This is a genomic window from Marinobacter sp. OP 3.4 (genome assembly GCF_036224885.1).
In the GTDB taxonomy this organism is placed as follows: Bacteria; Pseudomonadota; Gammaproteobacteria; order Pseudomonadales; family Oleiphilaceae; genus Marinobacter.
Genome location: NZ_JAVVLT010000090.1, coordinates 1 through 41678 on the forward strand (window position 1 = coordinate 1; position 41678 = coordinate 41678).

The 41678-nt window shown below is 61.7% G+C and carries 37 protein-coding genes; 24 read left to right on the forward strand and 13 right to left on the reverse strand.

The features are described 5' to 3' along the window. The first annotated feature begins 97 nt into the window (after nt 1–97). A complete protein-coding gene (locus RO069_RS14555; RefSeq protein WP_328188448.1) occupies nt 98–1309 on the forward strand; it encodes an acyl-CoA dehydrogenase family protein in 1212 nt (403 codons plus the stop codon). Nucleotides 1310–1350: 41 nt separating this feature from the next. On the opposite strand, the gene RO069_RS14560 is transcribed toward RO069_RS14555, so the two are convergent. The 6 genes from RO069_RS14560 to RO069_RS14585 are packed head-to-tail and all read right to left on the reverse strand — an operon-like array spanning nt 1351 to nt 6011. After that, on the reverse strand, nt 1351–2292 hold the full coding sequence (locus RO069_RS14560) for an alpha/beta hydrolase (protein WP_328188450.1): 942 nt from the start codon (nt 2290–2292) through the stop codon (nt 1351–1353). A 24-nt stretch (nt 2293–2316) separates the two neighbouring features. Continuing rightward, nucleotides 2317–2691: a hypothetical protein gene (locus RO069_RS14565; RefSeq protein ID WP_328188452.1), complete on the reverse strand. Its 375-nt coding sequence runs from the start codon at nt 2689–2691 to the stop codon at nt 2317–2319. Then, nucleotides 2688–3083 (reverse strand): MaoC/PaaZ C-terminal domain-containing protein, encoded by a 396-nt coding sequence (locus RO069_RS14570; protein WP_328188453.1) that lies wholly within the window; start codon nt 3081–3083, stop codon nt 2688–2690. The genes RO069_RS14565 and RO069_RS14570 overlap by 4 nt, the downstream gene beginning before the upstream one ends. 2 nt (nt 3084–3085) lie before the next feature. After that, a complete protein-coding gene (locus tag RO069_RS14575; protein ID WP_328188455.1) occupies nt 3086–4600 on the reverse strand; it encodes an acyl-CoA synthetase in 1515 nt (504 codons plus the stop codon). Then, nucleotides 4597–5370 carry an enoyl-CoA hydratase/isomerase family protein gene (locus RO069_RS14580; protein ID WP_328188456.1) on the reverse strand — a complete coding sequence of 258 codons (774 nt, stop codon included), beginning with the start codon at nt 5368–5370 and terminating at the stop codon, nt 4597–4599. Before RO069_RS14580 ends, RO069_RS14575 begins: the two co-directional genes overlap by 4 nt. After that, nucleotides 5367–6011 carry a TetR/AcrR family transcriptional regulator gene (locus tag RO069_RS14585; protein ID WP_328188458.1) on the reverse strand — a complete coding sequence of 215 codons (645 nt, stop codon included), beginning with the start codon at nt 6009–6011 and terminating at the stop codon, nt 5367–5369. Before RO069_RS14585 ends, RO069_RS14580 begins: the two co-directional genes overlap by 4 nt. Nucleotides 6012–6375: 364 nt before the next feature. Between RO069_RS14585 and RO069_RS14590 the strand changes: the two genes are divergently transcribed. The 6 genes from RO069_RS14590 (at nt 6376) to RO069_RS14615 (ending at nt 12802) form a co-directional block, all read left to right on the forward strand. Next, nucleotides 6376–7584 carry a substrate-binding domain-containing protein gene (locus RO069_RS14590; RefSeq protein WP_328188459.1) on the forward strand — a complete coding sequence of 403 codons (1209 nt, stop codon included), beginning with the start codon at nt 6376–6378 and terminating at the stop codon, nt 7582–7584. A 70-nt stretch (nt 7585–7654) separates the two neighbouring features. Then, nucleotides 7655–8443, forward strand: coding sequence for an ABC transporter ATP-binding protein (locus tag RO069_RS14595; RefSeq protein ID WP_328188461.1), 789 nt, complete (start codon nt 7655–7657; stop codon nt 8441–8443). Further along, nucleotides 8436–9161 carry an ABC transporter ATP-binding protein gene (locus tag RO069_RS14600; RefSeq protein WP_328188463.1) on the forward strand — a complete coding sequence of 242 codons (726 nt, stop codon included), beginning with the start codon at nt 8436–8438 and terminating at the stop codon, nt 9159–9161. The genes RO069_RS14595 and RO069_RS14600 overlap by 8 nt, the downstream gene beginning before the upstream one ends. Continuing rightward, nucleotides 9158–10237: a branched-chain amino acid ABC transporter permease gene (locus RO069_RS14605; RefSeq protein ID WP_328188465.1), complete on the forward strand. Its 1080-nt coding sequence runs from the start codon at nt 9158–9160 to the stop codon at nt 10235–10237. Before RO069_RS14600 ends, RO069_RS14605 begins: the two co-directional genes overlap by 4 nt. 12 nt (nt 10238–10249) lie before the next feature. Further along, a complete protein-coding gene (locus RO069_RS14610; protein ID WP_328188467.1) occupies nt 10250–11455 on the forward strand; it encodes a branched-chain amino acid ABC transporter permease in 1206 nt (401 codons plus the stop codon). 321 nt (nt 11456–11776) lie between these two features. Beyond that, nucleotides 11777–12802, forward strand: a complete 1026-nt coding sequence (locus tag RO069_RS14615; protein WP_328188469.1) for an NADP-dependent oxidoreductase — start codon at nt 11777–11779, stop codon at nt 12800–12802. Nucleotides 12803–13202: 400 nt separating this feature from the next. Here RO069_RS14615 and RO069_RS14620 read toward each other — a convergent pair whose 3' ends face one another. Next, the gene (locus RO069_RS14620) at nt 13203–14078 is read right to left on the reverse strand and encodes a crotonase/enoyl-CoA hydratase family protein (protein WP_328188470.1); all 876 of its coding nucleotides are present in this window, start codon (nt 14076–14078) and stop codon (nt 13203–13205) included. 158 nt (nt 14079–14236) lie between these two features. Here RO069_RS14620 and RO069_RS14625 point away from each other — a divergent pair, with 158 nt between their 5' ends. The 8 genes from RO069_RS14625 to RO069_RS14660 all read left to right on the forward strand — a co-directional run bounded on the left by RO069_RS14625 (nt 14237) and on the right by RO069_RS14660 (nt 23691). Further along, a complete protein-coding gene (locus tag RO069_RS14625; protein WP_328188472.1) occupies nt 14237–15004 on the forward strand; it encodes an enoyl-CoA hydratase/isomerase family protein in 768 nt (255 codons plus the stop codon). A gap of 57 nt (nt 15005–15061) precedes the next feature. Then, entirely contained in the window at nt 15062–16090 is a 1029-nt protein-coding gene (locus RO069_RS14630; protein WP_328188474.1) for a phosphotransferase family protein, read from the forward strand. A gap of 14 nt (nt 16091–16104) precedes the next feature. Then, nucleotides 16105–16524 (forward strand): DUF6285 domain-containing protein, encoded by a 420-nt coding sequence (locus RO069_RS14635; protein ID WP_328188475.1) that lies wholly within the window; start codon nt 16105–16107, stop codon nt 16522–16524. A gap of 30 nt (nt 16525–16554) precedes the next feature. Beyond that, entirely contained in the window at nt 16555–17832 is a 1278-nt protein-coding gene (locus RO069_RS14640; RefSeq protein ID WP_328188476.1) for an acyl-CoA dehydrogenase family protein, read from the forward strand. A 352-nt stretch (nt 17833–18184) separates the two neighbouring features. Beyond that, nucleotides 18185–19738 (forward strand): long-chain-fatty-acid--CoA ligase, encoded by a 1554-nt coding sequence (locus tag RO069_RS14645; RefSeq protein ID WP_328188478.1) that lies wholly within the window; start codon nt 18185–18187, stop codon nt 19736–19738. Nucleotides 19739–19865: 127 nt separating this feature from the next. Continuing rightward, the gene (locus RO069_RS14650) at nt 19866–21020 is read left to right on the forward strand and encodes a C4-dicarboxylate TRAP transporter substrate-binding protein (RefSeq protein WP_328188480.1); all 1155 of its coding nucleotides are present in this window, start codon (nt 19866–19868) and stop codon (nt 21018–21020) included. A gap of 311 nt (nt 21021–21331) precedes the next feature. After that, nucleotides 21332–22543 carry an acyl-CoA dehydrogenase family protein gene (locus RO069_RS14655; RefSeq protein ID WP_328188482.1) on the forward strand — a complete coding sequence of 404 codons (1212 nt, stop codon included), beginning with the start codon at nt 21332–21334 and terminating at the stop codon, nt 22541–22543. An 11-nt stretch (nt 22544–22554) separates the two neighbouring features. Continuing rightward, a complete protein-coding gene (locus tag RO069_RS14660) occupies nt 22555–23691 on the forward strand; it encodes an acyl-CoA dehydrogenase family protein (protein WP_328188484.1) in 1137 nt (378 codons plus the stop codon). 27 nt (nt 23692–23718) lie between these two features. Here the strand turns inward: RO069_RS14660 and RO069_RS14665 are convergent, their stop codons facing one another. From RO069_RS14665 to RO069_RS14685, 5 genes are all read right to left on the reverse strand, one after another. Next, nucleotides 23719–23916 (reverse strand): DUF2283 domain-containing protein, encoded by a 198-nt coding sequence (locus RO069_RS14665; protein ID WP_328188486.1) that lies wholly within the window; start codon nt 23914–23916, stop codon nt 23719–23721. A 37-nt stretch (nt 23917–23953) separates the two neighbouring features. Beyond that, nucleotides 23954–24304 (reverse strand): type II toxin-antitoxin system PemK/MazF family toxin, encoded by a 351-nt coding sequence (locus RO069_RS14670; RefSeq protein WP_328188488.1) that lies wholly within the window; start codon nt 24302–24304, stop codon nt 23954–23956. Beyond that, nucleotides 24301–24534, reverse strand: coding sequence for a DUF2281 domain-containing protein (locus RO069_RS14675; protein ID WP_328188490.1), 234 nt, complete (start codon nt 24532–24534; stop codon nt 24301–24303). Before RO069_RS14675 ends, RO069_RS14670 begins: the two co-directional genes overlap by 4 nt. A 143-nt stretch (nt 24535–24677) precedes the next feature. Further along, on the reverse strand, nt 24678–25424 hold the full coding sequence (locus RO069_RS14680) for a hypothetical protein (RefSeq protein WP_328188492.1): 747 nt from the start codon (nt 25422–25424) through the stop codon (nt 24678–24680). Nucleotides 25425–25607: 183 nt separating this feature from the next. Further along, the gene (locus tag RO069_RS14685) at nt 25608–26966 is read right to left on the reverse strand and encodes a hypothetical protein (protein WP_328188494.1); all 1359 of its coding nucleotides are present in this window, start codon (nt 26964–26966) and stop codon (nt 25608–25610) included. Between the two features lie 970 nt (nt 26967–27936). Between RO069_RS14685 and RO069_RS14690 the strand changes: the two genes are divergently transcribed. The 8 genes from RO069_RS14690 (at nt 27937) to RO069_RS14725 (ending at nt 38692) form a co-directional block, all read left to right on the forward strand. After that, a complete protein-coding gene (locus RO069_RS14690) occupies nt 27937–28731 on the forward strand; it encodes an IclR family transcriptional regulator (protein ID WP_328188509.1) in 795 nt (264 codons plus the stop codon). Nucleotides 28732–29012: 281 nt separating this feature from the next. Then, a complete protein-coding gene (locus RO069_RS14695) occupies nt 29013–31109 on the forward strand; it encodes a 3-hydroxyacyl-CoA dehydrogenase NAD-binding domain-containing protein (protein ID WP_328188495.1) in 2097 nt (698 codons plus the stop codon). A gap of 146 nt (nt 31110–31255) precedes the next feature. Then, nucleotides 31256–32440, forward strand: a complete 1185-nt coding sequence (locus RO069_RS14700) for an acetyl-CoA C-acyltransferase (RefSeq protein WP_328188497.1) — start codon at nt 31256–31258, stop codon at nt 32438–32440. 380 nt (nt 32441–32820) lie between these two features. After that, nucleotides 32821–34623 carry an acyl-CoA dehydrogenase gene (locus tag RO069_RS14705; protein ID WP_328188498.1) on the forward strand — a complete coding sequence of 601 codons (1803 nt, stop codon included), beginning with the start codon at nt 32821–32823 and terminating at the stop codon, nt 34621–34623. 47 nt (nt 34624–34670) lie between these two features. Beyond that, on the forward strand, nt 34671–35780 hold the full coding sequence (locus RO069_RS14710; RefSeq protein ID WP_328188500.1) for a Zn-dependent alcohol dehydrogenase: 1110 nt from the start codon (nt 34671–34673) through the stop codon (nt 35778–35780). A 53-nt stretch (nt 35781–35833) separates the two neighbouring features. Next, nucleotides 35834–37249: an aldehyde dehydrogenase family protein gene (locus tag RO069_RS14715; protein ID WP_328188502.1), complete on the forward strand. Its 1416-nt coding sequence runs from the start codon at nt 35834–35836 to the stop codon at nt 37247–37249. 164 nt (nt 37250–37413) lie between these two features. Beyond that, nucleotides 37414–37800: a hotdog fold thioesterase gene (locus RO069_RS14720; RefSeq protein WP_442915376.1), complete on the forward strand. Its 387-nt coding sequence runs from the start codon at nt 37414–37416 to the stop codon at nt 37798–37800. 142 nt (nt 37801–37942) lie between these two features. Next, on the forward strand, nt 37943–38692 hold the full coding sequence (locus RO069_RS14725; RefSeq protein WP_328188510.1) for an SDR family NAD(P)-dependent oxidoreductase: 750 nt from the start codon (nt 37943–37945) through the stop codon (nt 38690–38692). 192 nt (nt 38693–38884) lie between these two features. Here the strand turns inward: RO069_RS14725 and RO069_RS14730 are convergent, their stop codons facing one another. Beyond that, on the reverse strand, nt 38885–39508 hold the full coding sequence (locus RO069_RS14730; protein ID WP_328188505.1) for a QsdR family transcriptional regulator: 624 nt from the start codon (nt 39506–39508) through the stop codon (nt 38885–38887). A 500-nt stretch (nt 39509–40008) separates the two neighbouring features. On the opposite strand from RO069_RS14730, the gene RO069_RS14735 reads away from it, so the two are divergent. Further along, complete coding sequence (locus RO069_RS14735; RefSeq protein ID WP_328188507.1) at nt 40009–41598, forward strand: diguanylate cyclase; 1590 nt, start codon at nt 40009–40011, stop codon at nt 41596–41598. Nucleotides 41599–41678 lie beyond the last annotated feature (80 nt).

The window sequence follows — 41678 nt, forward strand, 5'->3', positions numbered from 1 at the left end:
TGCTGTTCCTGCTGATGACCTTCCCGGACATTATCCTGTTCCTGCCGGGGCTGGGCGGCTAGTGTCCTGTCCAGCGATCATTTAATGGAGATTCAGCATGAGCAATGACCTTATTTCCGGCGCAAGCTGCGCCGATGCCTTCCCGGACCGGGACCGGGCCGAAGAGATCGCGGCCAGGGTGGAGCGCTTCGTCCGCGAGGTGGTTGTGCCCTACGAGACTGACCCACGGCGGGACCACCATGACTGTCCCACCGATGAGCTGACCCGGGAACTGCGGCAGAAGGCCCGGGATGCCGGTGTACTGACCCCCCATATCCTGCCGGATGGCAGTCACCTCAGCCAGCGTGGTACCGCCCGGGTACTGATCAGGAGCGGACTGTCTCCCCTGGGCCCACTGGCCTGCAACACTGCCGCGCCCGACGAGGGGAACATGTACCTGCTTGGCAAGATGGGCAGCCCGATGATCAGGGAGCGGTTCCTGGAACCCATCGTCAGGGGCGAGAAGCGGTCGGCGTTCTTCATGACCGAGCCGGCGCATGAGGGCGGCGCCGGTTCCGACCCCTCCATGATGTTCACGGAATGCCGGAAAGAGGGCGAGGAGTGGGTCATCAATGGTCGCAAGGCGTTCATTACCGGCGCCGAGGGGGCCGGTGTGGGTATCATCATGGCCAAGGCACCCGAGGGCGCCTGCATGTTCCTGGTGGACCTGCCTGATCCCGCGATCCGGATCGACCGGGTGCCGCGGACCATCGACAGCTCCATGCCCGGTGGTCATGCCACCGTCACCATCAGGAACCTGCGGGTGCCAGACGACCAGATGCTGGGCGCGGCGGGGGACGGCTTCCGCTACGCCCAGGTACGCCTGGCGCCGGCCCGCCTGTCCCACTGCATGCGGTGGCTGGGGGCCTGTATCCGCGCCAACGAGATCGCCTCCGATTACGCCAACCGTCGCGTGGCCTTCGGCAAGCCCCTGGTGGACCACGAGGGTGTCGGCTTCATGCTGGCGGAGAACCTGATCGATATCCAGCAATGCCAGTTGATGATCGACTGGTGCGCCAGCGTGCTGGACCGTGGTGACAACGGTAATGTGGAAAGTTCCATGGCCAAGGTATCCGTCAGCGAGGCGCTGATGCGTATCGCCGATCGCTGCGTTCAGGTCATGGGCGGCTCAGGCCTGACCGAGGACTCCATCGTGGAACAGGTATTTCGCGAGGTCCGGGCCTTCCGGGTCTACGACGGGCCCACGGAAGTGCACAAGTGGTCCCTGGCCAAGAAGATCAAAAAGCACTGGAAGCAGGCTAACGAGTAAACGGCACTGGCCTCCCGACCTGGCCCGTTCGCCGCCCCCGATCAGGCCTCCCGATTCAGGAAGTCGGCCACCTGTCGGTAGGTATCCCCGCAGGCGTCCGGCACAAGGTCCTCCAGGTTCAGGTAGGCGTGGATCATGTCGGCGTAGTCCTTCAGCCGGCAGGTGACGCCTGCTTCCTCCAGCTTGCGGGCATAGGCGACCCCCTCGTCATGGAGTGGGCAGAAGCCGGCGGTGACCACCAGCGTTGCCGGCATGCCCTCCGGCACTGGCATATGTAGCGGTGATGCTGCGCGGCGGTCCTCGCCGCCAGCGAAATAGTGATCGAAATACCAGCGGATCCTGGCCTCCTCCAGCAGGTACCCCTCGCCGTGCCCGGTGATGGACGGATGGTCCATGGTGTAGTCCAGGCTCGGATAGAGCAGGATCTGATCGGTCAGGTTCAGTCCAGGATCGCCCGCCACCTGTCGGCTGACGGTCGCCGCATAGGTGCCGCCGCCGGAGTCCCCCGTCAAAGCCAGCCGGCGTTCAAAGACCACCCCTTCGTTCTCCAGTAGCGACCACACCTGACGGGTCACCGCCAGGCAATCGTTGAGTCCGCCCGGGTAGGGGGTTTCCGGCGCCAGTCGGTAATCCACCGAGAGCACCAGCCAGCCCGTGGCCCTTGCCAGTTTGCGGGCAATCGGATCGTACACCTGCACACTGCCGGCCATATGACCGCCACCGTGGAAGAACAGCATGACCGGTTTTGCCGTCCCGGGATCGGGGTCATAGAGCCGTACGGGAATGGCGCCGTCCACTGAGTCCACCTGTAAATCCATGACGCCAGGCAGATCCGGCGCCTGGGTGACAAAGGTGGTGGTAATGCCGGCCAGGCTGTCCCGCACCATCCGGGGAGTGGCTTCCACGCCGCGGGCCTTCTGGTCGGCGACCAGGGGGTTGAGCTGGTCAAGCCAGGCGCGCAGGTTGGGATGTACGTCGGTCATCGGGTTGCTCCGTAGCGGACGGGCTCAGTGCTGGAACAGCACCAGCGCCTCGCCATCGCAGATCAGTCGGCCATCGCGGCCGGTACACCGGGTGGTCAGGTTCACCAGCGCCTTGTCCCGGCGCAGCCGGCTCACGGTCACCGACGCCTGCAGGGGTTCATCCGCCTCGGCGATGGTGTGGAAGGTCATGGCCTGTTTCAGGTAGTTGGTGCCGTGGCCCGGCAGGTCCTCCCCCAGCAGGCAGGAGAACAGGCCGGCGATCAGCGGCTCCGGCACGCCCTGCCAGTCATCATCCAGCTGGCAGAGCTGGCTCCAGTCATGGATGTCATCGGCGGAGAAACGTCGTTCCAGGGTGGCGGACTGGCCCTTGCTCAGGGCATCGAAACGTTCCAGGGTCATGCCGCATCCTCCCGGGCCAGGGTCAGTTGGCACCGGCCGGTCAGGCAGGTTTCGCCGTCCTCCCGGGTGATGGTGGTCAGCAGGGTCAGGGTGGAGCCGTTGCGGTTCAGTTCTTCCACGGTCAGTTCCAGCGCCTCACCGGCATAGGCCGGGGACGGGAACATCAGGTCCTGGCTCTCGAGCACGGCGCCGGGCCAGGTGCGGGCCAGCAGGCTACGCACCACACTGAACAGCAGCATGCCGTGGGAGACGGTGCGGCCAAAAGCGGTGCGGGCCGAAAACTCCGGATCCACGTGGATCGGGTTGTGGTCGCCGCTGAGGCGGGCAAAGCGGTCGAAGTCCGCCTGGGTGAGCATGAAGGTCTGCTCACAGGGAATAGTGGTGTCGGTCATGGTCAGTCCTGTCTGAGTACCTGTTTGGTCACCTTGCCCAGGGCATTGCGGGGCAGTTCTTCCACGAACTGGAAGTACCGGGGCACCTTGTAGCCGGCCAGCCGTTCCCGGCACCAGGCGTTGAGATCGGTCGCATCGGGCTCGTCGCTGTCGGGTTTCAGGCACAGGACGGCCTTGCCCACCTCGCCCCATTTCTCGTCCGGCACACCGATTACCGCCACCTCGCTGACGGCGGGGTGTTCCACCAGTACCCGCTCCACCTCGGCGGGGTAAACGTTCTCACCACCGGAAATGAACATGTCCTTCCAGCGGTCGACGATGTAATAGCAGCCGTCCTCGTCACAGCGGGCCACATCGCCGCTGTGGAGCCAGCCATCCGGCTCGATGGCCTCGCGGGTGGCGTCGGGGCGGTTCCAGTACCCCGGGGTGATGTTGGGGCCGCGGATCAGCAGTTCGCCGGAGTCGCCCGGGGCGACATCCTTGCCATCGGTGCCGACAATGCGGACCTCGGTGAGCAGTTGTGGGCGGCCCACGGAGCCGATCTTGTCCAGCACATCCGCTTCATCCAACAGGAACACGGTGGGGCCGGTTTCGGTCATGCCCATGCCGGTACGTACCCGGATGCCCTGGTCCACGAACCGTCGGGCCACCGGCAGGGCCAGGGGCGCGCCGCCGCAGCCCCAGGATCGTACGTTGCGCAGCCGGTCGCCACTGAACGACGGGTGCTCCAGGATCGCCTGGTAGACCGCCGGCACCCCGAAGAAGATGGTGGCACGCTTCTCCAGCACGTCCATGGCCTGGTCCGGGTCGAAATTGCGGGCTACCAGAACGCAGCCGCCCGCCAGGAACACCGCCGACGAGTACAGGTTGATACCGGCGGTGTGGAACAGGGGCAGCACATTGAGCAGGGTGTCCCGTCCGGTCAGGTCCACCGCCAGGCCGATGTTCAGGTAGTTGCTCATCATCATGCGGAAGGTCTGGATGACCCCCTTGGGCCGGCCGGTGGTGCCGGAGGTGTAGAGCAGGTACCAGGGGGTATCCGGATCCCGGTCCGGATGGGGTCGCAGGTCAGGCCGGGTATCCGCCAGGTCCGCATCGTAGTGGCGACAGTGATCGGCCTTGCCGTCCATATCCACCAGCAGACTGGTATGGTCCGAGGCCCTGAGCTTGCGGGCGCTGTCGGTAAACTCCTCCCCGAACACCAGGGCGCCGGGGGTGCAGTCCTCCATCAGCTGTTCCAGCTCCGGCTGGGCCAGGCGCCAGTTCAGGGGGACCAGGATGAGGCCGGCCTTGGCGCAGCCGAACAGCATGGCGAAGAATTCCGCCCGGCTGTGGCCCAGGAAGGCGACCCGGTCACCCTTACGCAGACCCCAGTGGTTGAGGGCTGCTGCGGCAAAGCGGGCCGCCTGTTCGTTGAGCTGTCGATAGGTGTAGGCACGTCCCGATGCCAGGTCCTCAAGGGCTGGACGATCGGGGGTGACGCGGGCCCGGTGGCCCGCCAGGTCAAACATGTTCATGAGGTCCTCCCGAGAAAGTCAGCCATGCCCCGGTCGGCTTCGTCGGTGATGATCTGCTCCAGGAACTGCTGGCGTTCCTGCTCCAGTGAGTCGGCAATTCGGTCCGCGCCCGGCCGGTTCAGGCGCAGGGTGCGTGCAACACTGCCGGGCTGTCGATGGGTGAGGGTGGTGGCGATATCGAGCGCCACCGACAGCTCGTCACCGGCAGGTGCCGGATATTGAGCCAGTCCCCAGGCCAGGGCGTCCTGCTGTGAAATGGCGCGATTGGTGAGTTGCACATCCAGTGCCCGGGCGCGGCCAATGCGTTCGGGCATCAGCGCTGTCCAGCCGCCGTCGGGGCTGAAACCCACCACGGTGTACCAGGGGGCGAAGCTGGCGCGGGGGCCGGCCACGACAATATCGCTGGCCAGCACCAGCCCCAGGGAGCCGCCGGTCACCATGCCGTGCACGGCGGTTACGGTGGGCACTGGCAGGGTCAGCAGTTGCAGGATCACCTCATTCAGGGTGCCGACCACCCGGCTGGCGTAGGATTCCCGCTCATGGCGAGGGGTGTTGTGGAAACCGGCGACATCGCCCCCGGTGGAGAAGGATTGTCCGGCGGCATCAATCAGTAGCGCCGCGGGCTGTTCACGGCGGCATTGGGCCAGCGCCTCCTTCAGATCATCCAGCAACTCCGGGACCAGCGCGTTGTGGCGTTCCGGACGGTTGAGGGTGAGCCGGGCGATGCCGCCTTCCTGACGATAGATAACGTGGGTCAGTCCGCGAGTCACGACTTGTCCCTCCCGTTCAGGGCGAGGCCGTTGCGCAGGAAATCCGACATGGTTTCCACGATCGGATCGAAGGCGTGCTCCCCTTCGCTGGCGCGCTGGTCCCAGAGGGCGTATTTCAGGGCCAGGAAGTGGGACAGTCCCATCAGTGCCCAGGCCCGGTGCTGGTTGTTGCCGGGGCGGATCTCGCCCTTGCGGGTGGCGGTGTTGAGCATGTCGGTATAGCCCCGGGCGAAGGTCTCGTAATACTCCTGGTAGATGGCCTGGTCCACGAACTGGGCCTCCTGCAGGACCCTATACAGGGACGGATGATCCGACAGGTACTGCAGGAATGCCCGGAGCCCCTGTTCCTCCGCCTCCAGGCGGTCGCTGGTGCCGATCACCTGGGCGGCCAGGTGGGCCCGCAGTTTGTGGCCCAGGTCCATGACCAGTTCCCGCAGGATCTCTTCCTTGCTGGTGAAATAGGTATAGAAGGTGCCCTGGGCGACACCGGCGGCCTTGGTAATGTCGGTGACACCGGCGCGGTGGTAGCCCAGGGTGCCGAAGGTGTCTTCCGCCGCCTTGAGGATCTTTGCCCGGGTACGGGCTCCGCGGGCGGTCTTGGGCGCGCCGGGGGACTGCGGGGCCTGTGTTGTTGTACTCATCAGCCTTGTCCTTCTGCCTGGTCGTGACGGAGCCGGGTCCGTCCGCCCCGGAGGGCGGGATTGGTCAGTTACCGGACTTCATGATTGCGAAACATGAATCGGTCGTCAAGTAATCTAGGAAAGCGTGTTACCCCTGTCAAGGCGATAGAATCCCGTAATAGCAGGCTTTATGTCGATGTCGAGAAAATTTATCTATCACCGGGCGATCAGTTAATAGTCAAAAAATAGAAATTTTTTCTTGATAAAACCTGAATCGGTTGTCATATTTTAAATCGAACAATGACACAACAAGGCGGAACGTTCACCAACAGGTCGTCCGCCGCGCATAACCAGAAGCCCGACAACAACAAAAGGGGATCGTTGTATGAAGCGCATCATGCTTGCAGCCGCCATTTCGGTTGGCGCTCTGTCCGCCCAGGCGGACGAAGATGCCATCCGGATTGCCCACGTCACCGGTTTCACCGGTGCACTGGCACCCTATGCCGAACAGCTGGACATCGGTCTCAGCATGGGGTTTGAGTACGCCACTGACGGCACCATGGAAATCGAGGGTCGTCCGATCCAGATTTCCCGCAAGGATACCCAGCTTGACCCGGCCCGTGCCCGGGCACTGGTCGAGGAAGCCTACGCCGAGGATGACGCCCACATTGTGGTGGGTCCGGTATCCTCCGGTGTCGCCCTGGCCACCTTGCCGCTGGCCCAGGACTACGAGCGCATCATCATGCCGGAAGGGGTGGCCGACGCCATCACCGGGGCTGAATGGAACCGCTACGTGGTCCGGGTGGGCCGTAACTCCTCCCAGGATGCCGTCTCCAACGCGGTCGCCCTGGGTGAGCCGGGTGTCTGCGTGTCCACCATCGCCCAGGACTACGCCTTCGGCCGTGATGGTGTGGCAGCCTACAAGGAAGCCATGGAGGCCGAGGGGGGCAAGATCGTCCACGAGGAATATCTGCCCACCGACGCCACTGACTTCACCGCCGCCGCCCAGCGCCTGTTCGATTCCCTGAAGGATCGCAGCGATTGCGAACAGGGCAAGTACATCTTTGCCATCTGGGCCGGCTCCTCCAACCCGCTGGGTCGTATCCAGGATCTGGACCCGAGTCGCCACGGCATCAAGCTGGCCACCGGTGGCAACATCCTCGCGGCCATGGTGGGGTACTCGGACTTCCCGGGCATGCAGGGGGCCGGCTTCTACTATTTCGAGTCGCCAGACAACGAGATCAACGACTGGCTGGTGGAGCAGCACTTTGATCGCCACAACTCCGCCCCGGACTTCTTCACCGCCCAGGGTTTTGCCCAGGCCATGGCGATTACCGCTGCCATCCGCAAATCCGGTGGCTCCACCGATGCCGAGGACCTGATCGCGGCCTTCGAGGGCCTGGTGTTCCAGACGCCGAAGGGGGAAATGGAGATCCGTGCCGAGGACCATCAGGCGCTGCAGGACATGTATCACTTCGAGGTTGAAGTGGAAGAGCGCGACGACTGGTTTGCCGGCCGCACCGTGGAAGCGGGCGTTCCCAAGCTGATCCGCGTGATCGACCGCAAGGAGATGGAGATTCCGATCCGTAACTGAGCGATTCCCGCTCCATGGCCCCCGGTACGCCGGGGGCCGCAGTCTCTGGAATACACAAGCGGAGTGGTTCATGTCATCCCAACAAGCGGTTCTTGAAACCCGCGACCTGACCATCAACTTTGGTGGCCATGTGGCGGTCAACCAGGTCTCCTGCCAGTTCCACAAGGGGACCCTGACCTCCATCGTCGGCCCTAACGGCGCCGGCAAGACCACCTGGTTCAACCTGATTTCCGGACAGCTGAAGGCAAGCGCCGGCCAGGTGATCCTCAATGGTGAGGACATCACCGGGCTCACCGCCGCGCGCCGGGCCGACAAAGGCCTGGGTCGGGCTTTTCAGCTGACCAACCTGTTTCCCAACCTCACCGCCCTGGAAAATGTCCGGTTGGCGGTGGCGTCGCGCCACAGCATCGGCCATGTCTTCTGGCAGATGGCCAGTCGGCGTACCGACCTCACCGACCGGGCCATGGCCTACCTGGAGCAGGTTAACCTGGCCAGCCGGGCCGGATACCTGGTGGCGGGCCTGCCCCATGGTGACCAGCGCAAGCTGGAAGTGGCACTGATGCTGGCCCTGGAGCCGGAGGTGTTCATGTTTGACGAGCCCACGGCGGGCATGAGCGTGGACGAGGTGCCGGTGATCCTCGACCTGATCGCCGATATCAAGAAACAGCAGGACAAAGTGGTGCTGCTGGTGGAACACAAGATGGATGTGGTGCGGTCCCTGTCGGACCGCATCGTGGTGCTGCACAACGGCGAACTGGTGGCCGACGGCGAACCCGCCGAGGTGATCGCCTCGCCGGTCGTCCAGGAAGCCTACCTGGGGGCTGCCCCGGAAGCCGAAGCGGAGGTGTCCCATGGCTGAACCCATCCTCACCCTGTCCGGGGTCAAGGCGGACATTGATCAGTACCACATCCTCCATGGCGTGGACCTGGTGGTGCCGAAAGGCGAGCTGACCGTGCTGCTGGGCCGTAACGGTGCCGGCAAGAGTACCACCCTGCGGACCATCATGGGCCTGACCACCCTGACCGGTGGCACCGTAACCTACCAGGGGCAGGACATCAGCCGCTGGCCGACCCCGAAGATTGCCCGGGCCGGCATCGCCTTCGTGCCCGAAAGCATGGGCATCTTCGGTTTGCTGACGGTGCGGGAGAACCTGGTGCTGGCGGCCGTCAACGGCCCCATGGACGAGGCCCGCCTGCAGTGGATATTCGATCTGTTTCCACCCCTTAAGAAATTCTGGGACAAGCCGGCCGGCACCCTCTCCGGCGGCCAGAAGCAGATGCTGGCCATTGCCCGGGCGGTGATTGAACCCCGGGAACTGCTGCTGGTGGACGAGCCCACCAAGGGGCTGGCACCAGCCATTATCAACGACCTGGCCGATGCCTTTGAACAACTCAAGGAACAGCAGGTGAGCATCCTGCTGGTGGAACAGAACTTCAACTTCTCACGCCGCCTGGGCCAGTCCGTGGCGGTGATGAACGACGGCGCCGTGGTGCACGCCGGCACCATGACCGAGTTGGCTGAGAACGACGAACTGCAACAGGACCTTCTGGGCCTGGGACTGGGAGCACACCAATGAGCGAGGAGACGACCGCCATGCCGATGTCCGATTCCGGCAGCGAGAGCCGGCGCCGCAGTCCGGTGGAATGGCTGAAGGATCTGCGTGACAACCGGGCACATCTTTTCCTGCTGGGGTTCATGCTGCTGGCGTCCCTGGCCGTGATTGATTTCCGAACCTGGCTGGTATTGACCATCAGCGGTGTGGCCATGGGCGCCATGCTGTTCCTGATGGCGTCCGGCATGACCCTGACATTCGGGCTGATGAGCGTACTCAATCTGGCCCACGGGGCGTTTATCTCACTGGGTGCCTTTGCCGGTGGCACGGTGCTGGCCTTCTGGCTGGACGGTTTCACCGACGCGCCATCGTTGCTCACCAACCTGGTGGCTATTGTTCCGGCCCTGCTGTTCGCGGCCCTGGTGGCCGGCGTGGTGGGGCTGGTGTTCGAGAAACTGGTGATCAAGCCGGTCTACGGTGACCATCTCAAGCAGATCCTGGTGACCGTGGGTGGCTCCATTATCCTGATGCAGCTGATCGAGGTGATCTGGGGGCCCAACGAGATCCCCGTTACCCGTCCCGAGTCCCTGAGTGGCGCCTTCTTTGTACCGGAGTTCCTGCCGCTGATCGGTGGCATCGTGCTGGAGAAATACCGCCTGCTGGCGGTGGTGCTGGGGCTGGCGATATACGCCGCCATGCTGTGGGTCATCGACCGTACCCGCATTGGCATCCTGATCCGTGCCGGTGTGGAGAGCCGCGAGATGGTGGAGATCCAGGGCTACCGCATCCACCTGCTGTTCCTCGGCGTGTTCGTGGCGGGCTCGGCCCTGGCCGGACTCGGCGGGGTGATGTGGGGTATGTACAAGGAGTTGCTGACGCCCCACATGGGCGACGAGATGATGATCTCGGTCATCGTGGTGATCATCCTTGGTGGCCTGGGTTCCATTCGTGGCTGTTTCTATGGCGCCCTGCTGGTGGGACTGATCAACCTCTACATCGGCTTTGTGGAGCCCCGGCTGGCGGCCGTGGCCACCGTCGGATTGATGGTGGGTGTGCTGATGTGGCGACCCCAGGGGCTGATCCCGGTGATCAAGATTTAAGGAATCATGACTATGCTGAACCGAGTATTGTCCGGCGATTATCCCCGCAGCCGCCCGCTGACGGCACTGCTACTGATCATCGTCACCTGCCTGGTGCTGGGGCCGTTCCTGTTTGACGGTATCCGCGCCTTTACCACCCTCGCCATGATCTGCGTGTTCATCATGGTGGTGGCGGCCTATGACCTGATGCTGGGCTACACCCATATCGTGTCCTTTGCCCACACCATGTTTTTCGGCATCGGCGCCTATGGCGTCGCCATGGCCATCGAGGGTATGGGCGACAGTTTTGGCGCCATCGGTGTGGGCCTGGTGGGCGCACTGGTGGTGAGTTTCCTGCTGTCTCTGCTGCTGGGGCTGCTGTCGCTGCGGGTGAAGGCCATCTTCTTCGCCCTGGTGACCCTGGCGGTGGCCTTTGCCTTCCTCAGCCTGGTGACCCAGCTGTATCACATCACCGGTGGTGAGGACGGCATGCGTGTCCGTGTGCCCCGGGAACTGGGTCCCGCGTTCCGGCCCTTCGAGGAGCCGCTGCCGGGCATTGATCTGCCCACACTGCTGAAAGGCCTGCTGACCCAGCCCTGGAACCTGGGGCAGGTATGGCAGGACTCGCTGTTTGAGATGCGTTTCAACGGTCGCAACGTCATGTACTACGTACTGGTGGTGATGGCCGCCGGGGTGTTCCTGTTCCTGCTGCGGCTGGTGAACTCGCCGTTTGGCCGGGTGCTGCAGGCGATCCGGGAGAATGAGTTCCGGGCCGAGGCCCTGGGCTACCGCACCGTGATCTATCGCACGGCGGTGGTGATCCTGGCGGCCCTGGTGGCCACTCTGGCCGGCGCCGCCTTCGCCCTGATCAACCGTTATGTGAACCCGGAGAACACCCTGAACTTCGAGTTGATGGTGTTCATCCTGCTGATGTGTGTGATTGGCGGCATGGGCACCCTCTACGGCGCCATCGTGGGCAGCACCCTGTTCATCCTGGCCCAGAACTACCTCCAGGACCTGCTGGGCTGGGTGGGGCAGTACACCGCCGGTATCCCGCTGGTGGAGAACCTGCTGGGTGAGGATCACTGGCTGCTGTGGTTCGGGGTACTGTTCGTGCTCAGTGTGTACTTCTTCCCCGCCGGAGTGGTGGGGCAGTTGCGGATATGGTCGTTGCGGCGGCGTAACCGCCAGTCGCCACCGCCCTCTGGTCCGGATGCTGAGCCTGTGGCACAGGTTTGAGGGGGCTTCGATTTCGTTGCCGTAATCAATAGAACGCCGAAGTGAGCGGCGAACATCCCCTCTCCCCCTGAGGGAGAGGGCCAGGGAGAGGGGTAGCGCCCGGAGGGCGCCAGAGATCCGACCTGGTAGCTGACCTCTCCACCCTCTCCCGTCAAGGGAGAGGGGGCTAAACAGAGGTGGCGATAGACATTACTTCTGCCCTTGAGGAAGAGGGAGGTAAACCAAGAGGCCAGTGCACTCCGATTCGTCGTAACAGACGATGGCAAAAAACTACATAGGTGCCAAACTGTTTCCACTGATAATAAGAAACAGGACCCCGACATGGCCAACCAACCACAGAACCGCCGGTGGATTCTTCGCAAGCGTCCCGAGGCGGATATCACCGCCGACCACCTGGAACTGGTAACCGAACCGGTGCCTGACCTGCAGGACGATCAGGTCCTGGTCCGCAACGTCTATCTGTCCCTGGATCCCACACACCGCCTGTGGATGAGCGACCGGGAGCAATACCTGCCGCCGGTGCAGGTGGGTGACGTGATGCGTGGCGGCACCCTGGGTGTGGTGGAGCAGTCCCGGTCGGAGCGTTTCCAGCCTGGTGATATCGTCAAACCCATGGTGGGCGGCTGGGAAGCCTACACCGTCGCTGACGGGAAAATGGTGCGACCGGTGGACCGGCACCCGGATATCCCACTGTCTGCCTATATGTCCGTGCTGGGAGCCACCGGCATCACCGCCTATTTTGGTCTGCTGGATATCGGCCAGCCCCGGCCGGGGGAGACCCTGGTGGTCTCGGCCGCTGCCGGGGCGGTGGGCTCCATCGTGGGCCAGATCGGCAAGCTCAAGGGCTGCCGGGTGGTGGGCATTGCCGGCGGCCCGGAGAAATGTCGCTGGCTCACCGACGAGCTGGGCTTTGACGCCGCCATCGACTATCGCAACGACGATGTGCCGGCCGCCCTGGACCGGTTTTGTCCGGATGGCGTGGACATCCAGTTCGAGAACGTGGGCGGCGATATCATGGACGCGGTCTACAACCGGCTCAACCTCAATGGTCGCCTGTCCCTGTGCGGCATGATTTCCCGGTACAACGACGAGGGCGTGATGCCCGGGCCGAGGGATTTCGGTCGGGTGCTGATGAAACGCCTGACGGTGAAGGGCTTTATCGTGCTGGATTACCAGAAGCGGTTCCCGGAGGCCCTGGAGGCGCTGACCGGCTGGGTCACGGCGGGCCAGTTGCAGTGGAAGAACCACGTAGTGGATGGCCTGGACAATGCCCTTGACGGATTATCGCTGCTGTTCAGTGGCGGCAATGACGGCAAGCTGATGGTCAAGGTATCTGACGAACCCTGAAGTTTCTCCTGTAGCGAACCTCGAGCGGAGGCGATAGACAGCCACCATACTGTCACCGGAGGTCCTTGTGGACACTCCGGTTTTTTATGTCTGAGTACAAGGCAGGGATCTTGCGGCGTACATTCCCTTTCCCCAGGAGGGAGGGGGCGCCCGAAGGGTGCCAGAAATCCGACCTGGCAGTCGACCTCTCCACCCTCTCCCCAACCCTCTCCCGTCAAGGGAGAGGGGGCTGAACAGAGGTGGCGGCGAACATTCCCTCTCCCCTTGAGGAAGAGGGCCAGGGAGAGGGGTAGCGTCCGCAGGGCGCCGAGGCTTGGAAGCCTGCCTACTCTCCCCCTCACCCCAACCCCTCTCCCTCCAGGGGAGAGGGGCTTTTCAGGCCGCTTATCTCCGCGGGGGGCTATTTGAACTCCGGCTCCCCCTGCCACTCAAAGAACGTCGGCATATCGGTGGACACCCGGTCGGGATACTCCGCCGCCCGTTTCTCCAGGAAGGATTCCACACCCTCCTTCGCATCCGCCGACGCCCCCCGGGCCTGGATGGCGCGGCTGTCCAACTGGTGGGCCTCCATGGGGTGACTGGCGCCAGCCATGCGCCACAGCATCTGCCGGGTCATGGCAACGGAGACCGGTGCGGTGTTGTCGGCGATGCCCCGGGCCACGGCCACGGCGGCGGGATACAGGTCATCCGGGGCGTGTACCGAACGTACCAGGCCCCTTTTCTCCAGTTCATCGGCGTTGATCAGTCGCCCGCTCATACACCATTCCAGGGCCGTGGACAGGCCCACGGCACGGGAGATAAACCAGGACGAGGCCGCCTCCGGCACAATGCCCCGGCGGGCGAACACAAAGCCGTAACGGGCTTTTTCGGACACCAGCCGCATGTCCATGGCCAGCGACATGGTGGCACCCACCCCCACGGCGGCGCCGTTGATGGCGCCGATCACCGGCTTCAGGCTGCGGAAGATGCGCAGTGACACCAGGCCACCGCCATCCCGGTTGACGCCGTTGGCCAGCGGGTCCGGGGCGTTGCCGGACTGGGCCTTGTAGTCAAAGGTCTCGCCGCCACCGGACAGGTCCGCTCCGGCGCAGAAGGCCTTGCCGGCGCCGGTGACAATCACCGCCCTGACGTCATCGTTGGCGTCGGTGTGATCAAAGGCGGCAATCAGTTCCTCCATCATGGTCAGGGTGAAGGCGTTCATCCGGTCCGGGCGATTGAGGGTGATGGTGGCGATGCCGTCACTGATATCGAGGGTAATGGTTTCGAACGGGGTCATGGTGTCTCCTTGTCGTGAATGCCTTAAGGCTGCGGCATCCGGCGGTTCCGGGGCATCGTCCGATGCGACGAAAACACCGCCATCACCGGATTCGTCGATTCGGACGATGCTCCGGTGGCCCCATCGGACCACGATGAAGAAAAACAAGGAGACCCCCCATGAGCGAAGACACCGCTGTTGAGTACCTGGCCCGGGATGCCGTGGCGTGGATCCGCATGAACCGCCCTGACGCCCTGAACGCCTTCAATGACGTCCTGCGACGGGAGCTGACGGCTGCGCTGAAACAGGCGGCAGAGGACGACGACATCAAGGTGGTGGTGCTGGCGGCCAACGGTCGTGCCTTCAGTGCCGGGGCCGACCTGATGGAGGACAACAGCCCGGACAAGTCCGATGTGACCCGGCAGTTGATGGAGGAATACCACCCCATCCTGTCGACCATCCGTTCCATGCCCAAGCCGGTGATCGGTGTGGCACCGGGTGTCGCCGCCGGTGTCGGTGCCTCGGTGCTGATGAGCTGCGACCAGGTGGTGATGGCGGAGGAAGCCCGCATCTACATGGCCTTCAGTCACATCGGCCTGGTGCCGGATGGAGGCGCCACCTGGCTGCTGTTCCAGGCCCTGGGGTATCACCGGGCCTTCGGACTGATTACCGAAGGGGGCAGCGTCAGCGCTGCCCAATGCCTGGAACTGGGCGTGGCCCGCGCCGTGGTACCCCAGGAACAGGTGGAACAGACTGCCGCCGACATCGCCGCCACCCTGTGCGAGCGGTCCGCACTGGCCACTGCTGAAGCCAAACGGCTGCTGCGAATGGCTGCCACGGCTTCCTATGACGAGGTGTTCAAGGCCGAGGCCGTTGCCCAGAAGAAGTGCCTGGACAGTGACGAGTCCAGACAGGCCATCGCCCGCTTCAAGAACCGCAGCAAGTGACTTCAATGCCTGAACGGGCACTGGTCATCCGTCACCCATACCGGGAGAAACACCGCCATGGCTGAACCTGCACGCAAGGGCCCGGTGCCCGTCAGCGAGACCGGGATGGAAGAAAAACTGACCCCGGTGGTCCGGCGGATCTTCCCCGATGCCACCGTTGAGGGCCTGAAGCGGCTCACTGGCGGGGCAAACCAGCAGATGTGGTCGCTGGATGTAGTGACAGGCAGCAAACACCAACCCATGGTGCTCCGCCAGACCAGCGACTGGAACCGGGATGCCACGGGCACGCTGGCGCTGGACGATGAGGCGCGGCTGGTGATCCGTGCCGGTGAGGGCGGCGTGCCGGTACCGGGGGTTCACCAGATCCTTGAACCGGGTGATGGCCTGGGCACGGGTTACCTGATGGCCCGGCTGGAAGGGGAAACGCTGCCGCCGAAGATCCTGCGGGACGATCGGTATGCCGAGGCTCGCAGCAGGCTGGCCGGACAGTGCGGCGAGGTACTGGCGGCTATCCATCGACTGGATGTGTCGGGTCTGGATTTTTTGCCGGCGACCACACCGGAGGGTGTGGTGGATCAGCTCTACCGGGAGTACCAGGGTCATGGTGAACCCCGGCCCGTGTTCGAGCTGGCTTTCCGCTGGTTGCGGGACCATCTGCCACCGGTCCCGGAAAAACCGGCCCTGGTCCATGGCGACTTCCGCCACGGTAACCTGATGGTGGATGAGGGAGGCCTGATGTCGGTACTGGACTGGGAACTGGCCTGCCTGGGAGACCCCATGGCGGACCTGGGCTGGATGTGCGTGAACTCCTGGCGCTTTGGCCATATCGACCTGCCCGTGGGCGGCTTTGGTACCCGGGAGCAGCTGTTCGACGGCTATGAGGCCGCCAGCGGTGATCGACCCGACCCGGACCGGGTCCGCTTCTGGGAAATCCTCGGCACCCTGCGCTGGGGGGTGATGTGCCAGGGCATGGCCGCGTCCTTCGTGGCCGGTCACGACACCTCGCCGGAGCGGGGCGCCATCGGCCGCCGGGCCTCGGAAACCGAATTGGACCTGCTCCGCGAGCTGGTACCCCTGACCCCCTGAACGGAGATTGCCCCATGCAGGATCTGCCAGACAACACCATGCTGCTGGCCTCGGTCGAGGCATTCCTGAAGGAAGAAGTAATGCCGCAACTGGATGCCGCCGGCGGTTTTCGAGCCCGGGTGGCCGCCAACGCACTGGCCATGGTGCGTCGACACCTGGAGCAGGCGTCTGCCGACAATACCCACGATGAGCGGGAGCGCCTGTACCAGCTCACCGGCAAGAAAGGCACCCTGGCGGGCCAGACCACCGAGTTGTGCCGGCTGATTGCCGACGGCCGCCTGGGTGCCGGCGACCCCCAACTGCGTGATCACCTGTGGCTGACCACCCTTGCCAAGCTGGCGGTGGACCAGCCCCGTTATTCCGGTTACCAGCGGGCCCGGGAGGAGTGGGAGACGTTCCGTGCCAACGCTTCCGGGACCCGGCCCCATTCCTGATTGTTGACGACCCGATCCTGGAGACAGAGCATGGATTTCAACCTGCCACAAGAACTGACCGATTACCTTGCCGAGCTGGACGCTTTCATTGAGAGCACGATCAAACCGCTGGAGCAGAAAGACGACAACATCCGCTTCTTCGATCACCGCCGGGAGTGGGCCCGCACCGACTTTGAAGGCGGCGGCCTGCCCCGGAAGGAATGGGAAGCACTGCTCAAGGAGGTGCGCCGGCTGGCTGACGACGCGGGCCACCTGCGCTTTCCGTTACCCTCCGAGTTCGGCGGCAAGGATGGCTCCAACCTGGCCATGACCGTGATCCGCGAACACCTGGCGGCCAGGGGGCTGGGCCTGCACAACGACCTGCAGAACGAGCACTCCATTGTCGCCAACAACCCCTTCGTGCTGCTGTTCCGGGATTTCGGGAGCCGCGATCAGTACAGCGAATTCGTGGACCGGATGCTCAACGAGGAGTACCAGCTGGCCTTCGGCCTTACCGAACCGGACCACGGCTCCGACGCCACCCACATGGAAACCCGGGCCGTACCGGAGCAGCGGGATGGTGTCGACGGCTGGCTGATCAATGGCGAGAAGATGTGGACCACCGGCATGCACACCGCCACCCACTGTGTGACCTTCGTGCGCACCAGCGGTGACGATGGCGACGCCAGGGGGATCACGGCCCTGATCGTGCCCTCCGACACGCCCGGGGTGAAGGTTGAGGAGTATCTGTGGACCTTCAACATGCCCACGGATCATCCCCGGGTCAGCTTCACCGATGTGTGGGTGCCGGAGTCGGCGGTGTTCGGGCCCATGGACGGTGGCCTGGCCATCGCCCAGCATTTCGTCCACGAGAACCGCATCCGCCAGGCGGCGTCCAGCCTGGGGGCGGCGGACTTCTGCATTCGCGAGAGCGTGACATACGCCCGCCAGCGCAAGCCCTTCGGCCAGGAACTGGCGAAGAACCAGGGCATCCAGTTCCCGATGGTGGAACTGGCGACCCAGGTGGAGATGCTGCGCCTGCTGATCCGCAAGACCGCCTGGGAGATGGACCAGATGTCCAAGCCGGAGGTGGCCAACCAGATCTCCGACAAGGTGGCCATGTGTAACTACTGGTCCAATCGCCTGTGCTGCGAGGCGGCGGATCAGGCCATGCAGGTGCATGGGGGCATCGGCTATTCCCGCCATAAGCCGTTCGAGCATATCTACCGGCACCATCGCCGCTACCGGATCACCGAGGGCTCCGAGGAGATCCAGAAGCGTAAGGTGGGGGCGTTTTTGTTCGGGTATCTGGGGCCTAACCGACGATAGTATTTCTGTTGGTGGGGAGGCTTTCCTGCTTTTCCTGGCGCCCTGCGGTCGCTCCCCCTCTCCCTGGCCCTCTCCCTCCAGGGGAGAGGGAAAGTACGGCTCAGGTCGCGGTGTTGCCCTTCTCCCCTGGAGGGGGAGGGAATTTACGACGCGAACTCTGTGTAGCCCCTCTCCCCCGGAGGGAGAGGGGTTGGGGAGAGGGGGAGCGCCCGAAGGGCGCCAGAGCAGAGCGACACGGTAATAGGTTTGATATTTCTCCCCACAATCTCGTCGCTACCGACGACGCCCATGATCCCTGCCCCTCGACATAATCACTGCCATCATCCAACAACAACACGCGGAGTGATCACCCATGTACCTGACCCAATTCCTCCACAAGGCTGTTCGCGAATACCCCAATGACGAAGCCGTGGTATTCGGTGACCGTCGCCAGACCTGGGCCCGGCTCTGCGACCGGATTGCCCGTCTGGCCGGCGTGATGCAGGCACTGGGGATGGGCGAGGGTGACCGTGTGGGCATCCTGGGCCTGAACTCGGACCGGTACATGGAAACCGTGTTCGCGTCGCTGTGGGGCGGCGGGGTGTTCAACACGGTGAATATCCGCTGGAGTGCCCCCGAGATTGCCTACTCCCTGGATGACTGCGACACCCGAATCCTGTTCGTGGATGACGAGTTTGCACCGCTGGTGCCCACCATCCGGGAGAAGTCCGCCTCCCTGAAAACCGTGGTGTACATGGGAGAGGGGCAGGCGCCCGAAGGCACCGAGGACCTGGAATCCCTGATGGACGGTGCAGGCCCGGTGGCCGACGCCGAACGCCATGGCGATGACCTGGCGGGCATCCTCTATACAGGCGGCACCACCGGTAAACCCAAGGGTGTCATGCTCAGCCACGGTAACCTCTACCTCAGTGCCCTGAGTACAGTGATCCCGGCCTGTCGCCGCGATCGTATCGTGGGCCTGCACTCGGCCCCGTTCTTCCATGTGGCGGGCATCGGCCTGATCGTGCAACTGGCTATCCGGGGCGGTACCCATGTGATCCTGCCCCGTTTCGAGCCGCTACCGGTGATCGAGGCCATCGCGCGGGAAAACGTGAAGGAAACCTTCCTGGTGCCCACCATGCTGCGGGCGGTGCTGGATCATCCCGAGTTCGACAACCACGACACCAGCTCCCTGCGCTGCCTGATCTACGGGGCATCGCCCATGGACCGCACCCTGCTCAAGCGGGCCATGGACAAGCTGCCCAACGCCGACTTCCTGCAGATGTACGGCATGACCGAACTGTCCCCCACGGTGACCATGCTGCTGCCGGAGGTGCATGCCGATCCCGCCCGGCACGACAAGCTGATGGCCGCTGGCAGCCCCACCCACATTGCCGAGATCCGCATCGTCGACCCCATGGACAACGAGGTACCGCGTGGCCAGGTGGGCGAAATCTGCGCCCGTGGTCCGATGGTGATGCAGGGTTACTGGAACAAGGAAGGCCAGACCCGGGAGGCCATCCGCGACGGCTGGATGCACACCGGCGACGCCGGCTACATGGATGACGACGGCTATGTCTTCCTGGTGGACCGCATCAAGGACATGATCGTTACCGGCGGTGAGAACGTCTATTCCGTGGAGGTGGAAGATGTGCTGCTGCAATACCCGGAAGTCGCCCAATGCGCGGTGATCGGTGTGCCGGACGAGAAATGGGGTGAACGGGTGCACGCCGTGGTGGTGCCCAGGGACGGCCAGGAGCTGGACGAGGCTGCGGTCACGGCCTTCTGTAAGGAGCACATAGCCGGCTACAAGTGCCCCCGCAGTTACGAGGTGCGTGACGAGCTGCCCATGTCCGGGGCTGGCAAGCTATTGAAATTCAAGCTTAAGGAAGAGCACTGGAAGGGCCGGGGCCGCAACATTGGCTAGCCGGGGCCAAATCGTCGTAAGCGACGACGAACCCAAACAGGCCATGGCCTTAGAGTCCTGAGACAACGCCAACAATAATCCGGGTGAGGCCTGGCCGCCGACACCCGATTCGAACCTGGAGGTTCACATGACATTCCTGAAGACCATTACCTCATTTGCCGCACCCGTGGTACTGGGCAGTCTGCTGTTCACCGCGGGAGCAAGCGCTGAAACCATCACCCATGCCACCGGTTATCCCCCCAATACCATCGGCGCCAACGGCGCGGAGACGTTTGCCGGTGCGCTGGAGGAACTGTCCGGTGGCGAGATGGACGCCAAGGTCTATGCCAGCTCCCTGCTGAGCTTTTCGGAAACCTCCCCCGGCATCCGTGATGGCATGGCTGATTCCGGCTTTGTGCTGATGTCCTACTATCCGAAAGAATTCCCGGTGTCCAACCTGGCGGCGGAACTGAGCATGCTGGTGAAGCTGGACGACGTGCAGGACAGCACCGCCGGGCTGGCCTTCATGGGGGCCCTTGCCGATTTTGTATTCAATTACTGCGATGAATGCGTGGATGAGTTTGCCGCCCAGAACCAGGTGTTTACCAGCGCCTCGGCCAGCGACAACTACATGCTGCAGTGCAATAAGCCGGTGACCAACCTGGCGCAGATGGAAGGCAAGCGCATCCGTACCTCCGGCCCCCACTGGGCCCGCTGGGTGGAGCACCTTGGTGGCACCCCGGTAACCATGTCGGTGAGTGACCAGTACGAAGCGCTGAACCAGGGCGTCCTGGACTGTACGATCTCCTCCGGGATCGATATGGATATCTTCAAGATCAAGGAAGTGGTGACGGACCTGACGCCGGGGGTCCCCGGTGGTGTCTACGGGGCGACGGCCTTCAATAACATCAACCGGGATGTCTGGAAAGGGCTGACCGAGGACGAGCGCAGGAACGTCCTGCATGCGTCGGCCATTGGCGCCGCCCGTGTCAGTATGGATTATCACATCGGTGCGGCCCGGGAAATGGCCGCGGCCGACAGCCGGGATATCAACGTGCATGAGCCGTCCGAGGAGCTTTTGCAGGCGACCCAGGCATTCATTAAAACTGACATCCCCCGTATCGCCTCGAACTACACGGAGCGCCACGGTGTGGAAGCGGCAGATGAAAAGGTGGCCAAATTCCGCGAACTGCTGGCAAAGTGGTCTGATTTGGTCCGCGACGTTGACAGCGCCGACGCACTGGCGGAGATCTACTGGGACGAACTGTACTCCAAGGTGGATGTGAGCAGCTACGCGCTGTAATGCCGAGGCGTGTTGTCGCCTTCTTCATGAGAAGGAAGCATGATCTCCCTTTTCCCAGGTGGGAGTCGTAATCTCCCCTCTCCCCTGGAGGGAGAGGGGTGGGGGAGAGGGGGAGGACTTAAACTCTGGAGTTCGCCTTTCTCCCCTCTCCCTAACCCCGTTCCGCGCCCCGGCCCTTTGCCGGAGTCAAAGGGCGTTCAGGCGGACGAAGCGATGCTTCGTTTTTCCCGCCTTCACCCCTCCAGGGGAGAGGGGATATAAAGGAGGTAATGTGGACCTCCTGATTCCTCAAAACGATTCCCGAGGCCTCTATGATCACCAAAGACCCGGCAGAACTCGCCGCCTTCCGCCTGAAAGTCCGCCGCTTCATCGAACAGAACGCCGACGAAGAGGTCCTGGAAGCCGGCCGCAAGACTACCAGTTTCTTCCCGCCGTTTGATGCGGTGATGAAATGGCACCGTATCCTCCACAGCCAGGGCTGGTCCGCCATCCGCTGGCCGGAGGAATACGGTGGCACCGGCTGGGACGTGCCCCGGCAGCTTATCTTCGAGGAGGAATGCCGGCGGGCAGGCGTCCCCCTGCTGTTGCCCCAGGGCATTTCCATGGTGGGGCCGGCGATCATCCATTACGGTACCGACGAGCAGAAGCGCAGGCACCTGCCGGGCATACTGTCCGGCAAGGACTTCTGGGCCCAGGGCTACTCTGAGCCCAATGCCGGCTCCGACCTGGCGTCCCTGAAATGCCGGGCCGATCGGGACGGCGACCATTACGTTATCAATGGTTCCAAGACCTGGACCACCTATGCCCATCACGCCAACCGGCTGTTCCTGCTGGTACGCACTGGCGGGTCCGCCGGCAAGCCCCAGCAGGGCATCAGCTTTTTCCTGATCGAGGACCTGACCAACCCTGGCATCGAGATACGCCCCATCATCGGGCTGGACGGAGTGCCAGAGCAGTGTGATGTGTTCTTCACCGATGTCCGGGTGCCGGTGGACTGTTGCCTCGGCGAGGAGAATGACGGCTGGTCCGTGGCCAAGTACCTGCTGGAACACGAGCGCGGCGGTGGTACCTCTTTTGCCACCACGTTCCGCCACGAGCTTGCGCTGATCCGTCGACTGGCGGGCCGCACCGGTGACGGCTTTGGCGGCGTACTGGCAGACGATCCCGTGTTCCAGGACCGCTTTATCCGTCTGAGCCTGGAGGTGGACACCCTGGAGGCCACCGAGGAGGTGTTTGCCGATATGGAGAAGGGCTCGCCCCAGTCCGGCCCCATGAGTTCCATGATCAAGATTACCTCCATGGAAACCCTGCAGCGGATTACCGAGCTGGGCATCGATGTGGCGGGTACGCCGTCCCTGGCACTTCAGCTGGCGGCCCTGACCGTCGGTAGCGGCGTCGAGCCCATCGGCGATGACGACGCACTGACGCTGATGCCAAAATACCTGAACAACCGGGCGGCCTCCATCTTCGGTGGCAGCAATGAAATCCAGCGGAATATCATCGCCAAATCCCTGTTGCGGTAAGGAGACGGACCATGAGTACCCTCAATCAGGAAACCCGGGCGATGCTGGCGGACAGCGTTGATCGCTTCATTCGTACCGAGTACCGCTTTGAAGACCGCCGCCGCAACCTGCAGCACCACCAGGGGCAGTCGCCGGACCACTGGCGCACTTTTGTCGACATGGGCTGGCTGGGCATTCCCTTTGCCGAAGGGCAGGGCGGGCTTGGCGGTGAGATCTCCGATACCGTCGGCGTGATGAAAGGCTTCGGCCAGGGGCTGGTCACCGAGCCGTACCTTGGGGTGGTGAATGCGACGCGCCTGCTGGCACTGGCGGAACAGGGCGATGACCGTCAGCCGTTGCTGGCCGGTGTTCTATCCGGCGACAGCCAGGTCATATTCGCCAGCGAGGGCGCGCAGGGCCGCGGCAACCCGCTGGCAGTAGGCGTAGTGGCGGAGCCGGATGGCACGGGCTATCGGCTCAGCGGTGAGAAGGTGGCGGTACCCTACAGCCGGTCGGCCAGCCATGTGGTGGTGTCCGCCCGCAGCAACGGCGGTGACACCGAAAAGATGGGGGTTGAGCTCTTCCTGATGCCCCTGGATACCCCGGGCCTGGAGATCACCGACTACCCCATGATGGATGGCCACCAGGGCGCCAACCTGACCTTCAACGGTGTAACGGTGAGTCATGCCCAGCAGTTAACAGAGCCGGGTACTGCGGGCTCCCTGGTGCGCCAGGTCCATGCCGAGGGCATCCTGATGCTGGCGGCGGAGGCCGTGGGCATCATGGAAACCCTGGTCAGGAAAACGGTGGCCTACACCCGGACCCGGAAACAGTTCGGCGTCGCCCTGGCCGAGTTCCAAGTGCTCCAGCACCGTATGGCGGATATGTACATTGACGCCACCAGCGTCGCCAATCTGCTCACCCAGACCGCCACCCGCTGGCCATCCGCCGATCCGGAACAGCGCGTGGTGATGGCCTCGAAACTCAAGGCCAGGCTGGGGCCGGCCGCACGCTACGTCGGGCAGCAGGCGGTGCAGTTGCATGGCGGTATCGGCATGACCGATGAGCTGGATATCGGCCACTATTTCAAGCGGCTGACCAGCATTGAACTGCAGTCCGGCAATGCCGGGTGGCATCGGAAGTGGTTGTGGCGGGAGGCGGCTGCCTGAACCGGCAGGTTAAGCCGGCAGCGAACGTCACGCAGCGACCTGTTCGAAGGAAAAGTCCGGAATGTCGGTCCGCTGACTGGCATGTTCAAAAGTGATCGCGCAGATCTGCCCCTCATGGTCCAGATCCACGATGGTATTCTCGTCCAGGTCACGAGTTTCGGCTACGTCCGTTACGCGTAGTTCAATGTATAGCGTATCGGAATCCTGGAAATATTTGATTTTCATGGCCGGAACCTCCGATCAACAAACGCCTCTCGCACCGCTATGCATCACTCATAATCCAGCGTCCGAGTCGCTGACGCAGGTCATTAAGGCGATCGTCAGATATCATGCCAAGCTGCCCCAACAGAAGAGATCCATCGAGTACAGCCAGTCGGGATAATCGAAATACACTTGCCACCTTGAGGCCCGAGGGAGGAAACTCATCACTGGTTGGTTCGAGCACCCAGTCCAGTTTTGGTGCGGCCTGGCGTAACTGCGATGACACCATGCACACCAGCCAATCATCTTTGGCATTATCCAGTTCGCGCAACAACAGGACCGGGCGTTTTTTGCTCTGCTCCAGGTTCGTGTATGGAAACGGCATCAGGGCAATTTGGCCGGGCTGTTTCACTGCCATCGTTCCTTGAGGTCGTCATCTGAGTAAAGATCAGGCTCGCCCTCGATACCTCGCATGGCTTGCTGAGCACTCATGTCTTTGAATTGTCTCTCTGACCAATCCGGTTGTTCATCATTGGTTGAACTACCATAGCGCTGTTCGAGGAACGCGACGAAGTCTATAACCTCCTGTTGGCGGGAAGGAGGTAAACGGCTCACTTTGGAAACGAGATCATCCAGTTGCATAGTGTTGGCCCTCGCCGGAAACCAAGTTTGATTCACTTAGTCGACTATAGCATAGGTGTGTTCAGCGTGATTGAGGCCCGACCCTGTTTCCCCGGAGGGAAACCTGGAGTCTGACCCCAACTCTGAACCCAGTTTCCGGGAGGTCAGTCTTCCACCAGGATAAGATCGTGCTCCGGGCTCAGGCGCTGACCTTCCACCGGGGACAGTGACGCCAGGTCACTGCCGAACAGTTCGGCCACGCGGACGGTGCCTACCCGTTCGCCCACACGCCAGGTGATCGGCTGACCGTTGGGGGCCCGCACCAGGGTGCCGGGTTCATGGACCGCCAGCTCATCACCGGCTTCCAGGCCGTTGGCCCGGCCAGCGGACAGGTAGAGACGCCCGTCATCCGCCTGGAAGGCCTTCATTGCCCAGGGGGCAATGTCAGACCGCTGAGAGGCCATTTCCAGCAGTTCATCCCCACGCTTGCCTGAGGTCAGTGCGGCTTCCGCCCAGCGGGCACCACTGGCGGCATCCACAATGGTCACGGCATCCCCATTCTTGACGGTGATAACCAGGCGCGCGCCTGGGTAGGCGGCCAGCGCCTCAGCGCAGGTTTCGGCGGTGGTGTCGTCGCAGGCCGGTGTATTGGCTATCGCGTCCCGCAGTTCGGAGCGGGGGATCAGTCGGAAACCGTAATCCGCAGCGTTGTTATCCATTTCCCGGAACAGCGGGTCCGAGGCGCCGATAATGGCCAGGTTGGTGCGGAGTTGGCCACTGGCGGGTGCCGCCGCGACTGAGGATGACGATATCGCCTGGGGGCGTGCATTGGCGCTGGAGTTGCCGCTCTCCCAAAACGGAGTGCTCCACTCAGGCTCTTCATGACCAAGAGCATCGTCTACAGTATTCACTTGTTCTTGAGCCTGTTGGTCTGAAACACAGGCTGTCAGTAAAAATACCGCAGAGGCTGCAGTGAGTAGAAAACCAGATCGTATGGGGTAAAACATGTTGGTCGATATCCTCAAAAACAAAAAAGGCAGCATGGATAATACCATGCTGCCCTAGGGTCGCTAAAAACAGATTAACTCGACGGTTTAGAAGTCAACCGACAGATTGGCGGTAACGGCCATGGCATCATTCTCGTCCCAATCGCCAGCTACGCTTGCCAGAGTGTTGCCGGACAGGGAGCCGACTTCGTTGTCAGCAATCAAACCTGCGGTAATCCAAGTTTTGACAGCATCATTAACTTGGTAATGAGCTTGCAGGTCATAAACCATGGAGCTGTCATCGTCGTCACCGTTATCCACGGTCAGATGGCCAATAGAACCTTGGAGCTTGAATTGAGGAGTCAGGTTCAGGCCAACGCGACCAACAATGAACTGCTCGTCATAGTCTTCCAGGCCCAAAGTGCCGCCTAAGCGATAGAGGCTCGCTGCGCTTGCAGTGGATTCAGGGTTGGTGTTTACAACGCTGGCATAGCTGTCAAAGCCAGAAGAGATCAGGCCGCCGTCCTGGGCGCCAATGTATTGGAAGTCCAGGTCAGCCATGCCCACGGAAGTGCCCAGTCTTACATATTGAGCCAGGCTGTCATCGGTGAAGTATTGGCCATTCTCAGTAGCCGCTGCATCAACGCCGCCGTTGGTGGTGTAGTTTAAACCAACCGCAAAGTCCACGGCGTCACCCAGATTGCCGCTCACGTATGGCGAAAACAGGTGTACATCATGAAGAGCGTAGCTCGCGCCGCCATATGGTGTGCCTGCCCCCTCAACAGCCGGAGTGGAAACAACACCTTCATAGTTCTTCAGCCAGTGCACCCAAAGGAGGCCGATGTTCATATCAGCGGCTCGGGTAATCAGGCCGGCTGCCACCATGTCGCCATCGTCTTCATTCTGCAGCGGGTTCGTGTCCTGTCGGCGATCGTAAAGAGCTACCGCAGTGCCGATTGAAGTCGGGAAAATGCCGCTGATGCGGTCACGACGGTCGTCACATACCAGGAAGCAATTATTCCAGTTTGCCGCCTGGCGACCTACGCGGAAGATATTGCCACCCAGCGGAATCTGCACATAGCCCAGGTCGAGACGGACGTTGTCGCCCTTGTTGCCCGTGTTGTATGCGCCGTTGTTGTTGTTACCAACCGGAGTGTTACGACCGCCGTCGCCTGTCCAGCGGTCGCCGGCCAGTTCGATGCTGGTGATCAGGGATACGCCGGACTCGTGCTTGAAGTTGCCTTTCAGGCGGATCAAATGTGCGAAGCCGTCATCGGTGTCACTCTGGTTCGCACTGGGATTTTCTGCCTCATTTTCTACTGCGAAGGCAGTTGCTTCGTACTCAACACCAAAATCTGTTTCCAGGGCATTCGCCATGTTGGCGCCGGCGATTGCCATGCTCAGGATGGAAGCGGTGCCCAGTGCCTTGGTCATCGGACGGGATGTGATCTTGCTTTTCTGTGCCATGGTTTTAAACCCTTATTTTTGTCTAATCGACTCGATTGTTGGACTCAGTGACGCTTTACTACGCGCTTGTTTTTGCTTGTGTTTGTTCCCTGTTGCTCTTTCAAACCTCCGGTTGTTATCCCTGTGGCCAGTTCATGTCAGGCCATTGCAAGCCTGTGGTTGTTCTGGTCGACTGCCCGCCTGTCCTGGAGCAAAACGCAATCCAATCAAGGCAGTTATGGGCAAATGATCAAGTACAGTCTTAGCAGAGAATCCGGTAAAGGCAAGAGCCTTTGCGGGCTGGGACAACACTTTTTGTCGTGTGTCTGATGAGAGTCACACTTCCGTGATGCTTTTTTTGTTCTCTGCTCCAACTGCAGCCTACCATTGGCCGCTTCAGTCAGGACGCCTTCCAGTTAGCAGTCCACCGGATAGTAGGAATAAATTTTTTGTCATGCAATAGCCCCGGTGACTTTTTTACGGCTTTTTTGATGAAATTGTGTTGCACAATGAAACATCCTCCCGGATAAAGTCAACCTTACCGATAGGCGCCCCAAGCGGGTGGCACGGGGTTTTACCTGATTTTTCAATCTTAATCGCCAGGGCCTTCCTCTATCGCCTGCATTCTGTTACCAAATTGCGGTTGGCATCTTGTTCCTAAATTAACTAAGCTGTTCCGCAAAGCAGAACGTTATACCGAAAACGCAGCTTCGAAGCGCGTTTTCAGCATGACCGGTAAGTTGGTTGCTTTGCGATATCGTGTTTCATTAACAGGGTCAGCGTTGGCCCGTTTCTTGATGCGAATTTCGCACTGGTCGTGGCAGCAATATGGGAGCGTGCGTAGAATGCGCGGTTTCTGACGTTCAGTTTCACATCATTAACAGGAGGCGCCCTTTGGACAGTGTTCCAGCCTGGTGCATGGAGGTTGGGTGCCATGGGGCATATTGAGGCACGGGAATCTATGACCTTGAATACTAAAACAAAAGCAGATCTGGTCGAAGCGTCCCCGGATGCACCGGACAAGCCGGAGAAAGATCGCAAGTTCGTGGAGGCGCTCTCTCGGGGGCTGGATGTGCTGCGGGCGTTCAGTCAGGGTTCGGTCATCCTGGGCAATCAGGACATCGCCAGGCTGACCGGCCTGCCGAAACCCACGGTTTCCCGCATGACCTATACCCTGACCAAGCTCGGGTACCTCAGCTATAACCCGGTGCTGGAGAAATACCAGCTCAGCTCCGGTGTACTGGCCCTGGGCTATGCCTATGTCTCCAACCTCAAGGTGCGACAGCTGGCCAAGCCCTACATGGACGAGTTTGCCCGCCGCAATAATATGTCTGTTGGCCTGACCTGCCGCGACCGCCTCCACATGATCTATGTGGAGAACCGGATGCCGCCGGAGGCCTCCCTGCTGCGCATGGAAATCGGCCTCAAGTTGCCCATGGCCACCACGGCTGCGGGCCGTGCCTACGTGTCCTCCCTCACCGAGGATGGCCGCAAGATCCTGATGGAGGCCCTGGCCGAAAAGTATGGCCCCGAAGGCTGGCCGGAAAAGAAGGAAGGCCTGGAGCGCGCCCTGGAAGATTACCGGGAACACGGCTTCTGCCTGACCCTGGGGGAGTGGGACCGCAACATCAATGCCGCCGGTGTTCCGGTTCGGCTGCAGGATGGCACCACCATGGCCCTGACCTGCGCGGCCCCTTCCTACCTGGTGTCCGGTGACAAGCTGCGCAGTTCCATCGCCCACCAGCTGGCGATGCTGGCGAGTGATATCGAGTCCCTCGGAGTGTAGACGCTTTGTGCTCCCCTCTCCCCTGGAGGGAGAGGGGATGTCCGCCGATAGCTGCGTGCAGCCCTGCTGTTTCCCGGTCCATCCCTCACTCTCCTTGATTCGATTCTTTCGGTCTCCGCCGTGTTTTCCCCTCCCGCCCCATCAGGCGTACAATCATTTTCCCCAAGACAGTCTGGTCGCCATTTAGCCAGTCAAGGTTGAAACATTCCGCAAACTTGTATTAAATCTCCGGTCTGTTTCGCTTAATAAAACTCCATTCCATGTTTGCGCAAGGAGGATCTATGTCCGACGTCGTAACCTATAACCGCGAAGGCGCCATCGGCGTTATCACCGTCAACTACCCGCCGGTGAACGCGCTGAGCCACGCCGTACGTTCCGGCATCCAGGGCGCCATCGAGCAGGGTCGTAATGATGCGGACGCCAAGGCTCTCCTCATCGTATGTGATGGTCGCACCTTTATTGCCGGTGCAGACATTCGTGAGTTCGGCAAGCCCATGCAGGAGCCGGGTCTGCCGGAGGTGGTCAACTTCATCGAAGCCACAGACAAGCCTGTTGTTGCCGCGATCCACGGTACTGCCCTGGGTGGTGGTCTGGAAGTGGCCCTGGGTTGCCATTACCGCGTTGCCGTACCCAGCGCCAAGGTAGGTCTGCCGGAAGTGAAGCTCGGTCTGCTGCCGGGTGCCGGTGGTACCCAGCGCCTGCCGCGCCTGGCCGGTGCCCAGAAATCCCTGGAAATGATTACCTCTGGCGAGTTCGTCGCCGCGAAGAATGCCGCTGAGCTGGGCATCGTCGACGAAGTGGCCGATAACGAAGACGTAAAGGCCGCTGGCCTGGCCTTCGCCCAGAAGGTCATTGACGAAGGCAAGCCGGTGCGCCGTGTCAGCGAACTGAACGACAAGCTGGAAGCCGAGAAGGGCAGTGACGTTTTCAACCAGTTCCGCGAAGGCCTGAAGAAAAAGGCCCGTGGCCTGATCGCCCCCCTCAAGTGTGCCGATGCGGTGGAAGCCGCCTTTACCTCCGCCTCCTTCGAGGACGGCATGAAGCGTGAGCGTGAACTGTTCGGTGAGTTGATGGAATCCGACCAGCGTGCCGGCTTGATTCACTCCTTCTTCGCCGAGCGTGAAGTTTCCAAGGTTCCCGGCCTGCCGAAAGACACCCCGATCCGTGATATCAAGACCGTGGGTGTTATCGGTGCCGGCACCATGGGCGGCGGTATCGCCATGAACTTCGCCAACGTCGGCATCCCCGTTACCATCGCGGAAGTGAAGCAGGAAGCCCTGGACAAGGGCCTGGCGATCATCCGCAAGAACTACGAGAACACCGCCAAGAAAGGCCGCCTGACCATGGAGCAGGTGGAAGAGCGCATGAGCCTGATCAACGGCACCCTCACCTACGACGATTTCGCCGATGTCGACCTGGTGATCGAAGCCGTATTCGAGCGCATGGACATCAAGAAGAGCATCTTCAGCGAGCTGGACGAGAAGTGTAAGCCGGGTGCCATCCTGGCCTCCAACACCTCCACCCTGGACATCGACGAGATTGCTTCCGCCACCAAGCGTCCGGAAGACGTGATCGGCCTGCACTTCTTCAGCCCGGCCAACGTCATGAAGCTGCTGGAAATCGTCCGTGGTGAGAAAACCGCCGACGACGTCAAGGCCACCGCCATGAACCTGGCCAAGCGCATCAAGAAGGTGGGCGTACTGGTTGGCAACTGCCACGGCTTCGTGGGCAACCGCATGCTGCACAAGCGTGGTGCGGAAGCCATGGCTCTGGTGGACGACGGCGCCAAGCCGGAGCAGGTGGACAAGGTGCTGACCGACCTGGGCTTCCCCATGGGGCAGTTCGCCATGGGCGACCTGGCGGGTATCGACATCGGCCACAGCATCCGCGAGGAGCGTCGCAAGGCCGGCGAGAACGTACCGCCGAGCTGGATGGACAAGCTTGTCGAGAAGGGCCGCCTGGGTCAGAAGACCATGGCCGGTACCTACAAATATGAGGAAGGCAACCGCAAGCCGATCCCGGATCCGGAAGTGGAAGAGATCATCGCCGAGTTCCGCAAGGAGCAGGGCATCACGCCCCGTGAGGTGACCGACCAGGAAATCCTCGAGCGCTGCATGTACGTGATGATCAACGAAGGCGCCAAGATCCTGGAAGAGGGCATCGCCGACCGTTCCCTGGATATCGACATCACCTGGATCTACGGCTACGGCTTCCCGGCCTATCGCGGTGGCCCCATGTTCTGGGCCGACCAGATCGGCCTGGACAAGATCCTGGACGCGGTGAAGAAGTACCACAAAGAGGTGGGCGGCAAGCAGTGGGAGCCGTCTCCGCTGCTGGAAAAGCTGGTAGCCGAGAACAAGAAGTTCGGCGACCTGTAAGCCAATACTGATTCGCTGCGGCATCGCCTCCCCTCTCCCTCGTTGGGGAGAGGGGAGGCAAAACGCAGGCTTGGCCAGTTCGTCCAACTTGATGGCCAACCCTGAGTTCCGTCCCGCAGCTGACTCTATTCAAAGAGGACACATCCATGTCTGATGCAGTTATCGTCTCCACCGCCCGTACCGGTCTGGGCAAGTCCTACCGGGGCGCGCTGAACAACAGCCACAGCGTTGATATCGCTGGTCACGTCATCAAGCATGCCGTCGAGCGCGCTGGTCTCGACCCGAATATCGTTGAGGACGTGATCCTCGGCGCCACCTTCCACGAAGGGGCCCAGGGCAAGAACATGGCCCGCCTGGCGGCAATCCGCGCCGGTCTGCCGGTGACCACGGCTGGTCTGTCCATCAACCGTTTCTGCTCCTCCGGCCTGCAGTCCATCGCCATCGCTTCCCAGCGTGTGGTCTCCGAGAAGGTGCCTGCCATCGTCGCCGGTGGTGTTGAGTCCATCTCCCTGGTGCAGAACGACAAGCTCAACCAGTTCAAGGCCACCAACGAGTGGCTGATGAAGAACAAGCCGGAGCTGTACCTGTCCATGATCGAGACCGCTGACATCGTGGCCCAGCGCTACAACGTCAGTCGCGAGGCCCAGGACGAGTATGCCCTGATCTCCCAGCAGCGCACCGCCGCTGGCCAGGAATCCGGCAAGTTCGACGACGAGATCGTGCCCTACGACGCCACCATGCTGGTGAAGGACAAGGAAACCGGTGAGGTCAGCGAGAAAGACGTCACCCTGACCAAGGATGAGTGCAACCGCCCGAACACCACCCTGGAAGGCCTGCAGGGCCTGGACCCGGTCCGTGGTGAGGGCAACTTCGTCACCGCCGGCAACGCCTCCCAGCTGTCCGACGGCGCCTCCGTGTGCACCGTGATGAACAGCACCTACGCCGAGAAGAACAACATCGAACCGATGGGTATCTTCCGCGGCTTCGCGGTTGCCGGCTGTGAGCCGGACGAGATGGGTATCGGCCCGGTCTTCGCCATCCCGCGCCTGCTGGAGCGTAACGGCCTGACCATGGACGACATCGACCTGTGGGAGCTGAACGAAGCCTTCGCCTCCCAGGTCGTGTACTGCCGTGACCGTCTGGGTATCCCCATGGAAAAACTGAACGTGAATGGTGGCTCCATCGCCGTGGGTCACCCCTATGGTGTCACCGGCTCCCGCCTGACCGGCCACGCGCTGATTGAAGGCAAGCGCCGCGGTGCCAAGTACGTGGTGGTCACCATGTGCATCGGCGGCGGCCAGGGTGCTGCCGGCCTGTTCGAGGTAGTCTGAGCAGGCGAATAAGAGAGGGGGCGGGCGAGAGTTCGCCCCCTTTTTTATGGACTCGATGGCTGATGGTCACCGAGTGTGAGGGGGACTCCGCTTTTACCCCCTCTCCCTCGACGGGAGAGGGTTGGGGAGAGGGTGGGGCAGGCGACTCCGGGTTCGCATCGTTTTCAGTACTGGCGTGAGCTGGCTGAGGCGGGAGTCTTTGTCAGGCTTCTGGCGCCCTGCGGGCGCTCCCCCTCTCCCTGGCCCCGCTCCGCGCCCCGGCCCTTGTCCAGAGGCCAAGGGCGTTCAGGGGGGCGAAGCGATGCTTCGCTTTAACCCCCTTCACCCCTCGTTGGGGAGAGGGGATGCATGTCTCCAGCTTTTTTAAAGGGCATTCAGCAGTGCAACAGAACATCATCAACACCCAGGACCTGGAATTCCAGCTCTTCGAACTCCACCAGGTCGAAGATTTCCTACAGTACGACCGTTACTCCGACCACAGTCGCGAAACCCTCCAGGCCGCCCTGGACCTGGCCCTGAAAGTGGCGGCGGAAGAGTTCGCGCCCCACGCCCGTGCCGTGGACGAGGAAGAGCCGACCTTCGAGAATGGTCAGGTGGTGATGCGCCCGGAAGTCAGAAAGGCGCTGGATGTCCTGAAGGAAACCGGGCTGCTGGCGGCCACCCAGGATTTTGAGCGGGGCGGGATGCAGTTGCCCAGTGCCGTGGGCCAGATGTGCGTGGGTCTGCTCAAGGGCGCCAACGTCGGTACCCAGGCCTATGCCGGCCTGACCATCGCCGCAGCCAACCTGATCCTGACCCAGGGCAGCGATGAGCAGAAGATCCGCTACGCCGAACCCATGCTCAGCGGCCGCTTCTTCGGCACCATGTGCCTGACCGAGCCCCATTCCGGCTCCTCCCTGGGCGATCTGCGTACCCGGGCGGAACCGGCTGGCGATGGCAGTTATCGCCTCAAGGGCAACAAGATCTTTATTTCCGCCGGCGACCATGAGCTGAGCGACAACATCGTCCACATGGTGCTGGCAAGGCTGCCGGATGCCCCTCCCGGCGTGAAGGGCATCTCCCTGTTCATCGTGCCCAAGTTCCTGGTCAACGGGGACGGGAGTCTGGGCGAGCGCAACGATGTGGCGCTGGCCGGGCTGATCCACAAGATGGGCTACCGGGGCACCACCTCCACCATGCTCAACTTTGGCGAGAAGGATGGTGCCGTTGGCTACCTGGTGGGCGAGCCCCATAACGGCCTGGCGGCCATGTTCCACATGATGAACGAGGCCCGCATCGGCGTGGGCCTGGGTTCGGTGATGCTGGGCTATACCGGTTACCTGCATGCCCTGGAATACGCCCGCGAACGCCGCCAGGGCCGTCCCGTTGGCAACAAGGACCCGGAGTCGCCCCAGGTACCGCTGATCGAGCATGCCGATATCCGCCGCATGCTGCTGACCATGAAAGCCTATGTGGAAGGCGGACTGTCCCTGGCCCTGCAGGGCTCAAGGCTGGTGGACGAGAAGAAGGTGGCGAAAACCGACGAAGAACGCGACATGGCCGCCGGCCTGCTGGACCTGCTGACCCCGCTGATCAAGTCCTGGCCGTCCCAGTTCTGCCTGGAGGCCAACAGTCTGGCGATCCAGGTGCACGGTGGCTATGGTTATACCCGGGAATATCCGGTGGAGCAGTTCTACCGGGACAACCGCCTGAACCCGATCCACGAGGGCACCCATGGCATCCAGGGCATGGACCTGCTTGGTCGCAAGATTTCCATGGCCGGGGGCCGGTACTACCAGGAACTGCTGCGTCGCATTGCTGCCACAATAGAGCAGGCCCGCTCCCATGAGCGGCTGGCGGACAATGCCCGTCGTCTCGAGGAAACGGTGAGTCTGTTGACTGAGGCAACCGATAAAATCCAGGCGATCAGGAAGGAGGGGCAGGTGGAACGTGCGCTCGCCAACGCGTCCCTGTATCTTGAAGCCTTCGGACATATGGTGGTGGGCTGGCTCTGGCTGCGTCAGGGCCTGGTGGCATCCAGTGCACTGGATAACGGTGGCCCGCAACCGGAAGCATTTTACCGGGGCAAGCTGAAGGCCTGCGATTTCTTCAGCCGTTACGAATTGCCCAGGGTCCATGGGCTGGCCCAATTGCTGGGAGAGGTGGATACCTCTGCCCTGGATATGGAAGCGGAAAGCTTCTGACCTGTTTTTTTCGACCGTAAAGACTTATCAAACAGGAGAGATACACCATGAGCCGTCAGGCGAAAGCTGTTGTTTGCCGCGAATGGGGCAAGCCTGTTCAGGTGGAAACCATCACCGTGGATCCCCCCAAGCGGGGCGAGGTCACCATCAAGGTGGCCGCCTGTGGTGTCTGCCACAGTGACCATTCCGCCACCACGGGCAAGATCCAGTACCCGCCGCCCCTGGTGGTTGGCCATGAAGCCGCCGGTGTGGTGGTGGATGTGGGCGAGGGCGTGACCGACCTGAAAGAGGGCGATTACGTGGTCAGCACCTTCATCACCATGTGTGGCAAGTGCCGCAACTGCGTCCGGGGTCGCCCGGTGCTGTGCGAGAACGCCAAGAAGTCCATGGTGACCCTTCCGGACGGTACCGTTCGTACCCACGGCAAGGATGGCGAGGACCTGTACGTGTTCGGCGCCTGCGGTGTCATGGCCGAGTATGCCACCCTGCACGAAGACAACTGTGTGAAGATCGATGAAGGCGTGTCACTGCCCAGCGCGGCCCTGGTGGGCTGTGCCGTGATTACCGGTGTCGGTGCAGTGTTCAATACCGCGGACCTGGAGCCGGGTTCCCGGGCCGCCGTATTTGGCATCGGTGGTGTGGGTCTGAACGCCATCCAGGGTTGTGTCACCGCCGGTGCCGAAATGGTCATTGCGGTGGACACCAACGAGAAGAAGCTGGAGATGGCCAGAGAGTTCGGCGCCACCCACACCATCAACATCAATGAGGTGGAAGACGTCAGCAAGGCCATCAAGAAACTGAGCGCTGGTGGCGTGGACTATGCCTTCGAATGCGTCGGCAATGGCAAGGTGGTGGAACAGGCCTACAAGGCCCTGGGCCGTGCCGGTACCGTGGTGGTGGTCGGCGTTGCCGACATGAAGGACAAGACCTCCATTAGCACCTTCGCCCTGCCGGCGGATGAGCGTACCCTCAAGGGCAGCTGGCTGGGTTCCGCCCGGCCACAGTACGATTTCCCGAAAATCCTCAACCTGTACAAGGCCAATCGCCTGAAACTGGATGAGCTGATTACCCAGACCTACAGCATCGACGAGGCACCGCAGGCTTTCGAGGACATGCTGGAAGGCAAGAACGCCCGTGGCGTGATCATTTTCGACTAACGCCTGTGGCCTGAGCATTCAACAAAAGCGACTCCCGATAAGGAGCACAACGAATGAACAACCTGAGCAAGAACTACATCAACGGCCAATGGGTCGACTGGTCCGGCGAGACCATCGATGTGCATGAAGGTACCCACGGCGAGGTGATTGCCAAAGTACCGTCCTCTGACCGGGCTGCCATGGAGCAGGCCATCGACGCCGCCGAGGCCGCCTTTGACAGCTGGAGTGAAACTCCGCTTGAGCAGCGCATCAAGGTGATAAAGCAGCTGCACGAGGGCCTGCAGAAACGGGCACCGGAAATCGCCCAGGCGGTGTCCAAAGAAGTGGGTATGCCCATCAAGCTGGCCGGTATGATCCAGGCCGGTATGCCCATCAAGGTCACCGAAACCTACCTGGACATGCTGCCGGACTACCCGTTTACCGAGCAGTCCGGAAACTCCGAGGTGCAGTACGCGCCGGTGGGCGTGGTGGGCTGTATCACCCCCTGGAACTACCCGCTGCACCAGGTGATCCTGAAAGTGGTACCGGCACTGGCTGCGGGTTGCACCATCGTGCTCAAGCCCAGTGAAGTTTCCCCGCAGAGTGCCTTCATTCTGGCTGAGATCCTGGATGGCACCGATCTGCCCAAGGGCGTGTTCAACATGGTCTGTGGTCTCGGCCAGGAAGTGGGCGACACCCTGATCAAACACCCGAAAGTGCGCATGGTATCCTTCACGGGCTCCACCCGTACCGGTCACCTGATCGCCCACGCCGCGGCGGACGACTTCAAGCGGTATGCGCTGGAAATGGGTGGCAAGTCAGCCTCCATCATCCTGCCGGACGCGGATCTGAAGGCTTCCGTCAAGGGCACCATGACCAACTGCCTGCTGAACAGTGGCCAGACCTGTACCGCGCTGACCCGCATGCTGGTGCACAAGGACCAGCATGATGAGGCCTGTGAAATCGCCGGTGCCGTTGCCGCTGCCATGACCCCGGGCGATCCGATGGATGAAAACACCCGTCTGGGCCCGCTGGCGTCCGCAGACCAGCTGAACAAGGTGCGTGACTATATCAAGCTGGGCATCGAGGAAGGTGCCACCCTGGTGGCCGGCGGTGCCGAGGCGCCGGAAGGTCTGGAAGACGGATACTTCGTCAAGGCCACGGTGTTCGGTAACGTCAAGCCTGACAGCCGCATCGCCCAGGAGGAAATCTTCGGTCCGGTACTGTGCATCATTCCCTACGAGACCGAGGAAGAGGCGATCCGCATTGCCAACGGCACGGAGTACGGCCTGTCCGGTGCGGTTTTCTCCGGCGATCAGGAAAAGGCGAAGAAAATCGCCGGCAAGATGCGCACCGGTCAGGTGTTCGTCAACGGTGGTGCCTTCAACCCGCTGGCGCCGTTCGGCGGCTTTGGCCACTCCGGCGTTGGTCGTGAGTTCGGCAAGTGGGGCCTGGAGGAGTTCCTCGAGGTTCGCGCCCTGCAGTTGTAATAGCCTGCCCTTCGGGGTAAATATAGAAGGCTAACGAAATACGGGCATTTCCCGCCGGGGAGTGCCCGTTTTACGTTGTGTACCCGAACCATCCTTCAACCCTCCAGTAAAAAGAGGAACGATCAGTGAGCAGTATCTGGACCACCATCCCCACCGTGGAAAGCATGCAGGAGCGGGTCAGGAACACCGCCGTGGAGAACATGGGTATCGAGTTTACGGAGGCGGGTGATGACTTTATCAGCGCCCGTATGCCCGTGGACAAGCGCACCGTGCAGCCCTTCGGCATTCTGCACGGCGGGGCTTCCGTGGTGCTGGCGGAAACCCTTGGGAGTGTCGCGGCCAACCATTGCGTGAGGAAAGAGGGCACCGCGGGTGTGGGTCTGGAGATCAATGCCAACCACGTTCGCTCGGTCAGGTCCGGCTGGGTCCATGGTACCGCCCGTCCGCTGCACATTGGTGGTTCCACCCAGGTCTGGGAGATCCGCATCGAGACCGAGGACGGCAAGCTGGTGTGCGTATCCCGCATCACCATGGCGGTCATTAATCTTTAAGGGTTGGTCACGGAATCCACGGAAGAACACGGAAAAAGCAAAAGATAAAGACGTTATCAGCCACGAAATCTTTTCATCTTTTCTTTCCGTGTTCTTCCATTCCGTGGCAAATATATACAATAAAGGAGCTATCCCCGTGGAAATGGGTCTGAAAGGCAAGAACGCCGTCGTCACCGGCGGTAGCAAAGGTATTGGTCGCTCCATCGCCCTGGCGCTGGCAGCGGAAGGCGTTAACGTAGCCATCTGCGCCCGCAGTGAAGGACCGCTGGATGAAACGCTGAAGGAAATCCAGGCGTTGGATGTGAATGGCTACCGGGAAGCCTGTGATGTCGGCGACAAGGACAGCCTTGACGCTTTCCTGGATAATGCCCGCCGGGAGCTCGGCAGTGTCGATATCCTGGTCAGCAACGTCTCCGCCCTCGGCGCCGGCAACGACCTGAAGGCCTGGGACGCCAACGTCACCCTGGACCTGATGTCCACCGTGCGCGCCGTGGACAAGGTACTGCCCTGGATGAAGGAAGCCGGCAGCGGCAATATCATCATCCTGTCGTCCATCTCTGGTATCGAGGTGGGCACCACCCAGCCCTATGCCGCTACCAAGGCCGCGTTGATCAGCTATGCCAAGTCGCTGGCGGTGGACCATGGCGTCGATGGCATCCGGGTCAACAGCATTGCCCCGGGCTCCATCAAGTTTCCGGGGGGCGTCTGGGACAAGGCGGAGAAGGCCAACTCACCCCGCTATCACAGCACGTTGCAGCGTATTCCCTGGGGGCGTTTCGGCAAACCGGAAGAGGTGGCTAACGTGGCGGTGTTCCTGGCGTCGGACGCCGCAAGCTGGGTCACCGGAGCCTGTATTCCCGTGGATGGAGCCCAGCACCGTTCCAATATGTGATGCCTTTTCCCGATGTGGATGATGACCACAGGCTTGATCTGTCCTGGCTGCAATCGTCAATGACAGAACTCGGGGGCCCTCAGGTCGGCAGGGTGTTTCGGGACCTTCAAAAACAGGGACGTTTTTGAAGAGCCTCCATGGATGGATTGACGGCGTGTCCCGAAACACCCTGCCGACCTGAGGGGCATGCTCTCAGGGCTTGCCCCCAAGCAGTATCCGCACCGCCAGGCAGGCTTCCTCCACTTCCTCGATATTCGGTTTGCGACCGAGGATGACATCGGAGTACAGGCAGGATTCAGCCAGACGAACCATGAAGTAGGACAGGCTTTCCACTCGCATCGGTGGCCTTTCCAGGTAACCCTTGTCGATCTGATCCTGGATCATGACCGTGTTCACTTCCACCACCCGTCCGTGCATGGTCGAGGCGGACGACGTGAGTACCCGGAGGGCATGTTCCGGGTCCTGCTTGACGAACTCCTGCAACGGTTTAGCGGTTATCAGTTCGATGTTGATCCGCCGATAGACTTCGACAATGAAATCGACACCGGTGCCGGATGTGGACGCGACGATGGAATTGCGGATTGGCAGGTAGAGCGACCAGAGGATATCGCCAAGCAGCAGATCCTTGTTGCCGACCCAGCGGAACAGGGTGGCACGGCCAATGCCCAGTTCCTCCGCCAGGTCAGCCAGATGGAGCCGCTCTCCCTTGAGCCAGATGCGACGGGCCTTGTAGAACGCATCTTCCGGAGTGGCTCCGGAAGAGCGCTTGCGGGTCTTTTGGAGTTCGCGCTGTAGCGGAGAATGTGTAACTGCCACGGAGGTCTCACTTCTGGCACTAAAAAGGCGTCAAACGCGCTGGCGTCGCTACCTTTTTTGACATTGTTTTTGTTACATATACTACATGTTTCTGTTGAAATAGAGCCAGCGCTCTATTTTTGGACGATACCTTCACCGGTAACGTCTCGTAAATGAGTACGACTTTCCAGCATATTCAACATAAAAACAACAATCCATTTGGCAATTTGGCCATGAAGTTAGTGTCCCTTAACATAAGTTCGCAGCATTTCAGAGGCTGTGTCAGGCCTTACTACAAGGCGCGTTCCGCCGGGAATAGTGGTTCTATTGCCAAGGGACCCAACACCGTAGCAAGGCCTGACACAGCCTCCCGAAGGGCGCGCCATACAAAGCCCCTGGCAGTGTTGCGGCTCTTGGCAAGGGCTCCGGCCATTCCCGGCGAACCGCGCCTCGCCAAGGGCTTTGTATGGCACGCTGAAACGCTGCGAACTTATATTAAGGGACACTAGGGAGCGGGTGGAATGCTGTTCGTTACGGCACTGTTTGTGTCCTGTCTGGTGACGCTGGGTATGATGATCTTTGCCTGGCACCGGCGGGAGGTTCGCACTGCTCCTGCCATCGCCGTGTTGATGGGCGGGCTGAGCTGGTGGACGTTCTGCTACGCCCTGCTGATTCTGCATGTTCGTCACCCCGACGTGGTTCCAACCCTGTTCAACGACCCGCTATTCTGGTTCCGCCTGATGTTCGTGGGTGTGGTGGTTCTGCCGGCGGCCCTGATCATCTTCGTATTGCAGTATACGGGCTACCGGCAGCGAATTGGCCCCCGTTTCATTGCATTGCTGTCAGTGATTCCGGTGCTGTGCATGATCGCCAATTTCACTGAGGGTATGGGACACCAGTGGTTCATGGGAGGCTTTGAGCCTGGCGGCAAGAACACCTTCAAGGGTGGGCCGGCGTTCTGGCTGCATGCCCTTTACTCGTACATCCTGATGTTCATCGCCTATTCTCTGCTGATCCGCTTTGCTATCCAGAACCCCCAGTACCGTCGCCAGGCGTTATTGTTCCTGGCAGGGAATACGGTGGTGCTGGTGATGAATGTGGTGACCATCATGCAGTGGATGCCGGAGTCCTGGGGCAAACTGGATCTCAGCCCGTTCGGGTTTGTGGTGGCGTCCCTGATCATGGCGCTCAACATCCGCCGGGAAGGGTTTCTCGATCTGATGCCGGTCGCCCGCTCCCTGGTGTTCGAACGAATGGCGGACGGGGTGCTGGTCACCGATACCCGTGGGCGTCTACTGGACCGTAATCCGGCGGCGCAGGAGATGTTCTCAATGGCCGGGGTGGATGTTTCCCGGGGTGTTGTATTGCAGCAAGCGTTGCCGGATCTGTTTCAGGAAGGCCCCCCGGCCGAGGAGTTCACCCTGGCATCATCGGACGGCGAGGATGGCAGGCACTGGGACTTGAATGTCCGGCGAACCGAACTCAGGAACCGTCGTAATCAGGTGAAGGGGTACGTCTATGGCTTCCGGGATGTCACCGAGCTCAAGGCGGTGGAAGATTCCCTGCGACAGCAGCTTGCCGACAACGAGGCCCTGCGCCGGGCCCTGAAGGAGGAATCCATCCGGGATCCCCTGACCGGACTGTACAACCGCCGCTGGCTGGACGAGGTACTGGAGCGGGAGATTCCCCGGGCACTGCGGGAACAGCAGCCCCTGAGTTTCTGCGTCATGGATCTGGACCATTTCAAGCAGGTGAACGACAACTGGGGGCACGATGTGGGCGACCGGATTCTGGTCGCGCTTGCCCGGCTGCTGCAGGAAGGCAGTCGTAAGCACGACGTGGCCGCCCGTTTCGGGGGAGAGGAGTTCGTACTGGTGTTGCCAGGGCTGGATGCCACCCGGGGCCGGGAGGTTATCGAACGGTTGCTGACGGCCTTCTCTGAACTGGATTTCGGAGCCGGCGAACCCGGGAACCTGACGTTTTCCGCCGGACTGGCGGTGGTTCCCGATCACGCCTCGGATCGGGAAAACCTGTTCAAGATGGCTGACCGGGCCCTGTATCGGGCCAAGGAAGCGGGCCGCAATCGGGTGTTGGTTCAGGACACCGCCTGAACCACCCCTGGCGGGTAGCGGCTACACCCGGAACTGTGAGACCAGTTCACGCAGCCGCTCGCCCAGCCGTGCCAGCTCCT

Bases quoted from the DNA above. Each gene is read 5' to 3' on its own strand.
- RO069_RS14555 (WP_328188448.1), top strand. From the start codon at position 98: ATGAGCAATGACCTTATTTCCGGCGCAAGCTGCGCCGATGCCTTCCCG.
- RO069_RS14560 (WP_328188450.1), bottom strand. From the start codon at position 2,292: ATGACCGACGTACATCCCAACCTGCGCGCCTGGCTTGACCAGCTCAAC.
- RO069_RS14565 (WP_328188452.1), bottom strand. From the start codon at position 2,691: ATGACCCTGGAACGTTTCGATGCCCTGAGCAAGGGCCAGTCCGCCACC.
- RO069_RS14570 (WP_328188453.1), bottom strand. From the start codon at position 3,083: ATGACCGACACCACTATTCCCTGTGAGCAGACCTTCATGCTCACCCAG.
- RO069_RS14575 (WP_328188455.1), bottom strand. From the start codon at position 4,600: ATGAACATGTTTGACCTGGCGGGCCACCGGGCCCGCGTCACCCCCGAT.
- RO069_RS14585 (WP_328188458.1), bottom strand. From the start codon at position 6,011: ATGAGTACAACAACACAGGCCCCGCAGTCCCCCGGCGCGCCCAAGACC.
- RO069_RS14590 (WP_328188459.1), top strand. From the start codon at position 6,376: ATGAAGCGCATCATGCTTGCAGCCGCCATTTCGGTTGGCGCTCTGTCC.
- RO069_RS14595 (WP_328188461.1), top strand. From the start codon at position 7,655: ATGTCATCCCAACAAGCGGTTCTTGAAACCCGCGACCTGACCATCAAC.
- RO069_RS14600 (WP_328188463.1), top strand. From the start codon at position 8,436: ATGGCTGAACCCATCCTCACCCTGTCCGGGGTCAAGGCGGACATTGAT.
- RO069_RS14605 (WP_328188465.1), top strand. From the start codon at position 9,158: ATGAGCGAGGAGACGACCGCCATGCCGATGTCCGATTCCGGCAGCGAG.
- RO069_RS14610 (WP_328188467.1), top strand. From the start codon at position 10,250: ATGCTGAACCGAGTATTGTCCGGCGATTATCCCCGCAGCCGCCCGCTG.
- RO069_RS14615 (WP_328188469.1), top strand. From the start codon at position 11,777: ATGGCCAACCAACCACAGAACCGCCGGTGGATTCTTCGCAAGCGTCCC.
- RO069_RS14620 (WP_328188470.1), bottom strand. From the start codon at position 14,078: ATGACCCCGTTCGAAACCATTACCCTCGATATCAGTGACGGCATCGCC.
- RO069_RS14625 (WP_328188472.1), top strand. From the start codon at position 14,237: ATGAGCGAAGACACCGCTGTTGAGTACCTGGCCCGGGATGCCGTGGCG.
- RO069_RS14630 (WP_328188474.1), top strand. From the start codon at position 15,062: ATGGCTGAACCTGCACGCAAGGGCCCGGTGCCCGTCAGCGAGACCGGG.
- RO069_RS14635 (WP_328188475.1), top strand. From the start codon at position 16,105: ATGCAGGATCTGCCAGACAACACCATGCTGCTGGCCTCGGTCGAGGCA.
- RO069_RS14640 (WP_328188476.1), top strand. From the start codon at position 16,555: ATGGATTTCAACCTGCCACAAGAACTGACCGATTACCTTGCCGAGCTG.
- RO069_RS14645 (WP_328188478.1), top strand. From the start codon at position 18,185: ATGTACCTGACCCAATTCCTCCACAAGGCTGTTCGCGAATACCCCAAT.
- RO069_RS14650 (WP_328188480.1), top strand. From the start codon at position 19,866: ATGACATTCCTGAAGACCATTACCTCATTTGCCGCACCCGTGGTACTG.
- RO069_RS14655 (WP_328188482.1), top strand. From the start codon at position 21,332: ATGATCACCAAAGACCCGGCAGAACTCGCCGCCTTCCGCCTGAAAGTC.
- RO069_RS14660 (WP_328188484.1), top strand. From the start codon at position 22,555: ATGAGTACCCTCAATCAGGAAACCCGGGCGATGCTGGCGGACAGCGTT.
- RO069_RS14665 (WP_328188486.1), bottom strand. From the start codon at position 23,916: ATGAAAATCAAATATTTCCAGGATTCCGATACGCTATACATTGAACTA.
- RO069_RS14675 (WP_328188490.1), bottom strand. From the start codon at position 24,534: ATGCAACTGGATGATCTCGTTTCCAAAGTGAGCCGTTTACCTCCTTCC.
- RO069_RS14685 (WP_328188494.1), bottom strand. From the start codon at position 26,966: ATGGCACAGAAAAGCAAGATCACATCCCGTCCGATGACCAAGGCACTG.
- RO069_RS14695 (WP_328188495.1), top strand. From the start codon at position 29,013: ATGTCCGACGTCGTAACCTATAACCGCGAAGGCGCCATCGGCGTTATC.
- RO069_RS14700 (WP_328188497.1), top strand. From the start codon at position 31,256: ATGTCTGATGCAGTTATCGTCTCCACCGCCCGTACCGGTCTGGGCAAG.
- RO069_RS14710 (WP_328188500.1), top strand. From the start codon at position 34,671: ATGAGCCGTCAGGCGAAAGCTGTTGTTTGCCGCGAATGGGGCAAGCCT.
- RO069_RS14715 (WP_328188502.1), top strand. From the start codon at position 35,834: ATGAACAACCTGAGCAAGAACTACATCAACGGCCAATGGGTCGACTGG.
- RO069_RS14720 (WP_442915376.1), top strand. From the start codon at position 37,414: ATGCAGGAGCGGGTCAGGAACACCGCCGTGGAGAACATGGGTATCGAG.
- RO069_RS14725 (WP_328188510.1), top strand. From the start codon at position 37,943: ATGGGTCTGAAAGGCAAGAACGCCGTCGTCACCGGCGGTAGCAAAGGT.
- RO069_RS14735 (WP_328188507.1), top strand. From the start codon at position 40,009: ATGCTGTTCGTTACGGCACTGTTTGTGTCCTGTCTGGTGACGCTGGGT.